Below are 53942 nucleotides of genomic sequence, written 5' to 3'. Positions count from 1 at the left end.
GGTGGGTGATGACGGGATCGAACCGCCGACCCTCTGCTTGTAAGGCAGATGCTCTCCCAGCTGAGCTAATCACCCTTCACTTTCGGTGTGGGCGGCATCATACACCAAAAATCTGCAATGTCTTGATTTAAATGCACTTTATTTGAAATATTTTCATAGGCGCGGCGCACGCCCCCGGAAAACCGGGCCTCTGACCCGCAAACGCGAGTCTATTGCGTTCACCGGGCGCTTCGTACCGTACATTGGCGCGATCCACGACCGCAACGAAACCTACTCGGTGTACGCCAGCTATACCGACCTCTTCATGCCCCAGGAAAGCTACAACCGCGACCGCGAAACAAATTGCGCCAGAACTACGAGCTGGGCCTCAAGGCAGACTTCTTCGACGGACGCCTGAAGGCCAGCGCGGCCTATTTTGAAATCCACGAAAACAATCGCTCGGTGTCCGACGACGATTACAACAACCAGACGCCGACCCCAACCCGCTATGCCTGCAAAGGCACCAAGGCGGTGAGCAAGGGTTATGAACTGCAAATGACCGGCAAACTGGCGCCGGGCTGGCAGGACATCTACAACAGCCCCCACGGCAACTATGAAGCGTTTTCCCAGGACGCTTACTGGTTGGCGAACCTGATGACGCGCTACCAGATCACCAAAGACATTTCGGCGACGCTGAACGTCAACCACAGCTTCGACAAGTCCTACTGCACCAACATCGGTTTCTATAACTGCGCCGGGTATGGCGAACCACGCAATGTCATGGTTACCACGCGCTGAGATTGCTAACCGGCCAATAAAAAACGCCGCCGATCATCGGAAATGATCGGCGGCGTTTTTTGAGGTTTCGCACACCCCAGACAGCAAAAAGCCCACTCAATGAGCGGGCTTCCTGTGGTGACCTGGCGTTCAGCGTTCCAGGTGACCGAATATGGCGCAGCGGACGGGACTCGAACCCGCGACCCCCGGCGTGACAGGCCGGTATTCTAACCGACTGAACTACCGCTGCGCGTAACACATGAAGCGAATGGTGGGTGATGACGGGATCGAACCGCCGACCCTCTGCTTGTAAGGCAGATGCTCTCCCAGCTGAGCTAATCACCCTTCGTTTCGGTGTGGCGCGCATTCTACGGAGCGACCCTAGGTCTGGCAAGCACTTTCTTAAATCTTTTTTTTCAGCCCTTCCAATGGCTTAGGCAGGGTTGGCCTCGAGCGCTATCAAGAGAATAATGCCCCCCTTTGTATAAAGGAGAGACTCACCCCATGTGGTTCAAGAACCTGCTTATCTATCGCCTGACCCAAGATCTGCCTGTTGATGCCGAGGCGTTGGAAGCGGCCATGGCCACCAAACTGGCGCGCCCTTGTGCAAGCCAGGAGTTGACCACTTACGGTTTCGTCGCCCCTTTTGGTAAGGGTGAAGACGCTCCCCTGGTTCACGTCAGCGGTGACTTCCTGCTGATCGCCGCGCGCAAGGAAGAACGTATCCTGCCGGGTAGCGTGGTGCGCGACGCAGTCAAAGAGAAAGTCGAAGAGATCGAAGCCGAGCAAATGCGCAAGGTCTATAAAAAGGAACGCGACCAGATCAAGGATGAAATCATCCAGGCCTTCCTGCCGCGCGCCTTTATCCGTCGCTCGTCGACCTTCGCCGCCATTGCGCCGAAACAGGGCCTGATCCTGGTCAACTCGGCAAGCCCCAAGCGCGCCGAAGACCTGCTGTCGACCCTGCGTGAAGTGATCGGCACCCTGCCGGTTCGCCCGCTCACGGTAAAAACCGCGCCAACCGCGATCATGACCGATTGGGTCACCACGCAAAAACCGGCCGATGACTTCTTCGTCCTCGACGAATGCGAATTGCGCGACACCCATGAAGACGGCGGCATTGTGCGCTGCAAGCGCCAGGACCTGACCGGTGAAGAAATCCAGCTGCACTTGACCACCGGCAAAGTCGTAACCCAACTGTCACTGGCCTGGCAGGACAAGTTGTCCTTCATGCTCGACGACAAAATGACCGTCAAGCGCCTGAAGTTCGAAGACCTGTTGCAAGACCAGGCCGAACAGGACGGTGGCGACGAAGCCCTGGGCCAACTGGACGCCAGCTTTACCCTGATGATGCTGACGTTCGGCGAATTTCTGCCGGCGCTGGTTGAGGCACTGGGCGGCGAAGAAACCCCACAGGGCATCTAAGTCGACTCAAGGTCAAAAATGTGGGAGCGGGCTTGCTCGCGAATGCGGTGGGTCAGTCACTGGATAGGTTGACTGATCCACAACATTCGCGAGCAAGCCCGCTCCCACATTTGATTGGGTTTCCAAGCAGACATCCGCGTTACCGAACTTAACTAATAACAAGGACATCCCCATGCGCGCACTCGCCGCCTTGAGCCGTTTCGTCGGCAATACCTTCGCCTACTGGGTGTTGATTTTCGCGGTGCTCGCCTTCCTTGAGCCCGGCTGGTTCATTGGCCTGAAAGGCGCCATTGTGCCGCTGCTGGGCCTGGTGATGTTCGGCATGGGGCTGACCTTGAAACTTGAAGACTTCGCCGAGGTTGCCCGCCATCCGTGGCGCGTGGCCCTGGGCGTGGTCGCGCACTTTGTGATCATGCCGGGCATGGCGTGGTTGCTGTGCCAGGCCTTCCACCTGCCGCCGGACATTGCCGTCGGCGTGATCCTTGTCGGGTGCTGCCCAAGCGGCACCTCGTCCAACGTGATGACCTGGCTTGCGCGTGGTGACCTGGCGTTGTCGGTGGCGATTGCCGCCGTTACCACCCTCCTCGCCCCGCTGCTCACGCCGGCGCTGATCTGGCTGCTGGCGTCGGCCTGGCTGCCGGTGTCGTTCATGGAGTTGTTCTGGTCGATCCTGCAAGTGGTGCTGCTACCAATTGTGCTCGGCGTGATCGCGCAACGTGTGCTCGGCGAGCGCGTGCGCCATGCGGTGCAAGTACTGCCGCTGGTATCGGTGGTGAGCATCGTGATCATCGTTGCGGCCGTGGTGGCGGCGAGTCAGGCCAAGATCGCCGAATCGGGCCTGTTGATCATGGCCGTGGTGATGCTGCACAACAGCTTCGGCTACTTACTGGGTTACTTCACCGGCCGGTTGTTCAAACTGCCACTGGCCCAGCGCAAGTCGCTGGCGCTGGAAGTCGGCATGCAGAACTCCGGGCTGGGCGCCGCGTTGGCCAGTGCGCATTTTTCGCCATTGGCGGCGGTACCCAGTGCGCTGTTCAGCGTCTGGCACAATATTTCCGGGGCGTTGCTGTCGACCTACTTCCGCCGCATGAGCGAAAAGGAAGACCGCCGGGTATTGGAAAACACGCCGAAAACTTGATCGTCTGATCGATATTCGGCACTCTACCGAGCTTCGCGGGGACGACCCCGCGACGCTGTCGAGCGCTATTCCAGGGGACGACCCCACTTTTAGAAGAGAGGTCATCATGTCCTGGATCATCCTGTTTTTTGCCGGGCTGTTTGAAGTGGGCTGGGCGGTCGGTTTGAAGTACACCGATGGTTTCAGCAAGCCATTGCCCACCGCCCTGACGATTGCCGCCATGGCCATCAGCCTCGGCCTGCTGGGCCTTGCCATGAAAGAACTGCCGCTGGGCACCGCCTATGCCATCTGGACCGGTGTCGGCGCGGTGGGCACGGTGATCGCCGGGATCATTCTGTTTGGCGAGTCCATGGCGTTGTTCCGGTTGGCCAGTGTGGCGTTGATTATCTGCGGGCTGATTGGCCTTAAGATCAGCGCCTAATTCACTGTCGCTATCGCAGGCAAGCCAGCTCCCACAGTAAACCGCGTTCGCTTGAACAACTCGGTCAACGGTGGGAGCGAGCTTGCTCGCGAAGAGGCCCGAACAGTCAGTAAAAAACTACCTGACACTCCCCCGCAATACCCCCACCCGTTCCTGCAACTGCGCAGGCGTCGCCGCCTCGACCGTCACCGGCTCACCCGCCACCAGCACCACCCGCGACCAGATCCGGTGAAAGAACCCCTTGTTCGGATCGCGACTGAAAAAACTCCCCCACAAGCCCTGCAACGCCATTGGAATCACCGGCACCGGCGTTTCTTCCAGAATGCGCGTCACGCCCCCGCGGAACTCATTCATCTCACCGTCCCCGGTGAGCTTGCCTTCCGGAAAAATGCACACCAACTCGCCTTCCTTCAAGTACTGGGCAATTCGCGCGAAGGCCTTTTCGTAGATCTGGATATCCTCGTGACGCCCGGCAATCGGAATCGCCCCCGCAGTGCGGAAGATAAAATTGAGCACCGGCAAACGGTAGATTTTGTAGTACATGACAAAGCGAATCGGCCGACGCACTGCGCCGCCGATTAACAGCGCATCGACAAACGACACGTGGTTGCACACCAGCAACGCCGCGCCCTCGTCCGGAATCAGCTCAAGGTTGCGGTGCTCCACGCGGTACATGGAATGGCTGAGCAGCCAGATCATGAAACGCATGGTGAACTCGGGGACGATCCTGAAGATGTAGGTGTTGACCGCGATATTGAGCAGCGACACTACCAGGAACAATTCGGGAATCGACAGCTTGGCCACGCTCAGCAGCAGGATCGAGACGATGGCCGACACCACCATGAACAGCGCATTGAGAATGTTGTTGGCCGCGATCACCCGCGCACGCTCGTTTTCAGCGGTGCGCGACTGGATCAGCGCATACAGCGGCACAATATAGAAGCCGCCGAACACGCCCAGCCCGAGGATATCGAACAACACCCACCAGGCCTGGCCGTAGCCGAGTACGCCGAGCCAGTCATGTTCCTGAGCACTTTGCGGGAAGCCGCCGGAGTGCCACCACAGCAGCAGCCCGAACACTGTCAGGCCAAATGAGCCAAAGGGCACCAGGCCGATTTCCACCTTACGCCCGGAGAGCTTTTCACAGAGCATCGAGCCCAGGGCGATACCGACCGAGAACACCGTGAGGATCAAGGTCACTACAGTTTCATCGCCGTACAACCACTCCTTGGCGTAGGCCGGGATTTGCGTCAGGTAAATCGCGCCGACAAACCAGAACCACGAGTTGCCGACAATCGAACGCGACACCGCCGGGGTCTGCCCCAGGCCCAGGCGCAAGGTGGCCCACGATTCGCTGAATATGTTCCAGTTCAGGCGCAGCCCTGGAGTAGACGCCGCCGCGCGCGGAATGCTGCGGCTGGCCAAATAACCCAGCACTGCCATACCGACAATTGCCACGGCCACGATTGGTGCGTAATGGGTCGAAGACATCATGATCCCGGCGCCAATGGTGCCGGCCAGGATCGCCAGAAACGTGCCCATTTCCACCAGGCCGTTACCGCCCACCAATTCATCGTCGTGCAGGGCCTGGGGCATGATCGAATACTTCACCGGTCCGAACAGCGCCGAATGCGTGCCCATGGCAAACAGCGCCAGCAGCATCAGCTCCAGGTGGTTGAACAGGAACCCGGTGGCGCCGACGCTCATGATCACGATCTCACCGATCTTGATCGCGCGGATCAATGCGTCCTTGTTGAATTTCTCGCCGAATTGCCCCGCCAGCGCCGAGAACAGGAAGAACGGCAGGATAAACAACAATGCGCACAGGTTGACCCAGATCGAGCGGTCACCGTCGATGGTGAGCTTGTAGAGAATGGCCAGGATCAGCGATTGCTTGAAGATGTTGTCGTTGAAGGCGCCCAGCAACTGGGTGATGAAAAACGGCAGGAAACGCCGTGTGCGCAGCAAGGTAAATTGTGAGGGGTGGCTCATCGTCCGTGTTCCTGCGTGGCCTGGTAGGCTTGATTGCCGGTTTTTATAAAAAGACAGGCCACGACTTTACCTAATCCCGCTTACTTATTCCCTAGTCCTGCAATGCAGGGCGATACAAAAAGCTCACCTTTGTAGGCGCCCTGCACAGTGCGCGTGGCAACGATCAGCCACATCAGCGCCAACGCCCCCACCAGCACGCACCCGAACACACTGAAGAACCCCAGGTGCAGCAGGCTCGCAAGCTTCAGTGTGGCCAAGGCATAAACCCCCAGCGGGAACGTAAAACCCCACCAGCCCAGGTTGAACGGAATGCCGGCGCGCAGGTAACGCAGGGTGATCAACACGGCGATCAGCATCCACCACAGGCCGAAGCCCCACAGGGTAATGCCGGCCACCAGGCCGAGGCCGTTGGCCATCTCCCCTACGCCTGGCAAACCGTTGGCCGCGAAGATCGCCGGTGCGTCGCCGCCCAGCAACAACATACCCAATGCACCGGTGCCGATAGGGCCGAGGGCCAGCCAGCTGGACGCGGCCATGTTGGCGTGAGGCAGTTTGTGCAAGGCCATGCGCAGCATCAGGATGGTCAGGATGCTGAAGGCCACCGGCAGGGAAAACGCCCACAGCACATAGCTGGTCACCAGCATCACCAGCTGCGAGTGAGCATCGGCCAGGTGCGGCGCCAGCAGGCCACCGCTGGCGGCAGCGACTTCAGCGGCGACCACCGGCAACAGCCACACGGCGGTCATCTGGTCGATGCTGTGTTGCTGGCGCGTGAACATCATGAATGGGATCAGCACGCCGCAGGCCAGGGCCATCGCCACGTCCAGCCACCATAAGGCTTCGGCCAACGGCACCACATCGGCGCCCCAGCGCGGCAGCCCAAACAACAGCAAACCATTGATAATCGTCGCCAGGCCCATGGGGATGGTGCCAAAGAACATCGAGACGGTGGAGTGCCCGAAAATCCGCCGCGCCTCGTGGAAAAACATCAGCCAACGGGCCGCGTACAACACACTGAACAGCACGAACAGGCCGACGGTGAACATCCACAGCCCTTCGGCAACGGTGTGCAGACCGGGCAAGTGGGCCGGCACTTGGGCCAGCGCAAGGGCCAGCACGCCGGTGCCCATGGTGGCGGCAAACCAGTTGGGCGTGAACTGGCGAATCACTTCCCGTGGACGGGCCAGGTGACTGAAAGGTTTGTAAGTAATGGCAGTTGAGCAGGTCATGATGGTAATCCTCTTCCTCGCATGAGGTTGGGACCATCATAGAACCGGATTGAATATCTATATAACGGGTAATATCTCTATCTGTTATCTATTTTGCCAATATAGGGAGGTCGGCTAAACCGTAGCCTTGGCCCGCGCCGCCCCTTGCATCAGCAAGCCTGCCAGCGCGCCGAGCGCCAACACGATGAGCACTGCGCCATAACCATCGGTGGTTGCGATCAGGCCAAACACGCGGCTCAGGTTGCCCGCCAGCAGTGACGGCACGCAGAACGCCAGGTAGCTCAGCACATAAAAAGCCGACATCAACCCGGCCCGCTCATGGGGCAACGCCAAGCTGACGATGCTGCGCACACTGCCCATGAACCCACCGCCGAAGCCAAAGCCTGCTATCACACTGGCAACAAAGAACAGCCACAGGCTGGCGCTCTGCACCGCGACCAGTAACAACGCCACGCCCACCGCCAGCAGCACCGCCGACAGACGCATGACCTTGTGTGCCGGGTGATCGCGCAGGCTGTAAATCATCACCGCACCGCTCAAGGTCACGACTGCGACCAGGCCGCCGCCGATCAAATGCGAGGTCGAGCCCGTCGCCGCCCGCACTAGCGAAGGCGCCAGCGATGAAAAGAACCCGCCCAGCGCCCACACCGCCACATTCAGCGGCATCGCCAGCCACAGGGCCCGGCGCGCCTGCGCAGGCACATGCAGGGTGGGCGCCAACGACCTCAAGGCACCCGGAATGCGGCTGACGGTTTCAGGCATGCGCCACACGTAAAGCGCCTGCAGCACCATCAGGCCCAGCAGCGTGAAGTAGATCAATTGGGTCGGGCGTGGCGCGTATTCCACCAGCAAGCCACTGCCCAAGGCGCCGCTGGCCATGCCCAACAGCGGCGCGAGGCTATTGAGCATCGGCCCGCGCAGGCGGTCGGTATCCAGCAGCGTTGCCGCCAACACTGCAGTTGCCGTGCCAGTGGCGAAACCTTGCAGCGCCCGAGCAGCAATCAGGCAGGCGGTGCTGTCAGCATTGATAAACAGCAGCATCGCCACAATATTCAGCAGCAACGCGGCGAAAATCACCGGCTTGCGCCCCACGTGGTCCGACAGCGAACCGACGGTCAACAGCGCCGCCAGCAAGCTCACGGCGTACACGCCGAAGATCACCGTGAGCATTGCTGCGGAGAAATGCAGGTTGTCCTGATACACCTGATACAACGGCGTCGGCGCGCTGGACGCAGCCAGGAAGGTCAACACCGTGATGACCAGGAACGCCAGGCTGGAACGTTGAGAAATGACGCTAGACATGTGCACACTCCGCTAAAGCTAATATTTTGCTTTTGCAGAGTGTGCTACCCGCAAGCGCTTAAAGCAAATTCTTTGTGTTAAGGTTTTACGCATGGCGATTAAAGAAGGCCTTCGCCCGGGGGGCCGCAGTGCCCGGGTTCAAGAATCAGTGCATAACGCCGCGCGCGAACTGCTGGAAGCCCATGAGCGTTCCAGCGTCACCGTGCCGATGATCGCTGCGCGCGCGGGCGTCACGCCGTCGACCATCTACCGCCGCTGGGGTGACTTGTCTGCGCTGCTCGCCGACGTGGCGCTGGAACGCCTGCGCCCAGACAGTGAACCCGCCAACACCGGCAGCCTGCGCGGCGATTTGCGTGCGTGGGGCGAGCAATACCTGGACGAAATGAGTTCCGAGCTTGGGCGCAACATGATGCGCGACGTGCAGTGCAGCCATCCCCGGGACTACTGCAGCAACATCCTGATGGGCCAGATGCAGGTCATTCTCGACCGCTACCAGAGCACCCACGACGCACTGCCGAGCCTGGACCGGTTGCTCAACCTGATCGCCGCGCCCACGGTTTACCGCAGCCTGTTTGCCAGTGCACCGCTACCGGTTGAAGAACTGCATGAACTGATCGAGCTGGCACTGAAAGACTGATGGCCCAGCGCCTACAGAAAAGCAGAGCTCGGCAGCCTGACAGCCCCCCTGATCTTGAGCGCTAAGCTCGATTATATTGTGGGAGCGGGCTTGCTCGCGAAGGCGGTGGGTCGGTCAGCTCATGTGTAGCTGACACAACGTGTTCGCGGGCAAGCCCGCTCCCACATTTGGATCTCTGTGTATCAGGTTGATGTGGGGTTGTGCTGCTTTCGCTTCTACCACTCAGGTCGGCTACCAGACCGCCGTGCTCTGCTTTTGATCTGATAGGCCCCGACAACCACACTGGCCGAACGCAGGCAAGCCAGCGCCCACAGGGCTTTTCTGCACGCCATAAAAAAGGCCTCATAAAGAGGCCTTTTTTTATTCCAACTGACTGCTTACGTTCGCATCCCGCGCCCGCTCACCAGCAACCGCGCGCAGCCGACATACAGCACCACGGTAGCCACCAGCATGAAGGTGATCGCCACGCTGATCTTGATATCCGACACGCCCAGGATGCCGTAGCGGAAGGCATTGACCATGTGCAGCACCGGGTTGGCCAGCGACACGGTCTGCCAAAACGGCGGCAGCAAGGTGATGGAGTAGAACACCCCGCCCAAGTACGTCAGCGGCGTCAGCACGAAGGTCGGGATGATCGAAATATCATCGAAATTGCGTGCAAACACCGCGTTGATAAAGCCCAGCAGCGAAAAGATCGTCGCCGTCAGCACCACCACCAAAATGGTGACACCCAGGTGATGCACTTGCAGATGAGTGAAGAACAGCGACAGCAAGGTCACGATCACGCCCACCATCAAGCCGCGCAGCACGCCGCCGAGGGTGTAGCCGATCAGGATGGTGTGTGGCGACACCGGCGACACCATCAACTCTTCGATGGAACGCTGAAACTTGCTGCCGAAAAAGCTGGAGACCACGTTGCCGTAGGAGTTGGTGATCACCGACATCATGATCAGGCCCGGCACGATGTACTCCATGTAGGTGAAGCCACCCATGTCGCCGATTTGGCGGCCGATCAGGTTACCGAAGATCACGAAGTACAGGACCATGGTGATCGCCGGCGGCAGCAGCGTCTGCGGCCAGATCCGGGTAAAGCGCTTCACTTCGCGGTAGACGATGGTCTGCAGCGCGACAATGTTGGGTTGCAGTTCGGAACTCATACCGCCACCTTCGCCAGATTTTTCTCCACCAGGGACACGAACAACTCCTCAAGGCGATTGGTTTTATTACGCAGGCTCAGCACTTCGATGTTCTGGGCGGCCAATTGGGTGAATAGCGCGGTGATGCCCATGGCCTTGTCCACCTGGACTTCCAGGGTATGACCATCGACCAGCCGGCTTGGGTAGCCAAGCAGCTGCGGCGCCACCGACAGGTTGTTTTTCAGGTCGAGCAGGAAGGTTTCCACATGCAGCTGGCCCAGCAGGCTACGCATGCTGGTGTTCTCGACGATGGTGCCGTGGTCGATGATGCCGATGTTGCGGCACAGCTGCTCAGCCTCTTCCAGGTAATGGGTGGTGAGGATGATGGTGATGCCCTTCTCGTTCAGCTCGGTGAGGAAGGTCCACATCGAGCGACGCAACTCAATGTCCACACCTGCGGTGGGCTCGTCGAGGATCAGCAGGCGCGGTTCGTGCACCAGCGCGCGGGCAATCATCAGGCGGCGCTTCATGCCGCCGGACAGCGAACGCGAAGGCACGTCGCGCTTGTCCCACAGGCCCAGCTGGGTCAGGTACTGCTCGGCGCGCTCCTTGGCGATTTTCGCCGGGATGCCGTAGTAGCCAGCCTGGGTCACGACGATGTCGAAGGTCTTTTCAAACTGATTGAAGTTGAATTCCTGGGGCACCACGCCGATGGAACGCTTGAGCGCCGCCGGGGATTTGTCCAGGTCATGACCAAAGATATTCACCGTGCCGCTGGTCTTGTTGACCAATGTCGATAGGATACCGATGGTGGTGGATTTGCCGGCGCCGTTAGGGCCGAGCAAGGCGAAGAAGTCACCTTCGGCAACATCCAGATCGATACCACTCAGGGCCTGGAAACCGTTGCCGTAGGTTTTGGTTAGCTGCCGGATGGACAGAGCGGAACTCATATCGGAATACGCACCAAAGAAGGGAATAGAAACAATAGATGAGGGCGCAGCCCAGGTAGTTCAACGGCGGCGCATGACAGGCATGGTGCTTGCCTGCGCCGCACAAGTACAGTCACCCGTATTAATAGTGGGTATTAAGTCAACGCGGTCATCACCGCTTTGCGGTATGCCGGCCGTTGCTGCAGACGGTGATACCAGGCCTCTAGATGGGGCATCGAAGGCCGTTCGATAGGCATTTCGAACCAGGCATAGATAAAGCTGCCGAGTGGGATATCACCCATGCCGATTTCGTTGCCCGACAGGTAAGGTTGCTCTGCCAGGGCCTTATCCACGGTGACTAATGCGTCGATACAGGCCTGGCGCCCGGCATTGATGCTGTCCCAGTTCTGTTTTTCAGCCGGGGTGCGCAGGATGCCCCAGAAAACCGCCTTGAACGGTTCGGCGAGAGTTGAAGTGGTCCAGTCCATCCACTTTTCGGCATTCGCCCGGGCTTGCAGGTCGCTTGGGTACCAGCTCGACGCCTGCTTGGCGCAGAGATAACGCACGATAGTGTTGGACTCCCACAGCACGAAGTCGCCATCTTCGATCATCGGCACCCGGCCATTGGGGTTCAGCGCGCGGTATTGCGGTGTATCGACCACACCAAATGCCCCGCCCGCATCAATTGCTTCATAGTCCAGGCCGAGTTCCTCGGCGCACCACAGTGCTTTCCTGACGTTTGATGAATTTTTACGACCCCAGATTTTCAGCATGACCGCGCCTTATCGTTGATGAACATGGCTTGATGAACGCAGCAGCATACGCCGGTTCAGGCGCGGCTTAAATCGCTCTGCATGTCCCCCAGCAGGGTCGGCATGTCCTCGGCAAACAGGTGCGGGTAACACTGCTGAATATGCGCGAAGAAAAAACCCTCCGGCACGTCGGAAAACTGCCCATGGTCCCGCACGTACTCCATCGAGCGCCGGCCCTGGCGGTTGAAGGCATGAAACACGCTGTCGTTGATCCCATCGAATTCCAGCGGCGGTACATCAAACACCTCGCACAGCTGCTGGTTGAACGCCGGCGTGGCCTTGACCCAACGGCCACGCAGGTACAACTCGGTGTAGCCGTGCATGGCGAACACATCGCTTTTGAGCAGGGCGATCAGGCGCGGTGTCGAGAGGTGATTGCGCACATCCGCCAGGCCGATGCGTGCGGGGATGCCGCAGTGGCGGGCACACGCGGCCAGCAGGGTGGCCTTGGGCACGCAGTAGCTCTCACCGGCGGCGAGGGCGAAGCTGGCGCTCAAAGTGCCTGGGTCGCGGCTGAAGGTGTAAGGGTTGTAGCGAATCGCCTCACGCACGGCGTAATAAAGACTGACTGCCTGGTCACGTAAATCCGCGCTCGGGCCGCGATGTTTTTCGGCGAACTCCACCACCGCAGGGTGGTCACTATCGATGAAGCGGCTGGGACTCAGGTACGTATCCATGCGCGTTATCTCCGAAGGAAGCCTTGAGTCTAACGACTGATTTGGCGCAGAGATAACGACGATTCGGCCAAATGTCGGCGCCTGGTGGTCGGTGCTTCGCGTACAACTCGTTTCACCCTGATCACCGCGCTTTTTCGGATGCCGACTAAGCTCCATGGTGGTTTCGCCCCTGGTTTCACGGAGGATTGAATATGCTGTTGTTGTGGATACTGGTTCTGGTGGTCGGCATTGCCTACCTGGCACACCGCCGCACTGCGCCCCTGCCCGCCCTGGGCGTGGTCGCCGTTTACCTGCTGGCGATGGGCGCCTGGAGCCACGCACCGGGTTGGCTGCTGCTGGTCTTCTGGGTGTTGATCGCGGCCGTGGCCCTGCCCTTGCTGCTGCCCGACCTGCGCCGCCAATATTTCACCAAGCCGCTGTTCAGCTGGTTCCAGAAAGTCCTGCCGCCGATGTCCCAGACCGAGCGCGACGCGATTGACGCCGGCACCGTGTGGTGGGATGGCGAACTGTTCAGCGGCCGCCCTGATTGGGACAAGTTGCTGGCCTACCCCAAGGCGCAACTGACCGAAGAAGAACAGGCCTTCATCGACGGCCCCACCGAAGAACTCTGCGCGATGGTCAGCGACTGGGAAATCGGCCAGGCCATGGACCTGCCGCCCGCCGCCTGGGAGCACATCAAGACCCACGGCTTCTTCGCCCTGATCATTCCCAAGGAATACGGCGGCAAGGGCTTCTCCGCCTATGCCCACTCCCAGGTCGCGATGAAACTCGCGACCCGCAGCGGCGACCTGGCGTCCACCGTGATGGTGCCCAACTCCCTCGGCCCGGCCGAGCTGCTGCTGCATTACGGCACTGACGAGCAACGTAACCACTACCTGCCGCGCCTGGCGCGTGGCGATGACATCCCATGCTTTGCGCTGACAGGCCCGCTGGCTGGCTCCGACGCCGGCGCCATGCCCGACACCGGCGTGATCTGCAAAGGTGAATGGGAAGGCAAGGAAACCCTTGGCCTGCGCCTGAACTGGGAGAAACGCTACATCACCCTCGGCCCGGTCGCGACCCTGCTGGGGCTGGCATTCAAGGCGCATGACCCGGACCACCTGCTGGGCGACAAGGAAGACTTGGGCATCAGCCTGGCGCTGATCCCGACCGATACCCCCGGCGTGGAAATCGGCCGTCGTCACTTGCCGCTGGGCGCTGCGTTCATGAACGGCCCCAACTCCGGCAAAGACGTGTTCATCCCCCTGGAGTTCCTCATCGGTGGCCAGGAAATGCTCGGCAAGGGCTGGATGATGCTGATGAACTGCCTGTCGGTGGGCCGCTCGATCTCCCTGCCTGCGGTCGGCACCGGTGCGGCCAAGTTCACCAGCCTGGTAACGGGCCAATACGCCCAGGTGCGTGAGCAGTTCAACGTGCCGCTGTCGGCGTTCGAAGGTATCCAGGAAGCCCTGGCGCGCATTGGCGGCAACGCCTGGCTGATGGACAGCGCACGCATCCTCACCGCCAATGCAGTCGACCTGGGGGAGAAACCCTCGGTGTTGTCGGCCATTCTCAAGTACCACCTCACCGAGCGCGGCCGCGAATGCATCAGCCACGCCATGGACGTGCACGGCGGCAAGGGCATCATCATGGGCCCCAACAACTACCTGGGCCGTAACTGGCAGGGCGCACCGATCTTCATCACCGTGGAAGGCGCGAATATTCTTTCGCGCAACCTGATGATCTTCGGCCAGGGCGCGATTCGCTGCCATCCGTTCGTGCTCAAGGAAATGGCCCTGGCCGGCCGCGAAGACCGCGATCAGGCATTGAAGGAATTCGACGGCCTGCTGATGCAACACATCGGCTTTGCCGTGAGCAACGCCGCCAGTACGCTGGTGCTGAATCTGGGCGTAGGTCACTTCGAGAAAGCGCCGGGCAACCGCCTGAGCCAGGGTTACTTCCGCGCACTGAACCGCCAGGCTGCCGCGTTCGCCCTGCTCGCTGACTTGAGCATGATGCTGCTGGGCGGCGAGTTGAAACGTCGCGAACGCCTGTCGGCACGCCTGGGCGATGTGTTGAGCCATATGTACCTGGCGTCGGCGGCGCTCAAGCGTTACCACGACCTGGATTCGCCGGACCATCTGGAACCGCTGTTCGCCTGGGCCATGGAAGAAAGCCTTGGCGAGTCGGAGCGTGCGCTGGATGAGCTGCTGAGCAACTTCCCGAACCGGCTGCTCGGTTGCCTGCTGCGGGTCATTGTGTTCCCGTTCGGGCGCCGCCACACCGGACCGTCCGATGCACTGGACGCCGAGGTGGCCGCAGTGATTGGTCGTGCCAAAGGCGACCCGACCCTCGAAGAGCTGCTGGCGGGCTGCTACCGCCCGCAATCGGCAGAAGACCCGGTCGGCGCCCTGCAACACGCCTACGACCTGCTCGGTGCCAGCCATCCGCTGCAGAAAAAACTCCACGCGGCGCTCAAAAGCGGTCAGGTCAAACCCACCGCCGGCGAACACGTCATCGACGCCGCCCTGCAGGCCGGCGTGCTGCAACCGAGCGAAGCGCAAACCCTGCGCGACGCCGAAGCTGCACGGCGCAAGGTGATCGACGTGGACGATTTCAGCAAGGAAGAGCTGACCCAGGCTGAGGGTAAAGTCCGCTGATACCAGCGGTCATATAAAAACGGGCGCTTGAGCTATATACTCTCGCGCCCGTTTTTGCTTTAGAGGACTTATCTCGTGTCCAACGTCGTTGCCGATCATCTCGTCTTGCTCGACCACTTGCGCAGCATCCTGGTTGCCGTCGGCGAAGCCGAACAGGTGCCCGAGGAAAGCCACACCCTGTTTCTGGAGCGCTTCGACGAATTGCGCGCCCTGCTGCCGATCGACCCGATCGAGAGCCAGTACCTGGGCCAGGACCTGATGAGCCAAGTCATCCTGCGCTACCCGCAGATCGCCCACCTGGTGCCGCGCGACCTGCTGTGGTTTTTTGGCGGTGATTGCCTGCATTTCATGCCGGATGAAGAACTGGACCTGTACCAGGCCCTGGAAGAGCGGCGCTTCGAGGCCGAACAGAACGACGAACCGTTCGACTGGAACCAGGAAAAGCAGCTGCTGGCCATGCCGCAAGACCAGAGCAAGCACTGATTTTTTTCAGACCGCTGCCCCTCTGAATGTGGGAGCGGGCTTGCTCGCGAAGGCTACGGATCAGTCGCTGAAAACGTTGACTGACACGCCGCCTTCGCGGGCAAGCCCGCTCCCACCTTTCTACTGCGCTCCCTACCTTCGACGCAGTGTCGGTTCGCGTGCCATACACGCGACCAGATAATCAATAAACACCCGCAACTTCGGCGGCAGATACCGCGTCGGCGAATGCAGCAACCACGCCTCGCCATGATAAGAGGCAATAAAATCCCACGCCGGCAACACCTGCACCAAACGCCCCTCCTCCAACGCATGCCGCGCAGTGAAGTACGGCAAGCTGCCAATGCCCACATGCTGCAACACCGCATCCAGCCGGACCCCGGTGTGATTCGCCGCATACCGCCCGCGCACGCCGACCGTCACCGCCTTGGCGCCCTGGCGGAATTTCCAGCGCGAATCGCCTGGGGTTTCACCCAGGTAAATGCAGCTGTGCCCGAGTAAATCATGCGGATGGCCCGGTGTGCCGTGCTCGGCCAGGTACTGCGGCGTCGCGCACAGCAAATGCTCAATGGGCAACAATTGTCGGCCGACCAACCCGGGCGGTGGGCTGTCGGTGATGCGGATACTCAGGTCGACATTGTCATCGATCAAGTCCACGTGGCGGTCTTCAAGAATCAGCTGCACATCGACTTTGGGATAGCGGCGCAAGAACTCCGGCATGTGCGGATGCACCACGAATCGCCCGACCGCCTTGGGCACGCTGACCCGCACCAGCCCTTCGGCTTCATGGGTAAACTGGCCGCTGATTTCCATCACCGAACGCGCCGCGTTGACCATTTCCTGGCAACGCTTGAACACCTCTTCGCCCCCCTCGCTCAGGCGCAGTTTGCGCGTGGTGCGTTGCAGCAACCGCGTGGCCAGGGCCTGTTCGAGACGCGAAATACTGCGGCTCACCGCCGAGGGTGAAACGCTCAGTTGCCGCGCGGCTTCAGAGAAGCTGCCGGTTTCCACGACTTTGACGAAAATCGCCATTTCACCCAGCAGGGGCAAAGGAAGATTGATGCTCATGACGCACAGGTCCATTGATAATTGAACGGATTATCACCCATCTACGCACTATTTATACTGCCCGTAGAACCCTGATGCGGATGTAGATGATGACCAAGCGCCTGTTTTTTACCCATGACCACCTGACCGCCGAGCTTGAAGTGCTGACCTGTACGCCGCACGAGGACCAGTTTGCCGTCACGCTGCAGTCAACCCTCTTCCACCCGCAGGGCGGCGGGCAACCGTTCGACACCGGCTGGCTCGGCGACAGCCAGGTGGTGCGCGTCACCCAGGAGGCCGATCGCGTCGTGCACTATGTTGACCGCCCCGTGGCGCCCGGCCCGATCACCGCACGGGTCGATGAACAGCGCCGCGCCCTGTACACGCGCCTGCATTCGGCCGGGCATCTGATTGGCAATGCCGGGGAAAGCTTGGGCTGGATGCCGATCAAAGCCCATCACTGGCCGGGCGAATGCAAAATCACCTTTATCCGCGGGCAAGCGGCGCAAGCCGTGGACGCCGAGGCGTTTCAAACCCGAATCGACCAATGGATCGCCGCCGACTACCCGCGCCACATGAGACTGGAAGACGGCACCCGCGAAGTGGGTTTCGGTGCATTGCCGGCCTACGCCTGTGGCGGCACGCACGTGCAAGCGTTGAGCGAGTTGGGCCAGGTGACCATCCTGGCCCTGTCGGAGAAAAAGGGCGCGCTGTCGGTGCGTTACAGCCTCGACTAAAATCCCAGCGACAGGGCCTCCTGTGGCGAGCGGGCTTGCCCCGCGTTGGGGCGTGGAGCTGCCCCCATACAGTCAACGCATTTTTCGGAAAGAGGTAATTGTCAGGTTTTGGGGCTGCTTCGCAGCCCAACGCGGGGCAAGCCCGCTCGCCACAGCAAGCCCGCTCGCCACACCCAACCTGCACACACCCCCCTGTGCATCAAACCGCAATCGCCCCCGCCCTCCCCGGCTCCACCACAAACGACTTGAGCGTCGACACCGTCGCCGCCGGGTCACGTGGGTCAGTGATCACCCGGAAGTTCGTCAGCATCTTTGACGCCTCAAGCTTCACCGACACGTACCCACGCTGGCGACTGTCGAAGAACTTCACGTGCGGATTGAGCGGCAAGATCTGACTGAAGGCGTCAAAAGGCGGGCCGTCGGAGGTCACCGAGCTGCCGACAAATTCGGTTGCGACGATGGGCGAGTCCGGGTTGTTGCCATCGGCATGCAGGTCGGTGGTCCAGAACGAATGGATATCACCGCCCCAGAACACCGGGTTCTTGACCTGATTGCGCGTGATGGACGCCAGCATCCGAGTACGGTTGGCCATGTAGCCGTCCCAGCCATCCGTCCAATGCCCGACCTGATGGCTGGTCAGGTCACGCTGGATCAGCGGCGCCACCAGCAAGTCCTGGGCGATCACATTCCACTGCGCTTTGGACTGGGCAAAACCCTGGTCCAGCCAGGCTTCCTGTTGCCAGCCAAGCATCGTGCGGCCGGGGTCGCGCAGGTCCTTGCAGGTGTTGGCGGCGATATGCCCCTGGTGACTGCCGTTAGCCTGAATACACGGCTGCTCGGAGCGGTATTGGCGGCCATCAAGCACATGAAAACGCGCCAGCCGGCCATAATCGAGGCGCCGGTAAATACGCATATCCGGCCCTTTCGGCACACTGCTGACACGCAGTGGCATATGTTCGTAAAACGCCTGGTACGCCACTGCCCGTTGCCTTAAAAACTGCTCAACCGGAATCTTCGGGTCCTGGGACCAGCGGTTGGCGTAGTCATTCTGCACCTCATGGTCGTCCCACGTGGCCACGCTGGGTGCTGCCGCGTGCAAAGCCTGCAGGTCCGGGTCGGTTTTATACAGCGCGTAGCGGTTGCGGTAGTCACTCAGGCTCACGGCATTGCCGCTGCCGTGCGGGCGGATGATCTTGCCTGAGTCCGCTGCGTACGAGCTGTCGTAGATGTAGTCGCCGAGGAAAAACACCAGGTCGGGTTGCTCCGCCGCCAGGTGGCGATAGGCACTGAAATAACCGCGCTCCCAGTGCGAGCAGGAGACAAACCCCACGGTGGCCGCCGCCATGGCGTGCAGCGGCGGCGCGGTACGTGCCTGGCCCACCGGGCTCTGTGCGCCGAGGCCGTCGAATTGGTACCAGTAAGGCCTGCCAGCCTCCAGCCCCGCCACCTCGACATGCACCGAGTGAGCAAAATGCTGCGTTGCCATCACCTCGCCTTGCTTGACGATACGCGTCATCGCCGCATCACTGGCCACGCGCCAACGCACCGGCACGGCGCGGCTCAACCCGCCGCGCCCGTCCGCAGCATCGAACAGCGGCGCCAAGCGCGTCCAGATCACAAAGCCATCCGGCAACGGGTCGCCGGAGGCCACGCCGAGGGTGAACGGGTAATCCACACCGGCGCTGCGCGCAAACGGGCTGAGGATCGAAAACGCGGTGGCAACCGCCAGCCCGGCGAGCAGCCGGCGCCGATCATGATCCACTGCGCCACTCACAACGCTCGCTCCCAGTCGCTGCGCACGCTGGCGAATGTCAGCAAATCCTCGTACACACCGTTCTTGAAAAACGCTTCGCGCAGGCAGCCTTCATAGTGCAGGCCAATTTTCTGCATGACCCGCGCCGACGCCTTGTTGCGACCAAAACACTGGCTACCGACACGCTGCAGCCCCAGCGTGGCAAACCCGAAGTCCATCACCGCACTCGCCGCTTCCGCCGCATACCCCTGGTTGCGAGCGTGCGCCGCCACCCAGCCACCCAAATGCCCGGCGTGATGACGGGCATTCAGACGCAGGCTGACCATGCCGATCAGCTCGCCGGTTGCTCGCACATGCATTCCCAGGTTCAGCACCTCACCCGCACGGTATTTTTCGGCGATTCCGGCAATAAAGTCCTGGGCGGTCTGCAAGGTATAGGGCGACGGAATATTGGCCGTGTTGTCAGCAATTTTCGGCCCATTGGCGAGCCTGTAAAGCACCTCGGCCTGGTCCATTTGCAGCGCGCGCAATAGTAGTCGCGAGGTGGGTAAATGCGGCAATGCAGTGGGCATACGAGCAGGCTCTGGAGATAAATTCTTCAAGAATGTATGGCCTTCATGTCAATTGCATTACGTCATAAAAATGCAAGGCAAATCCCCTGCAAGACGCGTCCTAGAGCCTTCAAAACGTCAATTAAAGTTAACCATTCGGTCATTTTTGGTTGTTAGCGTGTCGCCCCTAATTCAATGACGGGGCAACAGAATGAGAACCTGGGATGAACCCAAGAAACGCAAGGCGCACATCGAACTGATCCCGATGATCGACGTGATGATGTTCCTCCTGGTGTTTTTCGTACTGGTGAGTTTGAACGTGATTCCGGCACTCGGCATGAAGACTCAACTGCCCAGCGCCAGCAGCGCGCAGCAACTCAAGCCGCAGAACAAATTCATCCTCACGCTGGGCCTGCAAGGCCAGCTGCAACTCGATGGCAAGGACCTCACGGTCGACGCCCTGGTCCCTGCGCTGAAGGCCGCTGAAAAGCCGGATACCAAGTCGACCATCATCGTCAACAGCGACAAAGGCGTGGAAGTTGCGCGCCTGGTGGAAGTCATGGACACCCTGCGCCTGGGTGGCTTTACCTCCGTGTCCATCGCCACGCGTAAGTCCTGATCATGTATGCCCTGTTTCGTGCGCGTCGGCTGCTGGGCAGTGTCCCGGCCCTGATCGCCCTGGTGCTGATTGCACTGGGTATCCAGTCCCAACCCCTGAAAATCCAGCCGCAGTATGACGAGTCGGCGGTTGAACTTGCCCTGGTCGAGCCCGAGCCAGAAGTGGTGCCCGAGCCCGTGGTGGAGCAGGAGCCACCGCCGCCGGTGATCGAGGATGAAGAGGCCGAACCGGCCCCGCCGCCGCCACCGCCCAAACCATTGCCAAAACCTGAACCCAAACCCAAGCCGGTGCCCAAGCCCAAGCCGGTGGTCGCCGCCAAACCGACCCCAACGCCAGCGCCAGTGGCGCCGGTTGCCGCCAAGCCGGTACAGGCCGCCGTAGCGCCGACACCTGCGCCACCCGCCCCGCCGGCGCCGCCCAAAGTCGATGGCCAGGCACTGGAAGGCGGCTACCTCAAAGGCCTGCGCAACGAGCTGGATACGTACAAGCAATACCCCACCGGCCGCCAGGCATCTCTCGAACGCCCCAGTGGCGAGGTGGTGGTCTGGTTGATGGTGGACCGACAAGGTCGCGTGCTCGATGCCGGGATCCAGACCCCGGCGCCGAGCATGCTGCTCAATCGGGCCGCCACCAATAGCCTGCGTCGCATCAAGCAGGTCAAGCCGTTCCCCGAACAAGCCTTCGGTGGACGTAACGAGCAACGCTTCACCGCCACCTTCAACTACAGCGTGCAATAAGCACCCGACACCAGGACGACAGTGATGAGGTTCACCCGTATTCATCTGGCACTCGTTGCCGCGACTAGCATGAGCCACGGAGTGGTCATGGCAGATACCAGTGACAGTGACGTCGGGACTATTGGGGTACAGGGGGGCAAGGCAACCGCGGGGGGCGGTTACATGGTCCAGGAAGAGAGCGCCAAGGGCCGCTCGACCGTCACCAAGGAAGCGTTGGACAAGCAAACCGCCACCGGCAACGCCATCGACAAGCTCAAGTACACGCCGGGCCTGAACATTTCCAGCGAGGACAACACCGGTCTGTCGGGCTTTCGCTTCACCATGCGCGGCATGAACTCCGACCAGGTCGGCATGTCGGTGGATGGCATGCCGATCAACGACTCCGGCAACTACGCGCTGTATTCCAACCTGTTGGGCGACCCGGAAAACATCGAGCAGATTTTTGTCACCCAGGGTTCGTCGGAAGCGGATGGCCCGCATATCGGCTCCAGCGGCGGCAACATCGGCATCGTGACCATTCGCCCGACCAAGGAAACCGGGGCCTTCGTTAAACAAGTGGTCGGCAGCAACGCCACGCGCAAGACCTTTGCGCGCCTCAACACCGGTGAGGTCAACGGCCTGAGCAACTGGTTGTCGGCGTCCCACACCGAAGGCCAGATGTGGCGTGGCTCGGGCGCCGTGCGGGCGGACAAGGTGGAGTGGAACAGTTTCTTCGACGCTGGCAACGGCAACACCGCCAACCTGATCCTCAAGTACCACGAGCAGGACAACAACAGTTACAGCCAGCTGACCAAGGCGCAGTTCCAGCAGTTCGGCCGCAAATATGACCCGTACCCGGCCAAGCCGGCGCTGGGCGCCAATGGCAAGATCAGCAGCTACTACGACCTCGCGCAGAACCCGTTCCAGACCTTTACCGCCGTGCTCAACACCCAGTACAAGCTGAGCGACAACCTGGCGCTGTCGGTGATCCCGTATTACTACTACGGCAACGGCAGCGGCGTGGGCTCCTCCGCCTATGCGCTCAACAGCGGCTCGAACAAGGGCGGCGTTTTCGACCTCGGCAACCTGCCGACAGCGGCCCAGTACAACGCCGACGGTTCGTCCACCACGGGCGTTTACTACCGCCCTTCGCGCACACAGACCTGGCGCCCGGGCATCACCACCAAACTCAACTGGGACCTGGGCGACCACAGCCTGCAGTTCGGCTACTGGTACGAACGCGCGCGCCAAAGCCAGACCCAGCCGTTCATTGCCCTCAAAAACAGCGGCAAGCCCAGCGACACCTGGCCGGATGGCGACTCGGTGGTCGATGCCAACGGCAACACCGTACAAGGCCGCGACCGCTACACCGTGACGCCTGCGCAAAAAGTCTGGGCCCAGGACACCTGGTACATCAATTCGGACTGGACCCTGATCGCCGGCCTTGCCTACATGAATGTCGAGCGTGAAGGCACCAACCACGGCAGCCTCACCGAGCAACCAGGCAAAGCCGACCAGACCTACAACAAATTGCTGCCCAATGCCGGCCTGAAGTACCAGCTCGACGAGCGTGACCAACTGTTCTACAGCCTGTCGCGCAACATGCGAATTCCGCAGAACTACGTGCTGTACGACAAAGGCGTCGGCTCGCTGGACTCCAAACCGGAACTGAGCTGGAACCAGGAACTGGGCTGGCGCTACACCGGCGAAGACATGACCCTCGCCGCCACCTTGTTCTACATGCAGTTCAAGAACCGCCAGCTCACGTCCCTGGACAGCAACGGGGATTCGGCCGACATCAACGCCGGCACCGTGATCAACAAAGGCCTGGAACTGGAGTGGAGCGGCAAGCTGCCGCACAACTTCAATTACTACACCTCCTACACCTACACCAGCTCCAAGCAGCAGGACGACCTGACCGTCTTCAGCGCCGGCAAACCCATCGTGCTGCCCACCAGTGGCAAGCAGTTCGCCAACGTACCGACCAACATGCTGGCGGCCAACGTCGGCTACGACGACGGGCGTTTCTACGGCACCTTCGGCGGCAAGTTCACCAGCAAGCTGTATGGCGACCTGACCAACGACGAAGCCATCTCGGCGCGCACCATTTTCAACCTCGGCGCCGGTATCTACCTGCCCGTGGATAAAAAAGTCGTCAAGGACGCGACCCTGCGCCTGAACGTCGACAACCTGTTCGACAAGAAGTACCTGGACGGCGTGTACACCACCAAAACCAACGCGGCGAGCTACAGCGGTTTCCGCGATGGCGACCCGGCCTACATCGTTGGCCTGGACCGTACCGTCACTGTTTCTCTGGAAGCGAATTTCTAACTGCGAGGCTATAGATCATGGACATGAACCTGCTTCACGACATCACCTTTTATGTGATGTACGCCGCCATGGCGATTGCGATTTTCATCACCATCGAACGCGGCATTTACTTCGCCTACGTGCGTCGCCAGGCGCGGGCCTTGACCGAGGTGCTGGGCGCCAACGTGCACAGCGAGCGCGACTTGCCGCAAGGCCTGACCCGTCGCGACAGCCTGCCACTGAACATGGTGCTGCCGGTGCTGGCGCAAAAGGCTTCTCAGGGTTCGCGCAAGGACCTGGACGACGAAATCGAAACCCAGTACCTGAAGACCCGCGCACCGCTGTCGCGCAGCCTTTGGATCATCGAGACCATCACCACCGCCGCGCCGCTGCTCGGCTTGTTGGGCACCATCCTGGGCATCATCGACACCTTCAAGGCGCTGGCCAGTGCCGGCGTGTCCGACCCAGGCCAGATCTCCGGTGGCATCGGGACGGCGTTGTTCGCCACCGGGTTGGGCATCGCCATCGCGCTGTTCTGCGTGGTGTTCCACAACTTCTTCCAGGACAGCCTGGAGCGCATCAACGACCAGCTGAAAATCCTGCTGATTCGCGCCGCCACCGGCGCCCGCGTGCAGAGTGAAGTGCCGCACCTGGTGCCGACGCCGTTGCACAGCCGCACGGCGTGACCCTCCCACGGCGGGCGCAACCTGCGCCCGCCGTTTTTTTGCCCGATGAGACGCCTATGTCCCTTTCGATGAAGTTGCGTATTGCCGGCCTCACCGGCTTGCTCCTCAGTCCGCTGGCCCAGGCGGACTTTTCGATTCCAGGCTTTGAACTGGTGCACACCGTGCCAGTGGACACCGCGCTGGGCACGGCCGATTTGCGCCAGCCGGGGCCGGTGTGGATCGCCTTGTTTGATGGCGCGAAAAGCAGCATTGATATCGGCCAGTTCTACGCGGCCGACCATCCTGGCTCGGTGATGGACACGGTGATTGAGCATCTGGAAGCTGCCGGCAAACGTGGTGTGAAGATTCGCTTTTTGCTTGAGGAAAAAGGCATTCGGCTGTCGGAGGCTTCTACCCTGGAACGCCTGCGCGCGATTCCCAACCTGACCTTCCGTGTGCTGGCCTATGGGCAGTTGAGCGGCGGGATTATCCACGCCAAGTACATGGTGGTGGACGGCAAGCAGGCGTTTGTCGGCAGCCAGAACTTCGATTGGCGTTCGCTGGAACATATCCACGAGACCGGTTTGCGCATCAGCGATGCCACCGTGGTCAGCCAAGTGCAGGCGATCTTCAATCAGGACTGGCAGGCCCAGGCCGCGCTTGCAGATAAGCAACCCGTGCCGCTGCCGGCTGCGGGCCAGGAGCCGGCACGCACCGGCAACTATCTGGTGGCCAGCCCGCAACGCTACAACCCGCCCGGCGTAGGCGATTCACAGCTGGAACTGCCGCGCCTGTTGAGCGAGGCCAGGAAAGAAGTGCGCGTGCAACTGCTCGACTACGCGCCGCTGTCCTACGGGCCGGACCGAACCCGGCCGTACTACGCGGTGATCGACAACGCCGTGCGCGCCGCCGCGGCGCGTGGGGTGTCGATCAAGCTGATGGTGTCCAACTGGAACACCGACTCGCTGGAACTGCCCTACCTCAAAAGCCTCGCCGTGTTGCCGAACGTAGAGGTCAAAATCGTCACGCTGCCGCAGGCCAAGCAAGGTTTCATCCCTTACGCGCGGGTGATCCACAGCAAGACCATGGAAATTGACGGGCAAGTAGCATGGGTCGGCACCAGCAACTGGCTGGGCGGGTACCTGGATAACTCGCGCAACCTGGAAGTGGTGATGCATGACGCGGCGATGGCCAAGCGGGTGGGCGAGCTGCATGCGCAATTGTGGGATGGGCCGTATGCCAGAGCGCTGGATGTAGCGGCGCAGTACCCGGACCCGCATCCTGGCAAGCCGTGAGCTGAACTCGGTTCTTCCTACGCAAAAAAGCAAAGTGGGAGCGGGCTTGCCCGCGATAGCGGAGTGTCAATCAACGTAGGCGCTGACTGACACACCGCCTTCGCGGGCAAGCCCGCTCCCACAGTTGATGCTCGGTGGCTCATGTGGGGTGGGCCGTATGCCAGAGCGCTGGATGTAGCGGCGCAGTACCCGGACCCGCACCCTGGCAAGCCGTGAGCTGAACTCGGTTCTTCCTACGCAAAAAAGCAAAGTGGGAGCGGGCTTGCCCGCGGTAGCGGAGTGTCAGCCAATGTAGGCGCTGACTGACACACCGCCTTCGCGGGCAAGCCCGCTCCCACCGTTGATGCTTGGTGGCTCACATTGGAAGTGGTGATGCATGACGCGGCGATGGCCAAGCGGGTGGGCGAGCTGCATGCGCAATTGTGGGGTGGGCCGTATGCCAAAGCGCTGGATGTAGCGGCGCAGTATCCGGACCCGCATCCTGGCAAGCCGTGAGCTGAACTCGATTCTTCCTACGCAAAAAAACAATGTGGGAGCGGGCTTGCCCGCGATAGCGGAGTGTCAGCCAACCTAGGCGCTGACTGACACACCGCCTTCGCGGGCAAGCCCGCTCCCACCGTTGATGCTTGGTGGCTCATGTGGGATGGGCCATATGCCAAAGCGCTGGAGGTAGCGGCGCAGTACCCGGACCCGCACCCTGGCAAGCCGTGAGCTGAACTCGATTCTTCCTACGCAAAAAAGCAAAGTGGGAGCGGGCTTGCCCGCGATAGCGGAGTGTCAGTTAACGTAGGCGCTGACTGACACACCGCCTTCGCGGGCAAGCCCGCTCCCACCGTTGATGCCTGGTGGCTCAAATACCGAGGTAGGACATTTCCCTCATCCGGGTCTCCCCTACCAGTCCTTCGTGATGGTAGTGTGTGAAATTGTTTCTGACATTTCGATCAGAAATTTTCCCACTCCTCTTTTGCAAAGGAATGCCTCTAGTCATGCATTTTCCACTGAAAAAACTGGTGGCTGCCACCCTGTTCGCGGCCAGCTTTTCGGCCATTGCCACCCCCGCCTTCGCCAACATCAGCGCCGAACAAAGCGCGACCATTATCAAACATTTCAGCGAAACCCCAGCCAGCGATTTCCGTGGTTTCCTCGGCACTCTGGCCAAAAGCGACCTGGCGAAAACCGATGACGTCGGCCCGGCCATCGACGCCTTCCTGGCCAACAAAACCCTGACCGCCGACCGGCAGAACGAAATCAACCGCCTGCTGGGTATTTACACCCGCGTTAAATACGGCAAAGCCGCGCTCGAAACCCTGCGCGAGCTGGTGGAAATTCCGACCTTCAACGTCGACGGCCTGCCGCAGTACAAGAACCCGGAATTCCTCAAGATCGCCGACAAGATCCAGAGCCTGGCCAAAGCCTTCAACCTGAACTTCCGCAACATCGACAACCGCGTGTATGAAATTTCGCTGGAAGGCAGCGGCGATGAAGTCGTCGGCATTCACGCGCACGCCGACGTGGTGCCGGTGACGCCGGAAAACTGGGTGCTCAAGGACGGCACCAAGCTCGACCCGTTCAAGGTCACGCTGATTGGCGATCGCATGTATGGCCGCGGCACCGAGGATGACAAAAACGGCATCGTGGTAGCCCTGTATGCCATGAAGGTGATCAAGGAAGAGAAGCTGCCGCTGGCGCGCAACTTCAAGCTGTTGGTGGACACCACTGAAGAAACCATGGGCGACGCGATCCCCTATTACTTCGAACACAACCCGGTGCCGCAATACAACCTGGCGCTGGATGGCGGCTACCCGGTCGTGATTGCCGAGAAAGGCTACGGCACCGTCATGGCGAGCTTCCCGGTGCGCAAAGGCACTGGCAAAGGCGCGGAAATTATCTCGATGACCGGCGGCATGGCCACCAACCAGATTCCGTCGGTCTCGGTCGCCACCCTGCTCAGCGACAAGCCTGCTGAACTGGCCGCCAGCCTGCAGAAAGCCGGCGCTGACTACGTCAAGCAAAACGGTGGCAATTTCGACGTAACGGCCAAGGTGGTCGGCAAAGAGGTCAAGTTGACGCTCACCGGTGTGTCGGCTCACTCCTCCGAGCCGGAAGCGGGCGTCAACCCGGTCGCACGCATGCTGGAACTGATCCACAGCATTGACGGCAAAATCGCGCTGAAGCACAACCACATCACCGACGCTGCACACTATGCAGCTGACAACTGGGGCCTGGATTACCTGGGCGGCAAGTTGGGTGTGGGCTTCTCCGATGCGTTCATGGGACCACTGACCACCTCGCTGACGTTTGTCGGCCAGGATGACAAAGCCTTCAAGCTGGCGGTGAACCTGCGCATCCCCAAAGGCAAATCGCCGGAGGTGCTCAAAACTGAAATCGAAGAGAAAATCAGCGCCTGGGACACGCACACCAAAGTGGCGATGAACGTCACCTACTCGGTGGCCGAGCCGATGTACCGCAACCCTGAAGGTGAGTGGGTCAAAGCCCTGCTGGCCGTGGCCAGCGAAAACCTCGGCATGGAGCACACGTTCGGCACCTCGGCCGGCGCGACCTCCGTGCATGATCTGCCCAATGGCGTGCAATTCGGCCTGGCGAAGCCGGACGTGAAGTACACCGGGCACACCGACGGTGAGTTCAAGACCGTCGAGCAGTTCTTGCTGGACCTGCAGATCGTCACGGAAATGATGGGCCGTGTGGGGCAACTGCCGAAGCTCTGATAAGCCAAGGTAAACACCACAACGCCGATCAAGATTGATCGGCGTTGTGGTTAAACAGGCCTGGCTTGCGGCCTAAAACATATCCATCGCATTGCACAGCTTGGCCTTCTCTACCGGCACGTTCTGCGGTTTCCCCGTCGGGTTCAGGCGCTGCAACGCAATCAGGCACTGGCCACCGTCCAGCAGGATCAGTTCGTAATCTTGCCCGGCCTTGGGGGTGAAGTGAAAGCTCTGCCTGCAGCTGTAGGCATTGCCGCCAGAAACATAGCCCTCACTCTGGAAGTTCATGGCAAAGGGCTTGTTCGCCGGCACCTTCAGTTCGCTACGCGCCGAGCCTTGCGCCTCCACCCGGCGGTTGCTCTCGGGCATGCCCAGGCTGCGGCCATTATTCTGACCCGCAAAGCCGGATTCGGACACGGCCATCACCCCGGCGCCAGGCACACGCCAGTCGATGCAGTCACGGCCCGGCACACCGCGCGCCATGCCATTGGTGATCACGCGCAAGCGTGCGGTATCCCCTGCTGTGGGTTCAACATAGGGCGTGTTGTAAGCACGGATATTGGAAATATTGCCGCAGCCACTCACGGCCACGGCCAGGCCTGCTATCAGAAACACTCTCATGGAAATCCTTTTTTTTGAGGCTTAACGGCAGTGATAAGGGCTTTCGCTGCGCAGTTCCTCGCCGGTCCGGGCATCGCGAATGATGACCGTCGCCCCCGGCGCATTGAGGCAGAACGCATTGCGTATGGGGTAAATGTTATGGCCCTCGGCGGTGAAGGTGCCGAGCCTGGTTATCTGGGCGCCGGAGGCGTCGTGAGCCGTGACAGTGTATTCACCCGACATGGTCAGGCAGCCGCTCAGCGACAGCAGCAAGGTGGCGCAGATGGCATATTTCACAGGTGATGTCCCTATCGCGTTGAATGCCGAGCCCTTAAAAACAGAGCGTTGTTTTTGTGGTTTCATTGCGCCGACTCACAGGCCCTCAACGGCGCCTTGGGGTGCAATGCACAGAGGTCGAAACCGTCACGCCGCGTGTAGCCAGCACGCTTCATACACACAAAGCGCTGCGCCCGCTCCTGGAAGTTCGCATTGGGATCGATGCCGGAACCATTCTTTTCACCACACGCCAACATGGACGCAACCACATCCTGGTGGCTGGCGCCGGGTTTCTCCCATAAGTCGGCATCGGCCGTGGGGGGCTGGAATGGCTGGCTAAAGCAAGCAGTGACAAAAGGTGCAATCAACACACCTAACGCCAGGTGTTTAAGCCACAGGATCAATCTCCTTATTTACGCGCAATCACCGGCACCCGCACGGGTCGACCCTTGGGCCATTATGGTGTGCAGGACTGCCGGCGATAGATGTAACAGCTGTGCGTCGTCGTTATGGACCTCATCCTCGAGGACCAGGTTCGCCCGTTCGACAGGGTCGGTCAAACATCCTACAAAATACTGATTACGTTACCGGCCATCCGCTGTTTTTTAGCAACGCCCGCTCCAGCTCAGGCCGTTGCGGCCAGCACCGGGAGTCGCAACCCGCGCAGCGGCGGGCTGCGCTTAACCCTTCAAACCTCAAGCATCAGGATATCTTCAAAGAAACCGCCGACCGGCTCGGTGGGGTGGCAGAGCTGGATCTCCAGCACCCACACCATTTCACTCGGCGTGATCTCAAGCGCAGCCAATTCCTGGTTGCCGAACAAGGCGTGGGGGAAATCCGCAATACGGTGACCGGCCAGGTTGCGCGACAACCGCCAGCCCTTGGCAACGGCCCGTTCCTCGGCAAAGTCATAGAGCTCACAGCCGGTCAGGCCGCGCATCCAGGCCTCGCGGGTTTCTTCGAACACTTCATGCAAGACCTTGAAGCAATCGCGGTGCAGCGCTGACTCGCCGAAGACGAAGGTGTCGCCATAGTCGCCCTCGTAGCCGTCCCACACCGGGCCGAGGTCGACCACCACGATATCGGTGGCACGCAGCGTGCGCAGTGGGTCAATGCCTTCCCTGGGCGGGCGAACCGTGTCGTCGCCAAAACGAATGTAAGTCGGGTGCCAGGTGTGCGAGGCGCCCATGGCCTGCAATTGCGCGGCGGCCATGTCGAGGGCTTGCCCGGTGGTCATGCCGACTGTGAGCTGGCTGGCAATCGCCGCCAGGGCGCGGATGGTTTTTTCACGCGCGGCGAGCATACCGTCCAGCGAGTACCGCGGGCCGACTTTTTCCCAGGTTTGATCCAGTCCATTGAGCAGCGTGTCGGCGCTCGACCGGCCACTGGGTACAAACGCTTCGGCGACAAAACGATGGCTCGGCAAACCCGCTTCGAGGCAATCGGCACGCGCCTGGCTGATCATGCCGCCGTTACCGCAGGCATACACCTGAGCCGACGCCCAACGGTGCCCATGACTCAGCGCCACTTCCTGCACCCTGCCCTGCGCTGCCAATACCGGGTGCCAGTGAAAACGCGGGTGGTCGATGACCGCCTGGTCCAGAAATACGCGGTCGTAAAAGTCTGCCGCCTGCGCGCCGCCCCAGTAAAACGTCACCTCCACCTCCTGCTTCAACGCGCTCAGCAGGATCGGCTTGATACCCGCGTAGCCGGTGCCTGTGGCGAACAACACCACAGGCGCATCGTCATCGTCCTGCCAGGTGCAGGCACCAAAAGGCCCCTCCAGCGTCAACAGATCGCCAGCCTCAAGGCTGTCCAGGAGGGCCTCGGAAAAAAGCCCGCCGCGCACCCGACGAATCTGAAACACCAGGCGCCCATCGCCGTCGGCCGGCAGGTTGGCGATCGAGAAACAGCGCGAGTCGCCATCGACCAGGCGGAACTTGAGGTACTGGCCCGGCCGTACGGCCAGCGGCGTGTCCGGCATCACCACCAACTCAATGATGTCGGGGCTGAGGTCACGCTTGCTCAGCACCGTCGCCTCGACCACCAGCGCGGGGGTGTCCAGCGACCACCCGGGAATCTCAAGGCGCATGTCGGCGCAGGCGTGGCTTTGACACAAGAGCATTTCATTCGCTGCCAGCGGGTAGCACGGCGCGGGCGCGCCCGGCGCCAGCTGCTTGGCGCGGTAGTGGCCTTGCGTGACCACCACCTTGCACGAACCACACGCCCCGCGCCGGCACGAGAACGGCACAGCCAGGCCGCTGGCGAGCATCGCGTCGAGCAACAGCTCATCGCCGGCTTCAAAGGTTTTCCCCGAGGGGGCGAGTTCGATGACATGGCGTGTGTTCATAACAACCTCAGGGGTGAGTGAGGCTTGATTGTTGCGCTAGACTAGGCCCATTAAAACCTCCAGTTTTGGATACTTAAGATGGTCCAGATGCGTAAATGGCGCCCGCTGCTCAAGCTCGACGAGAGCACCACCCAGGCGTCCTATCGCAAAATTGCCGAAGGCCTGGTGCAAGCCATCCTCGAAGGACGGCTGCCGCCCGGCACGCTGCTGCCGGGCACACGGGAAATGGCGCAGATGCTCGACGTCAACCGCAAGACGGTGATCCTGGCTTACGAGGAAGCATCGACCAAAGGCTGGCTGATCAGCGAGCCGCGCCGGGGCACGTTCGTCAATGCGCAATTGGCGCCAACGCCCGCGTCCAACCGCGCGCAGCACTCTTTTGCCCCGGCAGTGCTGGCGCAGCCAGTGGTGCCGTATTTCGAGCAGAATGCCCAAGTCATCGCCCTGCAGCATCGGCATGACGCGCTGTTTTTCGATAACGGTGCCTGCGACCACCGCTTGCTGCCCCAGGCCGTTTTACACCGCTATTACCGCAATGCCCTGCGCAGCAGTTTTGCGTCCAACTCGGTGCGCTACGGCAGCGAAGGCACCGGCTATGAATTGCGTTGCGCGCTGGCAGAGATGCTGCGCAACAATCGCGGGCTGGCAGTCAGCGCCGAGAATATCTGCCTCACGCCCGGCACTCAGGTGTCGCTGTACCTGACGGCCAGCCTGCTGATCAAACCCGGTGATGTGGTGTTGGTGGAGCGTCTGAGTTACCCGCCGGCGTGGGAAATTTTCCGCAAGCTCGGCGCGCATTTGATCACTGTCGATATGGACGATGAAGGCTGTCGCACGGACCACATCGAGCAGTTATGCCACGCACATGATGTAAGGGTGATTTACCTTACGCCGCACCACCAGTTTCCTACCACGGTGAGCCTGCATGCGGCCCGTCGGCAACACCTGCTGGCGTTGGCGGCGCAGCACAATTTCTGCGTGATCGAAGAAGACTACGACCACGAATATCACTTCAACGGACGCCCCTATCTGCCGTTGGCCAGTGACGGCGCGCAACGCCATGTGATTTACATCGGCTCATTATCCAAGGCGTTGGGGTCGACGTTTCGTTGCAGTTATGTGGTGGCTCCGGCCAGCGTGATTGAGGTGCTGCAGAACAGCGCGGCACTGGTGGTAGGCGACACCGACGCGGTTGCACAAAAAATGCTCGCGGACCTGATCAATCAGGGGGAATTGAAGAAGCACCTGCGCCGTGTTTCGAAAGAATATGTGGCGCGTCGAGAGGTGCTGCAGAGCTGTTTGCACAGCGCATTTGGCGATCGAATCCAGGTGCGCGAGCCTGAAGGCGGCCTGGCCCTCTGGGTTCGCTTCCAGGATGAAACCGACGTCGATCAGTTGCTCGCCACAGCCCGGGGCCAGGGCGTGGTGGTGCGCAGTGCGCGTCAGTTTTCACCGCTGAATGTGCCGGAAAATGCCCTGCGCCTGGGGTTTGCCTCGCTTGATCGGGATGAGCTCCGGGAAGCCACGCTGCGGTTGGCGCGGGTGATGAGCAAGCGTTGATCACACGCACGCATCAACACCCGTTAGAGCGCGCCTTGGCCGCTGTTTTGAAGCCGGGCAAGGTCGGGAAACTCGAGCAACAGCGCCCGATTGCCGCGACCGATATGCTCCATCACCGCCAGCGTGATGAACTCGCGCACCATCCCGCTCGAGACGTAATACATCGCCCAGGCTTGTTCGGGCGTGCAGTGGCCGATCTGTTCTTCGATGTCCTTGTAAGCCTGGTATTCGTCCGGCTTCAAAACGTATGGGTTAGCCGCTTGGCGCATGATTTTTCTCCTCCCTGAAAACGCTGCGACAGCCCCTTGGTCTGCCGACGGCTAACGCTGGGACGCTATGGCCCCGTTCATACGCCGGCGCTGATCGACTTTCGTCGAGCGACTCCCCTATCATGCGTATGGAGCAATGCCTTGATGCGGTTCAGCAGTTGTTTTTCATTACCCAGTGACGTGAGACCGTGGGTGCATTGCGCCTCATAGGCCTCAACCATCTTTATCAGCGTCACTAATTGATGAGTGTCGGCTTTGGTTTCTTTGTAAATAGCCATGTAAGCCCTCTGCCAATAAAGATGAATGCCACGCGAGGTTACGTACCGCTCTTGACCTTGGTCCACACCCGCGTGCGGATTCGCTCCAACTTCAACGGTAGTGGTTCAAGCGGAACAAGTGTGGCAACCGTATGCTTGTCAGGATAAATCCAAGGGTTGTCGCGCAGCTTCTGCTCGACAAACTCAGTGGCGTCCTTGTTAGCGTTCGGGTACAGCGTGTGGTTCGAGCTCTTGGCAATCACTTGCGGTTCAAGCATGTAATTGATGAACGCCAGACCTTCCTTGGCATGGGGCGCATCTTTGAGCAGCACAAAGTTTTCCGACCACACCAACCCGCCCTCACGAGGCAGGCTGTAGGCAATTTTGCGCCCGGTGTTGTTTTTCTCATTGATGGCCTGCGCCGTCAGCGCCCCACTCGCCCAGCCCACGACCACACAAATATTGCCATCGGCAAAGTCGGCGTAGGTTCTGGAGGAGTCGAAGTAGAGAATATAGGGACGGATTTTCAACAGCAGCGCCTGAGCCTTCTGGTAATCCTCAGGGTTCTGGCTGTTGCTCGGCAGGCCGAGGTAATGCAACGCGATCGAAATGACCTCGCTGGGCGAGTCGAGCATCGCCACGCCACAGGACTTGAGCTTGCTGATGTTTTCTTCTTTAAAGATCAGGTCCCAGCTGTCCACCGGGGCGTTGTCACCCAACGCGGCTTTGACTTTATCAACGTCATAGCCAATCCCGGTGGTGCCCCACAGGTAAGGCACGGCGTAGCGGTTGCCCGGATCATTCACCGAAAGCAGCGCCAACATCTCTGGGTCGATATGGGAGAAGTTGCTCAGTTGGTCGCGGTCCAGCGGTGCAAGCACGCCCGCCTTGATCAGGCTTGGCAGGACATTGGAGGTGGCGACAACCACGTCATAGCCCGTGCGCCCGGCCATGACCTTGCTCTGCATGATCTCGGCGCTGTCGAAGGCATCCACGTGCATGCGCGCGCCGGTTTTTTGCTCGAATTCCTTGGGCGTCTCTGGCGCGATCAAGCCGAACCAGTTGTACAGATTCACCTGAGGTTGCGCCGCCGCTGCAGGCGCGCTGATACCTACACAGACAAGCGAGGCCAAAAAAATGGCTCGCAAATGTGATTGACTCATATAACTATCCTTGTCAAAACGACAGGCCTTCATGGCCTGCATCCGCTGGGAGGTGAATATACCCGGCGTCGTCTAATAGTAAATACCTACAAGTACTTAGCTCGCGCCTATGAACGCCTAACCCTAAAGGGGTAGAACATGTCACTCGACCTTCATAACCTGGCCTGGCACCGATCGGCCGGCAAGCTGATCATGGAGCTCAATCGCCCGGCTTTCTGGAGCTCGCTGGTTCGCGTGTTGAATGAATATGTGCAGATCGACAACTGGGTTGTCCTGGTTTTCAGCGATCAACAGGTCAACGTCATCAGCTTTACTGAAGTGGCCGATGCCGAGGAGGTGGATGCCCTGACTCAGCGCTACCTCAAAGGGCTGTACCTGCTGGACCCGTTCTACATTGCCAACCGGGAAAACCCGCAGAGTGGCTTTTTTCACTTGTCAGACATAGCGCCCGAGCACTTTCTGACCACCGAGTATTACCGTCAGTATTTCGCCCAGTACGTCTCGGTGGATGAGGTGCAGTACAACGTTCAGCTCGATGAGGACAGGACGTTGTGTATTTCATTCGGCAGTAACGTGCGCTACAGCCCGGAACAGATCACCACACTGGATATCATCAAGCCTTGGGTTTTGGCATTGATGCACCAGCGTATGTGCTTTGAGATCGACGTTGAAAAAAACCTCAATGAGACACCGCCCTGGTCGCAGGCAATTGTTCAACTGGGCAGCCAGATCACAACGCGTGAAAAGGACGTGCTCAAGTTGCTGTTGAGCGGGTTCTCCAACAAAGAAATCGCCGGCAAACTGTCCCTGTCGACAGAAACGGTGAAAGTGCACCGGCGCAATATTTACACCAAGCTGAACATCAAGTCCCAGTCCGAACTCTTTGCGCGTTTCTTCATGCCAAAACAGGACGTCTACGCGGTGAACTGAAGGCGCGGCGCTCAGCCCGCCGCGCCGAGAAACGGCAGCGCGAGGAACAGCTTGATCACCACCGCATTGGTGATGTCGATGAAAAACGCCCCCACCATCGGCACCACCAGAAAGGCAATCTGCGAGGGACCGAAGCGCTGTGTCACCGCCTGCATATTGGCAATGGCGGTGGGTGTCGCGCCCAATCCGAAACCGCAATGCCCGGCCGCCAGCACCGCCGCATCGTAGTTGCTGCCCATCACTCGAAACGTTACGAAAATCGCGAACAGGGCCATCAACAGCGCCTGTGCCGCCAGCAGGATGACGATCGGCAACGCCAGCGCCGCCAGGTCCCACAGCTTGAGCGACATCAAGGCAATCGCGAGGAACAACGACAGGCTGACATTACCCAGCAGCGACACTTCCCGCTCAAACACCTGATGCCAACCCAGCGCCGACAAGCCATTGCGCAGCACCACGCCGACAAACAGCACGCAGACAAAGGTGGGCAACTCGAAGGCGGTGCCTTGGATGACACCACTCAGGCAAGTGCCAACCTGCAAGCTGATCGCCAACAGGGCCAGGGTTTCGATAAATGAAAACGAGGTGATCATGCGCTCCTGATCGGGGCGCTCAAAGCCTTTGGGCCGCCGCGGCTGCGAGTGCTCAACGCCAGGCACCTGGACACGCTTGATCAGCAGGCGCGCGACCGGGCCGCCAATCAAGCCCCCCAGCACCAAACCAAAGGTCGCCGAAGCAATTGCCAGTTCAGACGCGGAGGCCACGCCGTATTTCTCACTGAACACCGCGCCCCATGCGGCGCCCGTGCCGTGCCCACCCGACAGGGTGATGGAGCCCGCCAGCAAGCCCATCAATGGATCAAGCCCCAGCGCCTTGGCCAACGCGATCCCCATGGCGTTTTGCACCACCAACAGGGCCGTCACGACCAGCAGGAAAATACCCAGCACGCGCCCGCCTCGCTTCAGGCTGGCGAAATCTGCGTTCAGGCCAATCGTGGCGAAAAACGCCAGCATCAATGGGGTTTGTAAGGAGGTGTCGAAGCGAACCTCGACATCCGCCAGCGCACGCAACGCCAGCAGCAATGCGGCAACCAACAGGCCGCCGGCTACCGGCTCCGGAATGCTGTAGACACGTAGAAAGCCAATCCGGGCCACCAGCCAACGGCCCAATAAAAGCACCAGGGAGGCAGCGACCAGGGTTGAATAGAAATCGAGCTGAAGCATCTGGACAGTCCTTTGAAGTAAACAAGGAAAAGGGGCTGGCCAGAGTAGAGACAGCGGAACAGGTACACAGCTACCCGACATTGATTACAGACTATTCCTACGCACATCAGCACATGGCCTACATGCGTGGTGTGTTTTGCCGGCAAAAAAGCGACACGAACAAAAACGCCGATCATCACTGATCGGCGTTTTCGTTAAATATGGAGCGGGAAACGAGACTCGAACTCGCGACCCCGACCTTGGCAAGGTCGTGCTCTACCAACTGAGCTATTCCCGCAAATGGCGTCCCCTAGGGGACTCGAACCCCTGTTACCGCCGTGAAAGGGCGGTGTCCTAGGCCACTAGACGAAGGGGACACACGTACAACATTCACTCCCTACCGCGTTTCGCTGTGTGCTTTACGCTGTAAGTGGCGCGCATTCTATGGATGGATTGAAAGGTCGTCAACCCCCAAGGATAAATTTATTTAAATCAATGACTTCGCCCTGCTTTCCAGGGCTTTGCGGGCATTGTGCCCGTGCGGGCTTTGACGCCTATATTCTGGCGCCCGACAAGGCGCTATAGTTCGCCCAGGCAAATGATGGCAATGTGCATCCACGCAGGGAACGCTTACCTATATAGCAGAAACTACCTGGGCAACTGGTCGAACAATCCTATCCGTCGGATGGCCCAGTCACTACACTCCACAGCAAACCCTATAAAGAGGTCACACCGGTGACACCACTCATGATCACCCTGCTGGTAATAGCCGGGATCGTAATACTGATCGCCATTGGCTACATGAACCACGTGGTGGAAAACAACAAACTGGAAAAGCAGCGCACCGAAATCGAGCTTAACGATCGGCTGCGTCGTTGCGGTGAGATCACCGAGACGTTCCCCGGCCAGTTGATGACCCCGAAACTCAAACTGTTGCTGACTCGCCTGGAACTCAACGTCACCCAGCGCCTGTTGCACCTCAAAAAATCCAGCGCGCCGCTCAAGGCACGTATTGCTGAGCTGAACGCGCTGATCGGCCAGGGCGAATCGATCCCGGTGGCCAACCCACCCGCGCCGATCCAGACCGAAGCCAAGGCCAAGGACGTGCGTTTCCTGCTCGAGGCGCTGCACGGTCAAGTGACCCGTGCGGCCCAGGACGGTTTTCTGCCGACCAACGAAGCCAAGCACTGGATCAAGGAAATTCGCCATATCTTGGTGTTGCTGCACATTGAGTTCTTCAACAACCTGGGCCAGCACGCCCTGCAACAAGGCCAGCCTGGCCAGGCACGCCTGGCGTTCGAGCGTGGCGTGCAGTACTTGCGCAAACAGCCGGAGCCGGTGCTCTACAGTGCACAACTGCAATTGCTGGAATCGCAACTGGCCCGCGCCAACTCCACGGTGCTGACCAACAGCAAGCCGGCCGAAGACGAAGTCAACGAACTGACCGAAGGCCTGAAAGTCGTCGACGCCGACGCCGAATGGAAGAAGAAAGTCATCTACGACTGATCGCCTGCCCCATGTGGCGACCCCAGGTCGCCACATGCCATCACTTTGCACCTATCCCCCCGCCACCGACTAGCGTAAAAAAGTGCCCCTCACTCCGTGAAGTTAGAGGCCTGCTATGCCTGTTGCCGTGATTGATGGACAACCGCTGCACTATGTCGACCAGGGCTCCGGCCCGGTCGTCCTGCTGGGTTCGAGTTACCTGTGGGACCGCGACATGTGGGCCCCGCAAATTGAAGCCCTGTCGCAACAGTACCGCGTGATCGTGCCGGAACTGTGGGGCCACGGTGAGTCCGGCCCGCTGCCGACGCAAACCCGCTCCCTCGACGACCTCGCGCGTCAGGCCCTGGCGCTGCTGGATCAGCTGGATATCGCGCAAATCAATCTGGTCGGCCTGTCGGTCGGCGGCATGTGGGGCGCGCGCCTGGCGTTGCTGGCACCGGCGCGCATCAACAGCGTGGTGCTGATGGACACCTACCTGGGCGCCGAGCCCGACGCCACGCGCCAGTATTACTTCTCGCTGTTCAAGATGATCGAGGACGCCGGCGCCATCCCCGAGCCGTTGCTGGATGTGGTTGCACCGATTTTCTTCCGCCCCGGCATCGACCGCGAGTCGGCCCTGTACCAGGATTTTCGCAAGGCGTTGCAGGCCTTACCCAAAGAGCGCCTGCTGAACAGCATCGTGCCACTGGGGCGCCTGATCTTCAGTCGCGAGAACATTCTGGACCAGTTGCCCCGCCTGGACTCGGACACCACGCTGGTGATGTGCGGCGAGCAGGACAAGCCGCGGCCGCCCGCAGAATCACAGGAAATGGCTGAACTGATTGGCTGCAGCCTCACGCTGATTCCCGACGCGGGGCATATCTCGGCCCGGGAAAACCCGGACTTCGTCAATGAAGCGCTGCTGACCTTCCTCGCCAACCACGCCTGATTGGCGCCCTGCCCTTTGTTCGCGGCTGACCCGCCGCGATCAAAGGCGGAAGTGCCCCACCATGCCCTTGAGCTCCGCGCCCAACTGCGCCAGCTGGATACTCGACGCGGCATTGCCCTGCATGCTCAACGCCGACTGATCGGCGCTCGCACGAATGCTGGTCACACTGCGATTGATCTCTTCGGCCACCGAGCTTTGCTCCTCGGCCGCCGCGGCAATCTGCTGATTCATTTGCTGGATCAATGACACCGCCGCGGCAATGCTGCCCAACGCGCTCTCCGTTTCCAGCGCATCGCTGACCGCCAACTTCACCAGCTCGCCGCTCTGCTGAATCTGCTGCACCGACGACTGCGCCGCGCTGCGCAACGTACTGACCAGACGCTCGATTTCCTCGGTCGATTGCTGCGTGCGCTTGGCCAACGCCCGCACTTCGTCGGCCACCACTGCAAACCCTCGGCCCTGCTCGCCGGCGCGGGCCGCTTCGATGGCGGCGTTAAGGGCCAGCAGATTGGTTTGCTCGGCCACGCTTTTGATTACGCCCAGTACCGTGCCGATATTCTGGATTTCCGCGCTCAGGCTTTCGATACTCGCGCTGGCACTGGTGCTGGAGGACGCGAGCAATTCAATCCGTTGCAGGCTCTGGCGCACCACTTGCTGACCGCTGTCGACCTTGTCGTCGGCGGTCTGCGCGGCTTGCGCGGCCTCTTCGGCGTTACGCGCCACGTCGTGCACCGTGGCGGTCATCTGATTCATTGCCGTGGCAACCTGTTCGGTCTCTTCCTTCTGGCTGCTGACTTCAACATTGGTCTGCTCAGTGACGCTGGACAGTGAATGCGCCGAACTGGCCAATTGCTCGATGCCCGCTTGCAGCCCACTGACCATCTGGCTCAGGCCGCTGCCCATTTGCTGCATCGCCTGCATCAACTGGCCGATTTCATCGCGGCGGCTGACTTCCATCCGCCCGCTCAGGTCGCCGGACGCAATCTGCTGGGCCACGGCGATCACAGTGCGCAGCGGCGCCACGATCAACCGGGTGATCACCCACGCCGCGATCAAGCCCACCAGCAGCGCGAGGGCCGAGGAACCGATGATCAACACCGCGCTTTTCTTCAATTGCGCCTGCATGGACTGGTCTTCGGCGTCGTACGCCTGGTTGACCCGGCTGACCACTTGGTCGGCGCGGTCATGCAACTGCTTGTAGACGATTTTTTCCTGGGCCAGCAGCCCGGTGTACTCGCCGAGTTTTTCGCTGAATGCCGCGATATGCCCGGAGACTTCATTGAGCACGGTCTGGTAACCCGCATCCTTGACCGAGGTTTTCAGCTGTTCGACTTGCGCCAGGGCCTGATCGGCCTGTTCGATCTTGCCTTGATCGGCGTTGTCGGCATCGGCCTTGCGGCTCTGATCCAGGCGCACGCGCGCTTCATTCATGGCTTGCAACATCAACCGCGAGACCTGGCTGACCTGCCCGGCCTGCTCGATAAACTCGGCGCCATCCTTACCCTGGCTTTCTTTCAGGCCGTAGGCGCCATCGTCGGCCAGGCCGGCCTGCAACACATCGAGGTTATTGGCCACACTGGACACCGACCAACTGGCCATTTCCAGCGCCAGGTCCTTGGTCTGGGTCAGTTCGACAAACTCGTCGAATGCCTTGCGATACGCCGCCAACGCCTGCTCGACATCGCTCATCACCGGCACATTCGTGGCTGACCGGGCCTTGAGGCTGGCGGCCATCGCCGCCAGTGCATCGACACTTTCATGCAGGGCATCGACAGACTTGGGGTCGGTGTGCAGCGCGTAGTCCTGCTCGATCAAACGCACCTTGAGCAAACCGCTGTTGAGCGATGACATGGCCTTGAGGCCTTCAAAACGCTGGCCAACGGTTTGCAGGGACCACACGCCAATGGCCGCCACCAGCGCCGTCAACAGCAGCACCAGGGCGAAACCCAAGCCCAGTTTCTTCGCCATACCAAGGTTGGCGAAACGTCGTTGCACGCCTGAAATCATTGCACTTGAATCCTCTTGCAACGGCAGATGCCATCGAGCCTGGTTTCCATGCAGCGAGATTCGCAACGACGAGCCAACGGCACAAGACGTTGGCGCCACAATAATGGCAAAAAGCTACATGCCCGTCGTTTTCAGAATGGTCGAGGTCGATCTGGCAGGCCCCATGGCACGGAACAACGCCAGCGCCCGCTGATCAGCAGCATAGGCCACGTTGATGCGCAGCCAGTCGCTGTGCTCACCCTTGGGATTGAACAGCGCCCCCGGCGACAACAACACACCGAGCCGTCGGGCACAGGCCTGCAACCGTGAATGATCGCCCCTGCCGGGCCGGGCCCACACAAACATGCCCCCGGCGGGCACGGCGAACACCTCCCACTCCTCATCCTCCAGCACCTGCAGGGTTGCGGCCATTTGTGTGTTCAAGCGCTTGCGCAGGCGCTGCACCCACTTACGGTAGGTGCCATTGGCCAGCAGCGTGGCCAGCACCGCCTCGGCAAACCGCGAAGTGCCGATGCCTGTCAGCATTTTGAGCGTCACCATGGGCGCAATAATCGCCGCGCTGGCGCTGAGGTACCCCACACGCAAGGCACTGCTGAGGGTCTTGGAGAAACTCGAAATATAGATCACCCGACCGTCATGGGGCAGCGCCGACAGCCGTGTGCAACTGGCGTGCTGCAAGTCGCCGTAGACGTCTTCTTCGACAATCAGGAAGTTCTCGCTGCTCGCCAATTGCAGCAGGCGCTCGGCCACGGCACGGCACAGGCTGGTGCCGGTCGGGTTGTGATACAGGCAGTTGATGAACAGGCATTTGGGCCGATGGCTTTTCAGCAGCGTCTCCAACACCGGGATATCCGGGCCACCCAGCGTGCGCGGGACGTGCAGCAGCTTGACGCCATGGCGCTCCAACTGACGGTAGAGGTTGGCATACCCGGGCGTCTCGACCACCACCGTATCGCCGGCCTTGAGCAACGTCCGTATGAGCAGGTCTTGTGCATGGCTGGCGCCATGGGTGGTGAGAATGCAGTCGAGACTGCTGGGCACTTTCATCTGCGTCAGGCGCTTGAGCAGTTGCTCACGCAGTACAGGCAACCCCAGCGGCGTGCTGTAGCTGAACAGCCCGGCGGTGTCGGTGCGGCTGACCTCGCGTATGGCGTAACAAATATCATCGCTTTCGCGCCAGGCGTCCGGCAGCCAGCCGCAGCCCAGTTTCAACTCGCCCAACGGGCCATCGACGTAGGCGCCCCAGCCCAGCTCGGCGCCTTCATACCAGTGGCTTTCAAGGGAAACCGGCGGTTGGGCCACTACAAACCCCGAGCCCTGTTTTGCCACCAACACCCCCTGCGCCACCATTCGCTCAAAGGCTTCGATGACGCTGGATTGACTGAGCAGGTTGTCGAGGGCCAATTGCCGGATGGACGGCAAGCGCGTGCCCGGGCTTGCCCCGCTCGTGCGAATCCATTGCGCCACCGCGCTGACGATTTGCTGCACCACCGGTACAAGGGCCTGTCGATCGATGCCTAAATCCATGAGCCCCTCACTTCAACTGTCTGTTATTCAACCCCAAACAGTTAAGCACAGAAGCCGGGTTCGACCTGCCGCCGAAATTTATTAAAGTATTGATTTTATTGAATTATTTACCTACTGATACACATTCTGACGAGGCCTTGTGCCAGCCCTGGAAACGCCCCACAGCGCCCCTCGCCTTTTCGAATATGCAGTGGCGCCGAGTCCTAGATCGCCGTCGCGCCACCGTCCACCGCCAACGCCTGGCCCGTGGTGAACGCGGCACCGTCGCTGCACAGGTACAGCACCGCACTGGCGATTTCCTCGACTTTGCCGATGCGCCCGACCGGGTGCATGGCCGCGGCAAACTCTGCCTTGCGCGGGTCGGCTTCATAGGCACGCCGGAACATGTCGGTGTCGATCACCGCTGGGCACACCGCATTCACGCGGATTTTCTTTTTCGCGTACTCAATGGCCGCCGATTTGGTCAAGCCGATCACGGCATGTTTGGACGCCGCATAAATGCTCATCTTCGGCGCCGCCCCCAACCCCGCCACCGAGGCGGTGTTAACGATCGCACCGCCGCCTTGGGCCAGCAGCAGCGGCAACTGGTGCTTCATGCACAGCCACACGCCCTTGACGTTAACGCCCATGATCGCGTCGAACTCATCCAGGCTGCCGTCGGCCAGCTTGCCCTTCTCGATCTCGATCCCGGCATTGTTGAAGGCGTAGTCCAGCCGACCATAGGCGGCGACGGTCTGCGCCATCAACTGCTGCACGTCCGCTTCCAGCGTGACGTTGCAGCGCACGAACAACACCTCGCCGCCCGCCTGTTGAATCAGCGCGACGGTGCTCTCGCCGCCCGCCACGTCCAGGTCGGCAACCACCACTTTCAAGCCTTCGGCGGCAAATGCCAGCGCGGTGGCGCGGCCAATACCGGCGGCGGCGCCGGTGACCAGGGCGACCTGGCCGGAAAACGTCATGCTCATGGGGATGTCCTGTGGGGAAAATAGCCGTGGGCCGAGTCTAGCCAACCGCAGGACGGGTGCGTCAGCACTATCAGAAGGCCGGTTGGCTGTGTATGAATCGCAGTGATAAGGCCTCCCATCTCACTATCAGCCAGGCCTATCGGCGGGCATTCGCGCTTCTCGGACAACCTTGCTCTCAGGCCGTTAGGGGTCTATCACTTGGGGTTCACTTCTAAAGAGTCCTTTGCCATGACTGCCCAGACCAACCGCCAGTTCCTGCTCGCCAAACGCCCGGTCGGCGCGGCGACACGGGAGACCTTCACCTATCAGGAAGTGCCGGTGGGCACGCCAGGGGATGGGCAAGTGCTGGTGCACAACGAATACCTGTCCCTGGACCCGGCCATGCGTGGCTGGATGAACGAGGGCAAGTCTTACATTCCGCCCGTCGGCATAGGTGAAGTGATGCGCGCACTGGGTGTGGGCAAGGTGATTGCGTCGAACAACCCGAAATTTGCAGTGGGTGATTACGTCAATGGCGCGCTGGGCGTGCAGGATTACTTCCTCGGCGAACCGCGCGGCTTCTATAAGGTGGACCCCGAACTCGCGCCGCTGCCGCGCTACCTGTCCGCGCTCGGCATGACGGGCATGACCGCCTACTTCGCCCTGCTCGAAACGGGAACGCCCAAGGCCGGCGAAACCGTGGTGATCTCCGGCGCCGCCGGTGCGGTGGGCAGCATTGCCGGGCAAATTGCCAAGATCAAAGGCTGCCGCGTGGTCGGCATCGCCGGCGGCGCCGACAAGTGCAAATTCCTCGTGGATGAATTGGCCTTCGACGCAGCCATCGACTACAAAAGCGAAGACGTGCCAGCCGCCCTCAAGCGCGAATGCCCTAAAGGCGTGGATGTGTATTTCGATAACGTCGGCGGCGACATCCTCGACGCGGTGCTCAGCCGCCTCGCGTTAAAGGCGCGGGTGGTGATTTGTGGTGCCATCAGCCAGTACAACAATAAAGAAGCCGTGAAAGGCCCCGCCAACTACTTATCGTTGCTGGTCAATCGCGCGCGGATGGAAGGCTTTGTGGTGATGGACCATGCGGCGAACTTTGCCGCAGCCGGGCAGGAAATGGCCGGCTGGATGGCGCACGGCAAGCTCAAGAGCAAGGAGGATATTGTCGAGGGGCTGGAGACGTTCCCGGAAACGCTGATGAAGCTGTTCAACGGCGAAAACTTCGGGAAGTTGATTCTAAAAGTTAACTGACCACGGTGGATCGAAATGTGGGAGCGGGCTTGCTCGCGAATGCGGAGTGTCAGTCACCGGATGTGTGTCTGATACCGCTTTCGCGAGCAAGCCCGCTCCCACATTTTAGCTCAGCGATATTCAGGCGATTTCGGCGACAACAGCGGCCAACGCCTTCGCCGGATCGGCCGCCTGGCTGATCGGGCGACCGATCACCAGGTAGTCCGAGCCCGCGTCCAAGGCCTGACGCGGCGTCAGAATACGGCGCTGGTCATCCTGGGCACTGCCCGCCGGGCGAATGCCCGGGGTGACCAGTTGCAGCGATGGGTGAGCGGTCTTCAAGGCCTGGGCCTCCAGCGCCGAGCACACCAGGCCATCAAGACCAGCCTTCTGCGCCAGCGCCGCCAGGCGCAATACCTGCTCCTGAGGTTCGATATCCAGGCCGATGCCGGCCAGGTCCTCGCGCTCCATGCTGGTCAGCACGGTCACACCAATCAGCAGCGGTTTCGGGCCGCTGCGCTGTTCCAGCACTTCACGGCAGGCAGTCATCATGCGCAGGCCGCCGGAGCAGTGCACATTGACCATCCACACGCCCATCTCAGCCGCGGCCTTGACTGCCATGGCGGTGGTGTTGGGGATGTCATGGAATTTCAAATCGAGGAACACTTCGAAGCCTTTGTCACGCAGGGTGCCGACAATTTCGGCGGCGCAACTGGTGAACAGTTCCTTGCCGACCTTGACCCGGCAAAGCTTGGGGTCCAACTGGTCAGCCAGCTTCAGTGCGGCGTCACGAGTGGGGTAATCCAGGGCGACGATGATAGGAGTCTGGCAGACGGACATTGGAATGGGCTCTCAGGCAAGTCGAAATCGGCGCGGATTGTAGCGCAAGCGGCGCCGTTGCGGGATCCGATGATCGGTAAAATACTGATCGAGCGCCCGTGACCCGGCATTTGGAGCAATTGTGTCAAGGCCGATACATTCACGACATGCCCTCAACACGCACCGCGTCTAGCCTCGCGCACATGACCGCCCGTCCAGCACTTCCAGCCATGGAGCTGGGCGCCTATGCTGACAGCAACAACCCAGGCAGATGATCGCACTATGCATACCCCTACCGTCTCTGTAAACGAAGAGCAAAAAGGCGCGGTGATCGCCGAAGACAAGCGCTGGAACACCCGTGCGCTGATCGTCGATGACGATCTACCGATTCGTGAACTGCTGATCGACTACCTGGCGCGCTTCAATATTCTCGCCGTCGGCGTCAACGACGGCACCGCCATGCGCACGGCCATGCAAGCCGAAACCTTTGATGTGGTGGTACTCGACCTGATGCTGCCGGGCGAAGACGGCCTGTCACTGTGCCGTTGGCTGCGCACCGAATCGGACATCCCGATCCTGATGCTCACCGCGCGCTGCGAACCCACCGACCGCATTATCGGCCTGGAACTGGGCGCCGATGACTACATGTCCAAACCCTTCGAACCGCGCGAGCTGGTGGCACGCATCCAGACCATCCTGCGCCGGGTACGCGATGACCGTACCGAGCAGCGCGCCAACATCCGTTTCGACAACTGGCGCCTCAACAGCGTACTGCGCCAGCTGGTGGCCGACGACGGCCTTGTGGTGCCGCTGTCCAACGCCGAGTTTCGTCTGCTGTGGGTGTTTATCGAACGCCCGCGTCGCGTGCTGAGCCGTGAACAATTGCTCGATGCCGCGCGTGGCCGCTCAATCGAGGCGTTTGATCGCAGCATCGACTTGCTGGTCTCGCGCCTGCGCCAGAAACTGGGCGATGACCCCAAGGCACCGCAGTTGATCAAGACTGTCCGCGGCGAAGGCTACCTGTTTGACGCGCGGGATATCGGCTGATGCGCGCCACCTTCAATACGCTGTTCGGCAGGCTGTTCGGCGTATTGCTGGTGGCCATTGTGCTGGCCCACGTGCTGGCGTTCTTTTGGTTTCACCACTACGGCCCGCCACCGCCGCCGCCTCAGGAAACCTTTGTCGAGCAGCCGGATGGAACAATGAAGCCGCTGCCCAAGCACCATCGCTCCTGGTTCGGCGGCCCGGTGGTGCCACTGACGTTTCAATTTATCTCGCTGATCATTGCCGCCTGGTATGGCGCCAAACTGCTGAGCCGGCCGATCCAGCGCCTGAGCGCAGCCGCCGAACGCTTGAGCCTCGACCTCGACAGCCCGCCACTTAACGAGTCCGGGCCTCGCGAGGCGCGGCAGGCTGCATCGACCTTCAACCTGATGCAAAAACGCATTCGCGAGCAAGTCAGCCAGCGTGCACGCATGCTCGGCGCCGTTTCTCACGACCTGCGCACCCCACTGTCACGCCTTAAACTGCGCCTGGAGCAGATCGAAGACACCAAGTTGCAAGGTCAGATGCGCCAGGACCTGGACGACATGATCGGCATGCTCGACTCCACCCTGAGTTACTTGCACGAGCAGCGCACCAGCGAAACCCGGCACTGGCTCGACGTGCAGGCGCTGGTCGAATCCCTCAGCGAAAACGCCCAGGATCAAGGCTCCGATGTGCAGTTCGCGGGCAATTGCGCGCCCTTGCAGGTGCAGCCGATGGCACTGCGCTCGTGCCTCAACAACCTGATCGACAATGCCTTGCGTTATGCCGGTACGGCGCGGGTGGAGCTGAGCGACAGCCGGGAAGCCTTGATCATCCGTGTGATCGACCACGGGCCGGGGATTGCCGCGGATAAACGCGAGGCCGTATTCGAACCGTTCTTTCGCCTGGAAGGCTCACGCAACCGCAACTCCGGCGGCGTCGGCCTGGGCATGACGATTTCCAAGGAAGCGGTGGAACGCCTCGGCGGCAGCCTGAGCCTGGAGGAAACCCCAGGCGGCGGCCTGACCGCCGTGATGTGGTTGCCGAGGGCTTAAAGGGGTTTGTCTTCGCGACGCACTTGCGCCTGGGTCGCGCTCCAATCCGTCAGCAGACTGTAGGCCACCGCCAGCAAGGTCGGGCCGATAAACAAACCGATAAAGCCAAAGGCGATCAACCCGCCAAACACGCCCAGCAGCACAATCACCAGCGGCAGGTTGCCGCCGCGGCTGATCAGGTACGGCTTGAGCACGTTGTCGACGCCACTGATGATGAACGTGCCCCACACACCGAGAAATACCGCATAGGTGTAATCGCCCTTCCAGGCCAGCCAGGCCGTGGCCGGGATCCATATCAGCGGCGGCCCCATGGGGATCAGGCTGAGCAGGAAGGTAACGATGCCCAGTACCAACGCGCCCGGCACACCGGCGATCAGGAAACCGATCAGCGCCAGCAGGGCCTGAGCGGCGGCGGTACCGATTACGCCGTTGACCACGCGTTGCACGGTGCCGGCCACCAACTCGATGTAGTAACCGGCACGGTCGCCAATCAAGCGTTCCAGCAGACGATGCACGAACGTCGCCAGGCGCGGCCCGTCGCGGTAGAAGAAAAACACGAACACCAGGCTCAGGGTCAGTTCGAGAATACCGCCACCGATCTGCGCGCTGCGCGCCAGCAACCAGTTGCCGACCTGGCCCAGGTACGGCTTGATGCTGACCATCAACGCTGCGCCCTGCTGGTCGATGCTGTCCCAGGTCGCCACCAGGCGCTCGCCGACAAAGGGGATCGAGCCCAGCCAGGTCGGCGCGGCAGGCAGGCCGTCAACCTGGATATCCTTGATCAGGCTCACGGCGTCGCGCACATGGTCGGCCAGGTTGAACCCCAGCCACACCAGTGGCACCGCCACCAGCAACATCCAGCCCAGGGTCAGAATGCCCGCCGCCAGGGATTCCCGGCCGCCCAGCCAGCGGGTCAGCAAACGCATCAGCGGCCAGCTGGCAAACGCCAGCACCGCGCCCCAGAACAGCGCCGACCAGAACGGCGCCATCACCCAGAAGCTGGCACCAAACAACACCAGCAGCAGGATTTGCACCAGTAGGCGATCGTTATTGAGCATCGGGTATCTCGAGAATAAGGCTGTAGGAAGAGAGCTTAGGCGAACGGCGCGGGTCCGTTCGCCCTGTTGCGGGTCAGCGTATCAGATGCAGGTGCAAACCCTTAGCGTCACCGGTGCCGGTTTCCACGCGCGCGGCGCGTACGCCGCTGTCGATCAGGCCCTGGCGCCAGGCTTCGGCGGTCGGCCCGGTCAAGCTGACGCGCAAGGTGGCGTCGAGGTTCAAGCCACGGGAAATCAGAGTCAGCCAGGTGGCGTCGGGCTCGGCGCCCAACGCCGGGAAGTCCAGTTCGCCGGTGCTTTTCAACTCACGCAGCAAGGTGGCCGAGGTAGGCAGCAAGTCCCCCAGCGGCGCGCTGGCATCGAGCTGTTCAACATGCAAATAGGCGCGACGGTTGCCGCGCGTGATGCCGTACAGCGCTACCAGAGAATTGTCCTGCGGCGCCGCCAGACGCAGCAGCAGGTATTCCTGCTGCCCATCGGCGCCGACCAGTTTGGCGTTGCCGAACACTTCGTTGGCCCACAGGCTGCTTTCGCCGCAATCGCGAGCCTGACACCAGAACAACAGCTGCGCGCCCTTGGCCTGCAACGCTTCGCGCGTCGCGGTAAATGCGGCACTGGAAGTGTGCTCGGCGGGCAGCTCATAGGTGATGGCGGTGGTCTGGCCACGCGCTGTGGCTTGGCCTTCGTAACGCAGTTGGCCGCTGATCTTGCGGATCGCGCCCATCGGGTAGATGCGTTCCTTTTCTTCAGCGGGGCGGTAATCGACGATTTGCGCATCGGCCTGACGGGCCACGGCCGGTAAATCCTGGCTTCCCGGCAGGTCCGCGGCGAACACCAAGGGGCTGAAACAGCACAGCCCGAGGGCACGGATACATCCTTTGCGCAGGCTCATCGGATCGGTAAGCCCTGGCCATTGGAGGTCGCAGCAGTGTTCATAGCGTTCATGGTTGACTCCCTTTCAATCCGCCCAGCCTCGGCAGTTGCCCGCGTCAAGTCAAGGCGCTTGGAAGAACCGATTGAAACAGTCTGCAACAAGGAGCGCGCCGGGCTCATCATTAAGGTGTAAATGATGGCCGCCGGGCAGCGTGTTCACCGTAAAAGGTAGCTGAGAAAGCAATTCTGTATGTTTCGCCAGCATGCCGTCAGCCGCGACCACCAACTGTGTAGGGCAACCCACGCGTCGCACGAAAGCCATCGCCTGCTCATCGGTCAGGCGCATCGGCGAGGCGAGCGTCAGGCGACTGTCCGTACGCCAGGTGTAACCTCCCGGCACCGGCATCAAACCGCGCTGGGCCAACAGCTCGGCGGCTTCGCGACTGACCGCCACCACGCCTTTCATGCGTGCTTCCACGGCGCGATCCAGCGAGGTGTAGACCGGTTTGCGCTTCTCTTGCAGGTTCAGTTGCGCCTGCAGCGCCATGCCCAACCGCTCGGCGGCGCTCTCGCCCGCGGCGGTGGGCGGGACCACGCCGTCGATCAACCCCAGGTGCGTGACACGCTCCGGCAACGCGCCGGCCAACACCAGCGAGACGATGGCGCCGAGGGAGTGGCCAAGTAATGCAAAACGTTTCCAGCCCAGCTGTTCGGCGACTTGCAGTACATCAAAGACGTAATCCCACAGGGCATAACCGGCGCCGACAGGACGGTGCGCCGAATGCCCATGACCGGCCATGTCCAACGCGACGATACGCAAACCGTGCAGCTTCGGCGCCAGCCGCGCAAAGCTGTTGGCGTTGTCCAGCCAGCCATGCAGGGCGATCACCGGCAAACCGTCTTCGGGACCAAACAGATGCGCCGCCAACTCGATGTGCGGCAGGCTCAGGCGGACTTCTTCGACGGGCATGCTCATGCGCAACTGCGCTCGCGGGCTGCCCAGCGGGAAAACAGGTTCTTGATCAAGGTCGCGGTGTCCTGCGGGCGTTCGAGGGGAAACATATGGCCGCCGGGCATGGTGAGCATTTCGCCCATCGGCAGGCGGTCGACGCCGCTGGCATGGTGGCGCATCACCACGCGGCTTTGGCGGCCGCGCACCACCGCCAACGGCACCTTCAGCTGACGAACCTGGCCAGGGCTGGTGTGAGGCACGCCGCGGTAGATGCTGATTTCAGTGGCCGGATCAAAGCGCAGACGCAGGCGGTCGCCCACCTGTTGCAAGCCATGTTGCAGGTACGCGTCAAAGCATTCCGGATCGAACCCGCGAAACAGCGTCTTGCCGGCAAAGTAGCTGCGCGCCGCCTCCAGGTCGGTAAATTCTTCACGGCGGCCCAGCGTACGCCCGGCCGGCGTCAGGCGGTCGATAAAGCCGAAACGCTTGGCGGCACGGATCACCCAGCGGTCAGCGCGGGTCAGTACCGGCGAATCGAGCATCACCACGCCGCGGTACAGCTGCGGACAGCGCATGGCCGCGTGCAAATGCAACACGCCGCCCAGGGAATGGCCCACACCCCACACCGGTTCCGGCTGCAACTGCAGATGGTGGATCAACTCGTCCACCAGGTTCTGCCAGTTGTCGTCCACCGGAAACATGGGGTCGTGACCGTGTTGCGGCAGGTGAGCCACGGCATATTCCGGGGCCAGGGCGGCAAACAACTTGCCGTAAGTGGCCGAAGGGAAGCCATTGGCGTGGGCAAAAAACACGTGCTGCGACATACCGGATCCATCTGCAAAAACAGAAGTTGATTGTCACCATGCCCGGCCGTTACAGCAATGACTGTAACCGCCAGGAATGATGACACTCACGCCACGCCTATCGCGCCGGCGGGTTCTCGCCCAGCGGTACCACGGCCATGGTCAGGCGCGACACGCAGCTGGCTTTGCCCTCATCGCTGGTCAAGCGAATGTCCCACACTTGAGTGGTCCGGCCGATATGGATCGCCCGGGCCACCGCCGTGACGCGCCCGCTGCGCACGCCGCGCAGGTGGTTGGCATTGACCTCCAGGCCCACGCAATAAAACTTGCTGGCATCGATACACAGGTAAGCCGCCATGGACCCGACGCTTTCAGCCAGCACCACCGACGCACCGCCGTGCAGCAGGCCGTAGGGTTGATGGGTGCGGTGGTCGACCACCATGCTGGCGGTCAGGGACTCGTCGTCGAAGCTTTCGAAGCGGATGTCCAGCAGCTCACCGATGGTGTTTTTCTGGATCGCGTTGAGTTGCTCGATATTCGGTTGGGTGCGCCACAAGCTCATGAAGTTGTCCTTATTAGTTTTATTACGACCTTAATCCTGCCACACAATGGCTTCGTTGCGCGCGCTCCAAACCGCAAGCTCGGCACCGTAGGTCGACTCGATCACCGTGCGTTTGATCTTCAGGGTCGGCGTGAGAAAGCCGTTTTCCACCGCCCAACTGTCTTTCACCACCACCAGCTGGCGCAAGCGTTCATGTTTATCCAGTGCCTGGTTGACCTGTTCCAGCCAGCGTTCGAGGCTGCTGCCCAGGACGTGTCGGTCCTGAGGCCCGGCGGACAACACGCACAGGCCGATCGGCGCAGTCAGGCCATCGCCCACCACACACACTTGCTCAATGCGTGCATGTTCGGCCAGGCGGTTTTCAATCGGTGCCGGGGCCACGTATTTGCCCTTGCTGGTCTTGAAGATTTCCTTGAGCCGCCCGGTCAGGCGCAGGCGGCCGTCGGCATCCTGCTCGCCTTTGTCGCCGGTACGCAGGAAGCCATCATCGGTCAGGGTCTCGGCGGTTTTCTGCGGGTCCTTGAAGTAGCCGAGCATGGTCGCGCCGCTGCGCACCTGCACCTCGCCCGACGTGTCGATGCGCACTTCAACGCCAGGGCATGGCAGGCCGATCCAGCCGAGCGTCTGCTGGCAGGGCCGACACACATGGGAATAGCCACAGCTTTCGGTCATGCCATACACCTCCAGCACATCCAGCCCCAGGCGCTGATACCAACGCAGCAATGCTTCGGGCACGGGCGCCGCCCCGGACAACGCAATGCGCAGGGCATCCAGGCCCAACCCTGCAAGAACCTTATGGCCGACGCGCCTGCCGATAAATGGCACGCGCAGCAGGCTGTCGAGGCGCTTTTGCGGGATCTTGCTGTAGACGCCCATCTGGAACTTGGTCCAGATTCGCGGCACGCCGAACAGCGCCGTCGGTCTCGCCCGCTGTAAATCGACCAAAAAGGTATCGAGGCTTTCGGCGAAAAACACGGTTTGCCCGGTGTAGATCGAGGCCAGTTCCACGAACATGCGCTCGGCCACATGGCACAGCGGCAGGTAAGACAGCAGCCGATCGCCCTCCCCCAGGCCAAATAGCTCAGTGCCGCGGGTGGCCGCGAAGCCCAAGGCGCCGAAGGTCTGCATCACGCCCTTGGGCAAGCCGGTGGTGCCGGAGGTGTAGACGATGGTGGCCAGGCTTGAGGCGCCAGGTTCGGGATTGTCCTGGATCGGCGAGCAGGCTTGCAGGTCGGCCCAGCGGTAATCGAAGTCGCCGACCGGGCACAGGGGCAGGCTGATGGTCGGCAGCCCGGCGGGGATACCCGGCGCCATCGCAGGCCAGTCGTCCAGCTTGCCGATCAATACCAGCGCCGCCTCGGAATGGGTCAGCACATGGGCAACGGAGTCGGCGGTGAGGTTGGGGTACAGCGGCACCGAGACATGCCCGGCCATCCAGATCGCGAGGTCGGCGATGATCCAGTGCGCGCAGTTTTTTGAGATCAGCGCGATGTGCGAGCCTTGCGGCAGCTCGCGGGCACGCAGCCAATGCGCGGCGCAACGGGCCTGGTGGGCGACCTCGCCCCAGGTGAGGGTCTGCACCTCGCCGGCGCCGGTGGGTTGCACCAGAAAGGGTTTGCGCGGGTGTCGCGCTTCACGTTCGAAGAAGGCCTGCAACGGCAAACGAAAAGCGACGGGCATGGGACGCGCTCCTTTGTGATCCGACCATAGCCAACCAAGCACTTGCTTGGTTGACTGTATAGCACACACTTGGCGGTGATTAATTTTAGGGGGCTCGGGGTTTTTGCATGTTTTTTTTGGGGGGGTTATGGGGGGGCTGGGGGGGCTGGGGGCATATCCGTTGGTTGGGTGATGGCCGCTTTGGGTTCCGCCCTTACGGCGGGTCACTTTGGAAAAGCCCCAAAGTAACCAAAGGGCTCTTGCCCCACCACTCGGCACCTCGCTTAGGCTCGGTGTGCCCTCACTCCGTCTTGAATCCGTGGGCCGCCGTGACGGGCCATCCATGGCCCAACACGGCTAACCCGGCGTCCTGCCGGGTTACCCACGG

General features: G+C 60.9%; 48 protein-coding genes, 5 tRNA genes and 3 pseudogenes. 22 read left to right on the top strand and 34 right to left on the bottom strand.

Going from position 1 to position 53942, the window contains the following annotated elements; genetic code table 11:
- Positions 1-2 precede the first annotated feature (2 nt).
- A tRNA-Val gene (locus tag AACV02_RS04060) sits at positions 3-75 on the bottom strand.
- Between the two features lie 115 nt (positions 76-190).
- Here AACV02_RS04060 and AACV02_RS04055 point away from each other — a divergent pair.
- Positions 191-777: pseudogene (locus AACV02_RS04055) on the top strand (TonB-dependent receptor domain-containing protein); the annotation flags it as partial.
- 152 nt (positions 778-929) lie between these two features.
- On the opposite strand, the gene AACV02_RS04050 reads toward AACV02_RS04055, so the two are convergent.
- Positions 930-1006 (bottom strand) — tRNA-Asp (locus tag AACV02_RS04050).
- 19 nt (positions 1007-1025) lie between these two features.
- A tRNA-Val gene (locus tag AACV02_RS04045) sits at positions 1026-1101 on the bottom strand.
- 159 nt (positions 1102-1260) lie between these two features.
- On the opposite strand from AACV02_RS04045, the gene rdgC reads away from it, so the two are divergent.
- The 3 genes from rdgC (at position 1261) to sugE (ending at position 3740) form a co-directional block, all read left to right on the top strand.
- Positions 1261-2181: a recombination-associated protein RdgC gene (gene rdgC, locus AACV02_RS04040; protein ID WP_119735561.1), complete on the top strand. Its 921-nt coding sequence runs from the start codon at positions 1261-1263 to the stop codon at positions 2179-2181.
- A gap of 172 nt (positions 2182-2353) precedes the next feature.
- Positions 2354-3319: a bile acid:sodium symporter family protein gene (locus AACV02_RS04035; protein ID WP_119735560.1), complete on the top strand. Its 966-nt coding sequence runs from the start codon at positions 2354-2356 to the stop codon at positions 3317-3319.
- A gap of 106 nt (positions 3320-3425) precedes the next feature.
- Positions 3426-3740, top strand: coding sequence for a quaternary ammonium compound efflux SMR transporter SugE (gene sugE, locus AACV02_RS04030; protein ID WP_010166396.1), 315 nt, complete (start codon positions 3426-3428; stop codon positions 3738-3740).
- A gap of 117 nt (positions 3741-3857) precedes the next feature.
- On the opposite strand, the gene AACV02_RS04025 is transcribed toward sugE, so the two are convergent.
- From AACV02_RS04025 to AACV02_RS04015, 3 genes are all read right to left on the bottom strand, one after another.
- Entirely contained in the window at positions 3858-5732 is a 1875-nt protein-coding gene (locus AACV02_RS04025) for an MFS transporter (RefSeq protein ID WP_119735559.1), read from the bottom strand.
- 80 nt (positions 5733-5812) lie between these two features.
- The gene (locus AACV02_RS04020) at positions 5813-6961 is read right to left on the bottom strand and encodes a TDT family transporter (RefSeq protein ID WP_119735558.1); all 1149 of its coding nucleotides are present in this window, start codon (positions 6959-6961) and stop codon (positions 5813-5815) included.
- A gap of 114 nt (positions 6962-7075) precedes the next feature.
- Positions 7076-8263, bottom strand: coding sequence for an MFS transporter (locus AACV02_RS04015; protein ID WP_119735557.1), 1188 nt, complete (start codon positions 8261-8263; stop codon positions 7076-7078).
- A gap of 91 nt (positions 8264-8354) precedes the next feature.
- Here AACV02_RS04015 and AACV02_RS04010 point away from each other — a divergent pair, with 91 nt between their 5' ends.
- Positions 8355-8900 carry a TetR/AcrR family transcriptional regulator gene (locus tag AACV02_RS04010; RefSeq protein WP_106580692.1) on the top strand — a complete coding sequence of 182 codons (546 nt, stop codon included), beginning with the start codon at positions 8355-8357 and terminating at the stop codon, positions 8898-8900.
- A 377-nt stretch (positions 8901-9277) separates the two neighbouring features.
- On the opposite strand, the gene AACV02_RS04005 is transcribed toward AACV02_RS04010, so the two are convergent.
- The 4 genes from AACV02_RS04005 to AACV02_RS03990 all read right to left on the bottom strand — a co-directional run bounded on the left by AACV02_RS04005 (position 9278) and on the right by AACV02_RS03990 (position 12454).
- Entirely contained in the window at positions 9278-10057 is a 780-nt protein-coding gene (locus AACV02_RS04005) for an ABC transporter permease (protein ID WP_106580691.1), read from the bottom strand.
- The gene (locus AACV02_RS04000) at positions 10054-10986 is read right to left on the bottom strand and encodes an ABC transporter ATP-binding protein (RefSeq protein WP_119735556.1); all 933 of its coding nucleotides are present in this window, start codon (positions 10984-10986) and stop codon (positions 10054-10056) included. Before AACV02_RS04000 ends, AACV02_RS04005 begins: the two co-directional genes overlap by 4 nt.
- A 134-nt stretch (positions 10987-11120) precedes the next feature.
- Entirely contained in the window at positions 11121-11738 is a 618-nt protein-coding gene (locus AACV02_RS03995; protein ID WP_119735555.1) for a glutathione S-transferase family protein, read from the bottom strand.
- Between the two features lie 56 nt (positions 11739-11794).
- On the bottom strand, positions 11795-12454 hold the full coding sequence (locus tag AACV02_RS03990; protein WP_119735554.1) for a transglutaminase-like domain-containing protein: 660 nt from the start codon (positions 12452-12454) through the stop codon (positions 11795-11797).
- Positions 12455-12645: 191 nt separating this feature from the next.
- Here AACV02_RS03990 and AACV02_RS03985 point away from each other — a divergent pair, with 191 nt between their 5' ends.
- Both AACV02_RS03985 and AACV02_RS03980 read left to right on the top strand, forming a co-directional pair.
- Entirely contained in the window at positions 12646-15093 is a 2448-nt protein-coding gene (locus AACV02_RS03985) for an acyl-CoA dehydrogenase (protein WP_106580687.1), read from the top strand.
- Between the two features lie 75 nt (positions 15094-15168).
- On the top strand, positions 15169-15576 hold the full coding sequence (locus tag AACV02_RS03980; RefSeq protein WP_010567536.1) for a PA2817 family protein: 408 nt from the start codon (positions 15169-15171) through the stop codon (positions 15574-15576).
- 132 nt (positions 15577-15708) lie between these two features.
- Here the strand turns inward: AACV02_RS03980 and AACV02_RS03975 are convergent, their stop codons facing one another.
- Positions 15709-16641: a LysR family transcriptional regulator gene (locus AACV02_RS03975; RefSeq protein WP_119735553.1), complete on the bottom strand. Its 933-nt coding sequence runs from the start codon at positions 16639-16641 to the stop codon at positions 15709-15711.
- Positions 16642-16730: 89 nt separating this feature from the next.
- On the opposite strand from AACV02_RS03975, the gene AACV02_RS03970 reads away from it, so the two are divergent.
- Positions 16731-17357 (top strand): alanyl-tRNA editing protein, encoded by a 627-nt coding sequence (locus tag AACV02_RS03970; protein ID WP_119735552.1) that lies wholly within the window; start codon positions 16731-16733, stop codon positions 17355-17357.
- A gap of 199 nt (positions 17358-17556) precedes the next feature.
- On the opposite strand, the gene AACV02_RS03965 is transcribed toward AACV02_RS03970, so the two are convergent.
- Complete coding sequence (locus AACV02_RS03965) at positions 17557-19131, bottom strand: alkaline phosphatase D family protein (protein ID WP_119735551.1); 1575 nt, start codon at positions 19129-19131, stop codon at positions 17557-17559.
- A complete protein-coding gene (locus AACV02_RS03960) occupies positions 19128-19682 on the bottom strand; it encodes a GNAT family N-acetyltransferase (RefSeq protein WP_119735550.1) in 555 nt (184 codons plus the stop codon). The genes AACV02_RS03965 and AACV02_RS03960 overlap by 4 nt, the downstream gene beginning before the upstream one ends.
- Before the next feature lie 190 nt (positions 19683-19872).
- Here AACV02_RS03960 and AACV02_RS03955 point away from each other — a divergent pair, with 190 nt between their 5' ends.
- The 7 genes and pseudogenes from AACV02_RS03955 (at position 19873) to AACV02_RS03925 (ending at position 27992) form a co-directional block, all read left to right on the top strand.
- On the top strand, positions 19873-20280 hold the full coding sequence (locus AACV02_RS03955) for an ExbD/TolR family protein (protein ID WP_106580656.1): 408 nt from the start codon (positions 19873-19875) through the stop codon (positions 20278-20280).
- A gap of 2 nt (positions 20281-20282) precedes the next feature.
- Positions 20283-21017, top strand: a complete 735-nt coding sequence (locus AACV02_RS03950; protein ID WP_119735549.1) for an energy transducer TonB family protein — start codon at positions 20283-20285, stop codon at positions 21015-21017.
- Positions 21018-21041: 24 nt separating this feature from the next.
- Positions 21042-23327, top strand: a complete 2286-nt coding sequence (locus tag AACV02_RS03945) for a TonB-dependent receptor (RefSeq protein ID WP_119735548.1) — start codon at positions 21042-21044, stop codon at positions 23325-23327.
- Positions 23328-23344: 17 nt separating this feature from the next.
- A complete protein-coding gene (locus AACV02_RS03940) occupies positions 23345-23992 on the top strand; it encodes a MotA/TolQ/ExbB proton channel family protein (RefSeq protein ID WP_106580659.1) in 648 nt (215 codons plus the stop codon).
- A 56-nt stretch (positions 23993-24048) separates the two neighbouring features.
- Complete coding sequence (locus AACV02_RS03935; RefSeq protein WP_119735547.1) at positions 24049-25266, top strand: phospholipase D-like domain-containing protein; 1218 nt, start codon at positions 24049-24051, stop codon at positions 25264-25266.
- Positions 25267-25626: 360 nt separating this feature from the next.
- Positions 25627-25761, top strand: a pseudogene (locus AACV02_RS03930) (phospholipase D-like domain-containing protein); the annotation flags it as partial.
- Between the two features lie 491 nt (positions 25762-26252).
- Positions 26253-27992: a dipeptidase gene (locus tag AACV02_RS03925; protein ID WP_119735546.1), complete on the top strand. Its 1740-nt coding sequence runs from the start codon at positions 26253-26255 to the stop codon at positions 27990-27992.
- A gap of 72 nt (positions 27993-28064) precedes the next feature.
- Here AACV02_RS03925 and AACV02_RS03920 read toward each other — a convergent pair whose 3' ends face one another.
- From AACV02_RS03920 to AACV02_RS03905, 4 genes are all read right to left on the bottom strand, one after another.
- On the bottom strand, positions 28065-28613 hold the full coding sequence (locus tag AACV02_RS03920) for a hypothetical protein (protein WP_119735545.1): 549 nt from the start codon (positions 28611-28613) through the stop codon (positions 28065-28067).
- Positions 28614-28634: 21 nt separating this feature from the next.
- Positions 28635-28955: a hypothetical protein gene (locus AACV02_RS03915; protein WP_234452761.1), complete on the bottom strand. Its 321-nt coding sequence runs from the start codon at positions 28953-28955 to the stop codon at positions 28635-28637.
- Positions 28952-29272 carry a hypothetical protein gene (locus AACV02_RS03910; RefSeq protein ID WP_119735544.1) on the bottom strand — a complete coding sequence of 107 codons (321 nt, stop codon included), beginning with the start codon at positions 29270-29272 and terminating at the stop codon, positions 28952-28954. Before AACV02_RS03910 ends, AACV02_RS03915 begins: the two co-directional genes overlap by 4 nt.
- 284 nt (positions 29273-29556) lie before the next feature.
- Positions 29557-31218 (bottom strand): NAD(P)H dependent flavin oxidoreductase family protein, encoded by a 1662-nt coding sequence (locus tag AACV02_RS03905; protein WP_119735543.1) that lies wholly within the window; start codon positions 31216-31218, stop codon positions 29557-29559.
- 78 nt (positions 31219-31296) lie between these two features.
- Between AACV02_RS03905 and pdxR the strand changes: the two genes are divergently transcribed.
- Positions 31297-32778, top strand: coding sequence for a MocR-like pyridoxine biosynthesis transcription factor PdxR (pdxR, locus tag AACV02_RS03900; protein WP_119735542.1), 1482 nt, complete (start codon positions 31297-31299; stop codon positions 32776-32778).
- Positions 32779-32801: 23 nt separating this feature from the next.
- On the opposite strand, the gene AACV02_RS03895 is transcribed toward pdxR, so the two are convergent.
- The 3 genes from AACV02_RS03895 to AACV02_RS03885 form a co-directional block, all read right to left on the bottom strand.
- Positions 32802-33047 (bottom strand): hypothetical protein, encoded by a 246-nt coding sequence (locus AACV02_RS03895; protein WP_106580667.1) that lies wholly within the window; start codon positions 33045-33047, stop codon positions 32802-32804.
- 77 nt (positions 33048-33124) lie between these two features.
- Positions 33125-33325, bottom strand: coding sequence for a hypothetical protein (locus tag AACV02_RS03890; RefSeq protein ID WP_119735541.1), 201 nt, complete (start codon positions 33323-33325; stop codon positions 33125-33127).
- Between the two features lie 38 nt (positions 33326-33363).
- A complete protein-coding gene (locus AACV02_RS03885; RefSeq protein WP_119735540.1) occupies positions 33364-34467 on the bottom strand; it encodes a polyamine ABC transporter substrate-binding protein in 1104 nt (367 codons plus the stop codon).
- A gap of 138 nt (positions 34468-34605) precedes the next feature.
- Between AACV02_RS03885 and AACV02_RS03880 the strand changes: the two genes are divergently transcribed.
- On the top strand, positions 34606-35397 hold the full coding sequence (locus tag AACV02_RS03880; RefSeq protein WP_106580670.1) for a helix-turn-helix domain-containing protein: 792 nt from the start codon (positions 34606-34608) through the stop codon (positions 35395-35397).
- 11 nt (positions 35398-35408) lie between these two features.
- Here the strand turns inward: AACV02_RS03880 and gltS are convergent, their stop codons facing one another.
- The 3 genes from gltS to AACV02_RS03865 form a co-directional block, all read right to left on the bottom strand.
- Entirely contained in the window at positions 35409-36620 is a 1212-nt protein-coding gene (gene gltS / locus AACV02_RS03875) for a sodium/glutamate symporter (RefSeq protein WP_119735539.1), read from the bottom strand.
- A gap of 201 nt (positions 36621-36821) precedes the next feature.
- Positions 36822-36897 (bottom strand) — tRNA-Gly (locus AACV02_RS03870).
- 3 nt (positions 36898-36900) lie between these two features.
- A tRNA-Glu gene (locus AACV02_RS03865) sits at positions 36901-36976 on the bottom strand.
- Positions 36977-37346: 370 nt separating this feature from the next.
- On the opposite strand from AACV02_RS03865, the gene AACV02_RS03860 reads away from it, so the two are divergent.
- Both AACV02_RS03860 and AACV02_RS03855 read left to right on the top strand, forming a co-directional pair.
- Positions 37347-38105 (top strand): hypothetical protein, encoded by a 759-nt coding sequence (locus AACV02_RS03860; protein ID WP_119735538.1) that lies wholly within the window; start codon positions 37347-37349, stop codon positions 38103-38105.
- A 115-nt stretch (positions 38106-38220) separates the two neighbouring features.
- Positions 38221-39033 (top strand): alpha/beta fold hydrolase, encoded by an 813-nt coding sequence (locus AACV02_RS03855; RefSeq protein ID WP_119735537.1) that lies wholly within the window; start codon positions 38221-38223, stop codon positions 39031-39033.
- Positions 39034-39072: 39 nt separating this feature from the next.
- Here AACV02_RS03855 and AACV02_RS30830 read toward each other — a convergent pair whose 3' ends face one another.
- The 4 genes and pseudogenes from AACV02_RS30830 to AACV02_RS03840 all read right to left on the bottom strand — a co-directional run bounded on the left by AACV02_RS30830 (position 39073) and on the right by AACV02_RS03840 (position 43532).
- Positions 39073-39915 (bottom strand): methyl-accepting chemotaxis protein, encoded by an 843-nt coding sequence (locus AACV02_RS30830; RefSeq protein WP_372239715.1) that lies wholly within the window; start codon positions 39913-39915, stop codon positions 39073-39075.
- An 18-nt stretch (positions 39916-39933) separates the two neighbouring features.
- Positions 39934-40158: pseudogene (locus AACV02_RS30825) on the bottom strand (HAMP domain-containing protein); the annotation flags it as partial.
- Positions 40159-41154: 996 nt separating this feature from the next.
- A complete protein-coding gene (locus AACV02_RS03845; protein WP_119735535.1) occupies positions 41155-42567 on the bottom strand; it encodes an aminotransferase-like domain-containing protein in 1413 nt (470 codons plus the stop codon).
- Positions 42568-42770: 203 nt separating this feature from the next.
- A complete protein-coding gene (locus tag AACV02_RS03840) occupies positions 42771-43532 on the bottom strand; it encodes an SDR family oxidoreductase (protein ID WP_119735534.1) in 762 nt (253 codons plus the stop codon).
- Between the two features lie 228 nt (positions 43533-43760).
- Between AACV02_RS03840 and AACV02_RS03835 the strand changes: the two genes are divergently transcribed.
- Positions 43761-44768: an NADP-dependent oxidoreductase gene (locus AACV02_RS03835; protein ID WP_119735533.1), complete on the top strand. Its 1008-nt coding sequence runs from the start codon at positions 43761-43763 to the stop codon at positions 44766-44768.
- A gap of 120 nt (positions 44769-44888) precedes the next feature.
- On the opposite strand, the gene pyrF is transcribed toward AACV02_RS03835, so the two are convergent.
- Positions 44889-45587, bottom strand: coding sequence for an orotidine-5'-phosphate decarboxylase (gene pyrF, locus AACV02_RS03830; protein ID WP_017734306.1), 699 nt, complete (start codon positions 45585-45587; stop codon positions 44889-44891).
- Between the two features lie 261 nt (positions 45588-45848).
- On the opposite strand from pyrF, the gene AACV02_RS03825 reads away from it, so the two are divergent.
- Positions 45849-46613 (top strand): response regulator, encoded by a 765-nt coding sequence (locus AACV02_RS03825; protein WP_119735532.1) that lies wholly within the window; start codon positions 45849-45851, stop codon positions 46611-46613.
- Positions 46613-47647 (top strand): sensor histidine kinase, encoded by a 1035-nt coding sequence (locus tag AACV02_RS03820; RefSeq protein ID WP_119735531.1) that lies wholly within the window; start codon positions 46613-46615, stop codon positions 47645-47647. Before AACV02_RS03825 ends, AACV02_RS03820 begins: the two co-directional genes overlap by 1 nt.
- Here AACV02_RS03820 and AACV02_RS03815 read toward each other — a convergent pair.
- The 6 genes from AACV02_RS03815 to AACV02_RS03790 all read right to left on the bottom strand — a co-directional run bounded on the left by AACV02_RS03815 (position 47644) and on the right by AACV02_RS03790 (position 53575).
- Positions 47644-48705 carry an AI-2E family transporter gene (locus tag AACV02_RS03815; protein ID WP_119735530.1) on the bottom strand — a complete coding sequence of 354 codons (1062 nt, stop codon included), beginning with the start codon at positions 48703-48705 and terminating at the stop codon, positions 47644-47646. The genes AACV02_RS03820 and AACV02_RS03815 overlap by 4 nt on opposite strands.
- A 73-nt stretch (positions 48706-48778) precedes the next feature.
- Entirely contained in the window at positions 48779-49597 is an 819-nt protein-coding gene (locus AACV02_RS03810) for a DUF4892 domain-containing protein (RefSeq protein WP_119735529.1), read from the bottom strand.
- Positions 49598-49699: 102 nt separating this feature from the next.
- On the bottom strand, positions 49700-50554 hold the full coding sequence (locus tag AACV02_RS03805; RefSeq protein ID WP_119735528.1) for an alpha/beta hydrolase: 855 nt from the start codon (positions 50552-50554) through the stop codon (positions 49700-49702).
- The gene (locus AACV02_RS03800; RefSeq protein WP_119735527.1) at positions 50551-51354 is read right to left on the bottom strand and encodes an alpha/beta fold hydrolase; all 804 of its coding nucleotides are present in this window, start codon (positions 51352-51354) and stop codon (positions 50551-50553) included. Before AACV02_RS03800 ends, AACV02_RS03805 begins: the two co-directional genes overlap by 4 nt.
- Before the next feature lie 97 nt (positions 51355-51451).
- Positions 51452-51895: a hotdog fold thioesterase gene (locus tag AACV02_RS03795; protein ID WP_106580684.1), complete on the bottom strand. Its 444-nt coding sequence runs from the start codon at positions 51893-51895 to the stop codon at positions 51452-51454.
- A gap of 30 nt (positions 51896-51925) precedes the next feature.
- Positions 51926-53575: an AMP-binding protein gene (locus tag AACV02_RS03790; RefSeq protein WP_119735526.1), complete on the bottom strand. Its 1650-nt coding sequence runs from the start codon at positions 53573-53575 to the stop codon at positions 51926-51928.
- Positions 53576-53942: the final 367 nt, after the last annotated feature.

Source organism: Pseudomonas sp. Larv2_ips, from assembly GCF_963879675.1.
Classification (GTDB): Bacteria; Pseudomonadota; Gammaproteobacteria; order Pseudomonadales; family Pseudomonadaceae; genus Aquipseudomonas.
This window is presented reverse-complemented; position numbering and strand designations above follow the sequence as displayed.

What these genes read in the sequence shown, in the direction of transcription:
- AACV02_RS03985 (WP_106580687.1), top strand. Translation starts at nt 12,646, where the DNA reads ATGCTGTTGTTGTGGATACTGGTTCTGGTGGTCGGCATTGCCTACCTG.
- AACV02_RS03790 (WP_119735526.1), bottom strand. Translation starts at nt 53,575, where the DNA reads ATGCCCGTCGCTTTTCGTTTGCCGTTGCAGGCCTTCTTCGAACGTGAA.
- AACV02_RS04015 (WP_119735557.1), bottom strand. Translation starts at nt 8,263, where the DNA reads ATGTCTAGCGTCATTTCTCAACGTTCCAGCCTGGCGTTCCTGGTCATC.
- pdxR (WP_119735542.1), top strand. Translation starts at nt 31,297, where the DNA reads ATGGTCCAGATGCGTAAATGGCGCCCGCTGCTCAAGCTCGACGAGAGC.
- AACV02_RS03945 (WP_119735548.1), top strand. Translation starts at nt 21,042, where the DNA reads ATGAGGTTCACCCGTATTCATCTGGCACTCGTTGCCGCGACTAGCATG.
- AACV02_RS03805 (WP_119735528.1), bottom strand. Translation starts at nt 50,554, where the DNA reads ATGAGCATGCCCGTCGAAGAAGTCCGCCTGAGCCTGCCGCACATCGAG.
- AACV02_RS03970 (WP_119735552.1), top strand. Translation starts at nt 16,731, where the DNA reads ATGACCAAGCGCCTGTTTTTTACCCATGACCACCTGACCGCCGAGCTT.
- AACV02_RS03935 (WP_119735547.1), top strand. Translation starts at nt 24,049, where the DNA reads ATGTCCCTTTCGATGAAGTTGCGTATTGCCGGCCTCACCGGCTTGCTC.
- AACV02_RS04020 (WP_119735558.1), bottom strand. Translation starts at nt 6,961, where the DNA reads ATGACCTGCTCAACTGCCATTACTTACAAACCTTTCAGTCACCTGGCC.
- AACV02_RS03885 (WP_119735540.1), bottom strand. Translation starts at nt 34,467, where the DNA reads ATGAGTCAATCACATTTGCGAGCCATTTTTTTGGCCTCGCTTGTCTGT.
- AACV02_RS03835 (WP_119735533.1), top strand. Translation starts at nt 43,761, where the DNA reads ATGACTGCCCAGACCAACCGCCAGTTCCTGCTCGCCAAACGCCCGGTC.
- AACV02_RS03940 (WP_106580659.1), top strand. Translation starts at nt 23,345, where the DNA reads ATGGACATGAACCTGCTTCACGACATCACCTTTTATGTGATGTACGCC.
- AACV02_RS03795 (WP_106580684.1), bottom strand. Translation starts at nt 51,895, where the DNA reads ATGAGCTTGTGGCGCACCCAACCGAATATCGAGCAACTCAACGCGATC.
- AACV02_RS03800 (WP_119735527.1), bottom strand. Translation starts at nt 51,354, where the DNA reads ATGTCGCAGCACGTGTTTTTTGCCCACGCCAATGGCTTCCCTTCGGCC.
- AACV02_RS03860 (WP_119735538.1), top strand. Translation starts at nt 37,347, where the DNA reads ATGATCACCCTGCTGGTAATAGCCGGGATCGTAATACTGATCGCCATT.
- AACV02_RS03820 (WP_119735531.1), top strand. Translation starts at nt 46,613, where the DNA reads ATGCGCGCCACCTTCAATACGCTGTTCGGCAGGCTGTTCGGCGTATTG.
- AACV02_RS03855 (WP_119735537.1), top strand. Translation starts at nt 38,221, where the DNA reads ATGCCTGTTGCCGTGATTGATGGACAACCGCTGCACTATGTCGACCAG.
- AACV02_RS03845 (WP_119735535.1), bottom strand. Translation starts at nt 42,567, where the DNA reads ATGGATTTAGGCATCGATCGACAGGCCCTTGTACCGGTGGTGCAGCAA.
- AACV02_RS03840 (WP_119735534.1), bottom strand. Translation starts at nt 43,532, where the DNA reads ATGAGCATGACGTTTTCCGGCCAGGTCGCCCTGGTCACCGGCGCCGCC.
- AACV02_RS03990 (WP_119735554.1), bottom strand. Translation starts at nt 12,454, where the DNA reads ATGGATACGTACCTGAGTCCCAGCCGCTTCATCGATAGTGACCACCCT.
- AACV02_RS03890 (WP_119735541.1), bottom strand. Translation starts at nt 33,325, where the DNA reads ATGGCTATTTACAAAGAAACCAAAGCCGACACTCATCAATTAGTGACG.
- sugE (WP_010166396.1), top strand. Translation starts at nt 3,426, where the DNA reads ATGTCCTGGATCATCCTGTTTTTTGCCGGGCTGTTTGAAGTGGGCTGG.
- AACV02_RS04025 (WP_119735559.1), bottom strand. Translation starts at nt 5,732, where the DNA reads ATGAGCCACCCCTCACAATTTACCTTGCTGCGCACACGGCGTTTCCTG.
- pyrF (WP_017734306.1), bottom strand. Translation starts at nt 45,587, where the DNA reads ATGTCCGTCTGCCAGACTCCTATCATCGTCGCCCTGGATTACCCCACT.
- AACV02_RS03810 (WP_119735529.1), bottom strand. Translation starts at nt 49,597, where the DNA reads ATGAGCCTGCGCAAAGGATGTATCCGTGCCCTCGGGCTGTGCTGTTTC.
- rdgC (WP_119735561.1), top strand. Translation starts at nt 1,261, where the DNA reads ATGTGGTTCAAGAACCTGCTTATCTATCGCCTGACCCAAGATCTGCCT.
- AACV02_RS04005 (WP_106580691.1), bottom strand. Translation starts at nt 10,057, where the DNA reads ATGAGTTCCGAACTGCAACCCAACATTGTCGCGCTGCAGACCATCGTC.
- AACV02_RS03925 (WP_119735546.1), top strand. Translation starts at nt 26,253, where the DNA reads ATGCATTTTCCACTGAAAAAACTGGTGGCTGCCACCCTGTTCGCGGCC.
- AACV02_RS03905 (WP_119735543.1), bottom strand. Translation starts at nt 31,218, where the DNA reads ATGAACACACGCCATGTCATCGAACTCGCCCCCTCGGGGAAAACCTTT.
- AACV02_RS03960 (WP_119735550.1), bottom strand. Translation starts at nt 19,682, where the DNA reads ATGCCCACTGCATTGCCGCATTTACCCACCTCGCGACTACTATTGCGC.
- AACV02_RS03880 (WP_106580670.1), top strand. Translation starts at nt 34,606, where the DNA reads ATGTCACTCGACCTTCATAACCTGGCCTGGCACCGATCGGCCGGCAAG.
- AACV02_RS03955 (WP_106580656.1), top strand. Translation starts at nt 19,873, where the DNA reads ATGAGAACCTGGGATGAACCCAAGAAACGCAAGGCGCACATCGAACTG.
- AACV02_RS03915 (WP_234452761.1), bottom strand. Translation starts at nt 28,955, where the DNA reads ATGAAACCACAAAAACAACGCTCTGTTTTTAAGGGCTCGGCATTCAAC.
- AACV02_RS04010 (WP_106580692.1), top strand. Translation starts at nt 8,355, where the DNA reads ATGGCGATTAAAGAAGGCCTTCGCCCGGGGGGCCGCAGTGCCCGGGTT.
- AACV02_RS03895 (WP_106580667.1), bottom strand. Translation starts at nt 33,047, where the DNA reads ATGCGCCAAGCGGCTAACCCATACGTTTTGAAGCCGGACGAATACCAG.
- AACV02_RS03920 (WP_119735545.1), bottom strand. Translation starts at nt 28,613, where the DNA reads ATGAGAGTGTTTCTGATAGCAGGCCTGGCCGTGGCCGTGAGTGGCTGC.
- AACV02_RS03950 (WP_119735549.1), top strand. Translation starts at nt 20,283, where the DNA reads ATGTATGCCCTGTTTCGTGCGCGTCGGCTGCTGGGCAGTGTCCCGGCC.
- AACV02_RS30830 (WP_372239715.1), bottom strand. Translation starts at nt 39,915, where the DNA reads ATGGTCAGTGGGCTGCAAGCGGGCATCGAGCAATTGGCCAGTTCGGCG.
- AACV02_RS03995 (WP_119735555.1), bottom strand. Translation starts at nt 11,738, where the DNA reads ATGCTGAAAATCTGGGGTCGTAAAAATTCATCAAACGTCAGGAAAGCA.
- AACV02_RS03975 (WP_119735553.1), bottom strand. Translation starts at nt 16,641, where the DNA reads ATGAGCATCAATCTTCCTTTGCCCCTGCTGGGTGAAATGGCGATTTTC.
- AACV02_RS03825 (WP_119735532.1), top strand. Translation starts at nt 45,849, where the DNA reads ATGCATACCCCTACCGTCTCTGTAAACGAAGAGCAAAAAGGCGCGGTG.
- AACV02_RS04035 (WP_119735560.1), top strand. Translation starts at nt 2,354, where the DNA reads ATGCGCGCACTCGCCGCCTTGAGCCGTTTCGTCGGCAATACCTTCGCC.
- AACV02_RS04000 (WP_119735556.1), bottom strand. Translation starts at nt 10,986, where the DNA reads ATGAGTTCCGCTCTGTCCATCCGGCAGCTAACCAAAACCTACGGCAAC.
- AACV02_RS03815 (WP_119735530.1), bottom strand. Translation starts at nt 48,705, where the DNA reads ATGCTCAATAACGATCGCCTACTGGTGCAAATCCTGCTGCTGGTGTTG.
- gltS (WP_119735539.1), bottom strand. Translation starts at nt 36,620, where the DNA reads ATGCTTCAGCTCGATTTCTATTCAACCCTGGTCGCTGCCTCCCTGGTG.